This is a genomic window from Bacillus sp. AR13-1 (assembly GCF_008042285.1).
In the GTDB taxonomy this organism is placed as follows: Bacteria; Bacillota; Bacilli; order Bacillales; family Bacillaceae_G; genus Bacillus_A; species Bacillus_A mycoides.
Map to the genome: position 1 here is coordinate 1 of NZ_QNUA01000043.1, position 57,671 is coordinate 57,671.

Here is a 57,671-nt window from a genome sequence, read left to right on the forward strand (position 1 = left end):
GAGTGTCTTATTTCATAATTAAATGGTTATTGTTTACATGCTTCAACGTCAATGCCAGCAGCTAGTAATTTTTTTTCTCCGTCTTGTTCAATGATTTTTTGTAATCTAGATAAGAAAGAGTCAAAATCTGTATGTTTACCAACTTGGAAAGTCATTTTATGCTCAATTGGTAGCCAAGTATCAATATCAGCTTCGTTATGCTGAATTTTTACTTCAAGTTTATCAAGTGCATTAGCAACTTTTGCTTCATACGTTTCTTTCGCTTCGAACTCCATCCATAAATCGTATAATTCCACGCCGAGAGGACCTTCTAGTGTACGTTTAATATTTAAAATGGCCTCTAGCTCATTTTTCTGTTTTTGTAATTGTAATTCACGGCTATTCATCGTATCAAAGGCAGGAATATCACCAGCTTCTGCTTCGACAAGGTCATGAATAATAACCATTTTAAGTAATTTTTCTATATTTACTTTTTGATCCAAATAAGGCTCAACTAAGATAGCCATTAGGGACATACGCCACGTATGTTCAGCAACACTTTCTTGACGTCCGTTAGAAAGCCAACTATGTCGCATTTCATATTTTAGTTTTTCTGCTAATGCAATGACTTGTAAAATGTTATGTTCCATCGTGATCCTCCTCATATTTCTATACTATAATTCTAATATGGAAATGAAATGTGTCAATTTAATGAGTATATTGCGATAAATAGATGATACGCGTATAATGATTGTTATATGTGAAAACGCATTATTAAAATAAAAAAATGTTTTACGAAAACGAAAAAGGAAGGGCAGGAATATGGGAGACGAAAATCAAGGATTAGCTAGACCGCAAAGGAAAAAAAGGAAGTTTGATATTTCTAGCCCCTTTGGCATTGTAGTAGGTTTCGTTATTTTAATTGCAGCGATCATGCTTGGCGGTGGTGGAATAAAAGCTTTTAAAAATTTCTTAGATGTTTCATCTATTTTGATCGTTATAGGGGGAACAACAGCGACAATTATTGTGGCATATAGATTTGGAGAAATAAAAAAATATACGAAAAGTATTTTTACTGTTTTACATAGAAGAGAGGAAAATCTAGAACAGTTAACGGATTTGTTCGTTGATTTTTCAAAGAAGTCTAAAAAACATGGTTTACTCTCGTTAGAAGTTGATGGAGAGCAAGTAGACAATCCTTTTATTCAAAAGGGGATTCGTTTAATGTTAAGTGGATATGATGAAGCAGAATTAAAAGAAGTATTAATGAGAGATGTTGAAACAGAAGTATATGAGTTAAGAAAAGGAGCAACATTATTAGATAAGATTGGTGATTTCGCTCCAGCGTGGGGTATGATAGGAACTTTAATTGGTCTTATTATTATGCTTCAAAACTTGCAAGATACATCGCAAATTGGTACAGGAATGGCAGTTGCTATGTTGACGACATTGTATGGATCTGTTATTGCAAACATGATTGCAATACCGTTATCTGAAAAAGTGTATCGTGGCATTGAAGATTTGTATACAGAGAAGAAGTTTGTAATAGAAGCAATCACAGAGCTTTACCGAGGACAAATTCCTTCTAAGTTAAAGTTAAAACTTGATACATACGTATATGAAACGAAGATAAAAAAAGAAAAACGAGCAGCCTAATATTTCAAGGAGTGGTATGGTGATGATAAAACGACCGCAAAAAGGATCGCCTCGTTGGATGACGACTTTTACTGATTTAACGATGTTGTTATTGACTTTTTTTGTACTATTAGTTGCTACATCAAAACAAGATACAGTAAAATTATCGAAGATGCTTGAAAAGTTTAGTGATGCAGAACAAGTGGATGCGAAAGTAATGGAAGGTACAATACCAGATATTTCACATGAAAAAAATGATGAAAAAGCAGTTTCAAAAAAACGAATGGATGAATTGTATAAAAAGTTAAAAGCATATGTAGATAATAATGGTGTTAGTCAAGTGAATGTATATCGAGAAGATACAGGTGTTAGCGTCGTTATAGTAGATAACTTAATATTCGATACAGGTGATGCGAATGTTAAGCCGGAAGCAAAAGAAGTAATTAGTCAATTAGTAGGGTTCTTTCAATCGGTACCAAACCCAATTGTTGTAGAAGGACATACAGATAGTAGACCGATTCATAATGAAAAATTTCCTTCCAACTGGGAATTATCTTCAGCACGAGCAGCTAATATGATTCACCACTTAATTGAAGTGTATAATGTAGATGATAAACGATTAGCAGCGGTAGGATATGCGGACACAAAACCAGTAGCATCAAATGATTCACCGCAAAATTGGGAGAAAAACCGGCGCGTTGTAATATATATTAAAGAATAATATATTTCCATTTTATTAATAAAATAATAAAAATACAGAAATTCTTTTAAAAAAATATTAAATTTTCTCGTTTTATTTTGTATAATGAGTGAGAATGATAAGGTAAAATATTAAGATATATTTATACATAGAGGGAGAGAACCAAAAAGAATGGCACATAAAATTTTAGTTGTAGACGATGCGATGTTTATGCGAACAATGATTAAAAACTTATTAAAAAGTAATTCAGAATTTGAAGTTATCGGTGAAGCAGAGAATGGGGTAGAAGCGATTCAAAAGTATAAAGAACTTCAACCTGATATTGTAACACTAGATATTACTATGCCAGAAATGGACGGACTTGAAGCATTAAAAGAAATTATGAAAATTGATTCGAGTGCAAAGGTTGTTATTTGTTCTGCAATGGGACAACAAGGTATGGTATTAGATGCAATTAAAGGCGGGGCAAAAGACTTTATTGTAAAGCCATTCCAAGCCGATCGTGTTATCGAAGCTTTAACAAAAGTAGCAAATAGCTAATATAGAAGGGGTGCCACAAAGAATCAAATCAATGATAGCGGATAGACGTGTGGCCCCCTTTTTTCTCGTTATAAAACACTAAATTGTTATACATAAATGAAATGTTTGTTAGACAGGTAGGGGATTAAAATGCAAACAGATCTATTAAATATATTTTTTGAAGAAGCAGAAGAACATTTACAGTCGCTAAATGAAAATGTGCTAAATTTAGAACAGAATCCTGCCGATATGGGTGTTGTAGGGGAAATATTCCGCTCAGCTCATACATTTAAAGGTATGTCTGCGAGTATGGAATTTGCGGAAATGGCAGATTTAACTCATAAGATGGAAAATGTTTTAGACGAAATCCGTCATGGAAATATGATGGTGAATGCTAATATTATTGATGTTATTTTTGAGTGCATTGATAATTTAGAAAAGATGGTTACAGATGTGCAGCAGGGCGGAATGGGTAATATTGATGTTGTATCTACAAAGCATAAATTAGAAGCATTATTAAATGGGAATGTAGAAGTTTCTATGGAACAAGTAGAGCAAAGTAGTATAAACAATGATGATACAGTTTCACATGAAGTATATATAACCGTCGAACAACAAGCCATTTTAAAAGCAGTACGTGCCATTATGTGTATTGAAGCATTACAAAATGTAGGGGATATACAAAAAACGGTTCCAAGCATTGAAGAAATCGAAGCGGATGCTTTTGGATTTGAGTTTACAGTATATATGGATACTGATCGTAGTGTTGAAGAATTGAAACAGGTGGTGCTTCACGTTTCTGAAATTGAGAAAGTAGAAGTGAAGCAAGGAAATATAGCTGAAGAAGGAATCGTACAATCTATTGCAGCAACGCAGCTGGATCCATCTCTAGAGGCACGAACTCCAACAGCTAGTACTACACCGGCTAAAAGTAATACAAAAACGAAAAATGCTAAAGTAGAGAATCGTTCTATTCGTGTTCAGTTAGAAAAAATCGAAAGATTAATGAATATGTTTGAAGAAAGTGTAATTGAGCGTGGACGAATTGATGAATTAGCAGAAACGATTCAAAATAAAGAGTTAATCGAGCATTTAAATCGATTAGGGGATATTTCAAAAGATATCCAAAATGTATTATTAAATATGCGTATGGTACCGATTGAAACGGTCTTCAATCGTTTTCCGCGTATGGTACGTATGTTAGCGAAAGATTTAGGTAAAAAAATCGATTTACAAATTAAAGGTGAAGATACTGAAGTTGATAAAATTGTTATTGACGAAATTGGTGATCCACTCGTTCATTTAATTCGTAATGCAATTGATCATGGTATTGAAACTGTCGAAAACCGACGTGATGCCGGGAAAAATGAGACAGGTACTATTAAATTAGAGGCGTTTCATAGTGGAAATCATGTCGTAATTCAAATTACTGATGATGGAAATGGTATTCATAAAGGAAAAGTATTAGAAAAAGCGATAAAAAATGGTGTTGTAACGGAATCAGAGGCAAATAAATTAACGGATCGTGAAGTGTTTGATCTTATCTTCCAACCGGGATTTAGTACAGCGGAAGTTGTATCTGACCTTTCTGGACGTGGGGTTGGATTAGATGTTGTTAAACATACGATTCATAGTTTAGGTGGGCATTTAATTATTGATTCTGAAGAAGGAAAAGGAAGTACATTCAGAATTGAACTTCCTTTAACATTGTCTATTATTCAATCAATGCTTGTTCAAACAAATGATAAGCGTTATGCCTTGCCTCTTGGCAATATTGCTGAAGCCATTCGAATTAAGAAAGAAGACATACAATCGTTACAAGGGAAAGACGTTTTAAACTATCGCAATCAAATTATTGAAGTGAAACATTTAAGTACTGTATTTGGTGAAAAAACAGTAGATGAGGCGTTCGCATCATATGATAGTCAAATGGTTCCTGTGTTAATTGTTCGTAATACACATCGTAGCTATGGACTTATCGTAAACACAATTATCGGTCAAAGAGAAATAGTCTTAAAGTCATTAGGTGATTTCTTTGCAGAGAGCTCTAACTATTTCTCTGGTGCGACAATTCTCGGTGATGGACGAGTGGTCCTCATTTTAAACCCAGAAGGTTTATAATAGGAATGAAGGAAGCTCCCCACTTGTATACAATTGGGGAGCTTTTTGGGTAGAACTAATAATATAAGTATATGAAAACCGTCGTTTACACATATTGTGGAAATAAATACATGTTCACAATTCGGATGATAAGTTTGGTAAAATATAACGAGTGTAATAGAGAGTTTAAATCATTTGATAGAAAAACAAAAATGAGGAGGCAGGAAAAATGCCTGAGCAACACACAAAAGGGGATACTGGCACAATTGTGCTAGAAAAAGAAAATGAACATTTAACGCCTCAAGAATGCGATATTCTTGGTGAAATCGCTAATATATCATTTGGTTCAGCTTCGACTGTATTATCAACAATTTTAAATAGGCAAGTAAGTATTACTGCTCCTCAAGTAGAATTGGTAGATTTATATGATACAAGTGATGTTGAAATTCCACATGTTGTATTAAATATCCATTTCACAAAAGGATTAGATATGGAAAATCTTCTTGTCTTAAAGCAAGATGTTGCTTTATCTATTGCTGATTTAATGATGATGGGAACAGGTGAAGTTGAAGAGGGAAAAGAGCTTGGTGAATTAGAGCTAAGTGCAGTACAAGAAGCTATGAATCAAATGATGGGATTCGCAGCAACATCTATGTCAGAATTCTTCCAAGATACGGTAGACATGTCTCCGCCAACAATTAAAGTTGTGCAACTTACAGAAGAGATGGAGAAGATTTCTGGTATTAATGGGAATAATATGGTTGTTAAAGTATCGTTTGAATTAAAAATAGATAATCTTGTGAATTCTCAGCTTGTACAGGTTGTTTCAGTTGAACATGCGAAGCGAATGATAAATAAATTGTTACAATTATCTGGTGGTGTGGAAGAAGAGATAGATGAGCCGGCGGAAGTGCAGGAAACTGAGATTTTAGAAGAGCATGTAGAAAAAGAGCAATTAACACAAGAAGAGAAAGATGTGCTTGGTGAAATTGCGAATATTTCAATCGGTTCGGCTTCAACAGTACTATCGACGCTTTTAAATCAGCCTGTCACTATTAGTACACCAAATGTAGAGGCGATTAATGTTCGTCATTATGAAGGAGTACCGGTTCCGTTTGTTATTTTAAATGTCGATTTTGTTGAAGGACTAAAAAATGAGAATGTATTCGTATTTACGAAAGATGTTGCTTTAACAATGGTAGATTTAATGATGATGGGAACGGGTGAAATTGATCCGGAGAAAGAACTAAGTGAATTAGAGTTAAGTGGCATTAAAGAAATTATGAACCAAATGATGGGGCATGCTGCAACAGCGATGTCAGAAATGTTTAAAGAAAAAATGGATATGACACCACCAGACGTTAAATTTGTTTCTTTAAAAGAAGAAATGGAATATTTGGGAGAGTCGATGGCAGTTGACGAACTCGTTCAAATTACTTTTAATCTTGAAATTGGTGATCTCCTTCAATCAAAGATGTATCAAATACTACCGATATCAGAAGCGAAAGAAATGGTTAGAAGACTTCTATATCCGATGGTGGAAGAGCAAGAAGAAATAGTTGAGGAAGTTGTTGAAGAGGAAGAAATTCCTGCACCAGTCGTACAGCCAATTGAATATAAAGAAGTCAAGCAAGTTGAGCCAGTATATATGGATACATCTATTCTACAAAATGTAGAAATGAATGTTAAATTTGTATTTGGAAGTACAGTGAGAACAATTCAAGATATTTTAAGTCTACAAGAAAATGAAGCGGTCGTACTTGATGAAGATATTGATGAACCGATTCAAATTTATGTGAACGATGTATTAGTGGCGTATGGAGAACTTGTAAATGTAGATGGGTTTTTCGGAGTAAAAATGACGAAATCGCTATAAGGCGTCAAAATAGGAGTTTGAACAAATAGATGAAAAACGTAAAGTTTTTTCTAGTTAGTTGGCTATTTTTACATATATGTATATTTTTACCAACGCGAGGGCAGGCAGAAGAAAAAAGTGTACAAGATCAAAATATAAGCGAAATGAATGACCAAGAGGGAAAAAATAAAGAAGTTCAGGAACAGCTGGAACAAGTGGAAATGCCCTCGGTTGAAGATGAAAAAAAAGCAGTAGAAAATGAGCAAGGGAAAGAAAAAAAAGAAGAAAGAACGATAGAAACAGACCGAGGGGTTATTACAGTTAATAAGCAGGAGCTAAAGGTTGGCGAAGAAGTGCGGATTGCTGTAGAATCAAATGAAAAAAACATTCAAAGTGTAAAAGGCATATTACAATTACAAAAAAATGGTGAACAGTACAGACAAGAGAGAATAATATCTTTTGAGTATGAAGAAGAAACGAAGCGATGGATCGCTAATTATAAGGCCGGAATATATGATTTACAAGGTGATTGGAACCTTAGGCTCGTTGAAAGCTATAAAGAAGATGAGAAGGAAGAAGTAATAGAGAACGAATTAAATGTCCCGCTCATTCGTATAAACAATGAAGCACCAACTATAGATAAAGAATTGCCAAAGTTAGAGAAAGTTAGTATTGATGAGGCAAAAGGGAACTTAATTGAACGGAAAAAGGGAGAATCCGTTCATATACGAGTACAAACGGTAGATATAGAATCGGTTGTTAAAGAAGTGCGCGTTATATTAAAAGGAAAAGAAGACGGTGACGATATTACTTTTTTATTAGACTATAATAAACGCGACATGGATTGGCAGAAAATATTTGAAATAACAGAAGCTTTACCTGTTGGGCCGCATCAACTTATTGTGGAAGTAACAGATGGGGCAGGTAACAAACTTGTGACAGAGAGTGAATATATCGTTTCTATCATCGAACAAAAAGTGAAAGATGATGAAAAGATAGAAGAGCAAGAGAATCAAAATGAAGTAGAGGATAAGAAAGAAATTGAGAAGAAGGAAGATCCGAAAATAGAGATGCCGCTTCCAGAAGAAAAACTTCCAGTTGTTCAAATTCGAAAGCAAGAAGAGAAAGTGAACTCTTATATAAAAGAGCCGTTGAAAGAAAAAGAGGAAATCAACTACGTTATAAAAGAGTCGTTAACAGACAACAAGGAAGTAAATAATGTGAAGGTTCATAAAGAGAAAAAAAGCGAAAATGACAATCAAGTCGTTTCTAAAAAGAAAGAGAAAATAGAAGAACAACAAGAAAAGAAAGAGGAAAAAAGTGAGCAGGGAGTACAGGCTTCTAATGTGTTTGCTGTTATGTCAGGATTATTTGTACTGTTTTTAGTTTTAAAGAGTAATAAAGAATGGGGCTAATAATTTGATAGTAGTGGAGGCGCTTAAATGGAAATTAAACGTACGACAATTCAAAATAAGACGCTACAACCATTAAAACAGCCTGCAGCTATTTCAGAACATGAAATTCAGAAAGAACGAAAGCGGAGTAACCTTGTGTTTACTGGGCAGCCCAAAATCATTTCGAAAAACAATGAAATAGGGATTTTGCTTGCAAGTTTAGGTGATGGAAAGATTGTAAAAGAAATGCTTTCTAAGGAAATGGATACGGTGTTGCAGTTGTTTTCAAAGCTACATATGTTGTCTGAGGAAGGAAAGCAATCGGAAAAAATATATGAACAAATTGTTAAAAGTTTGCAGGGGCTTATTAAACAAGCTCATATAAAGGGAGTTCCGTTATTAGACGGAACGTATGATTTCGCTGAAGTGCAGCTTTCGTTTGGAAGAAAAGTGCATATTCCGTTACTTGATGTAAGTGCGCTCATTTCTAGAGTGGAACAAGATACATCAGAAGGAAATACGAATTTAATGATAACAGTTATTACAGCTTACATGACAAAATTGTCTAACGAAACAATTTTAATTAGCGGTACGGATCGTATTTCTAAAGAACGTGATGTGAGCGTGTGGAGAGCACTTGCAGAAATGAATATGACGCAATTATCTCATGCGTTGAAACATACGATTCAAGAGCATAAATGGTTTGTTACGGCTCTATTTCTCTTCATGTGGGTTATAGGTATCATATTGATTCGTATTATATAATAAAAAAAGGTCGTCATTTTAATTATGACGACCTTCTTTTATACTTTTTCGTAAAAGAAGGTATCAAAGCGCTGAAGATTGTAGCGTTCGGGTGTTAAAATTTGTTCTGTGCTACCAACGAATAGTACGCCGCCTTTTCGTAAAGAACGACTAAACTTTTCATAAAGCTTTATTCTTGCTTCTTCTGTAAAGTAAATCATTACATTTCGACAAATGATTAAATCGTAGTTCGTATCAAATGTCTGCATTAATAAATCATGTTGTTTAAATGTAACTTGCTGTTTAATATTTTGATGCAATATATATGTATCATCTTCTTTTGTGAAATGACGTTGTTTTAAATCATTAGGTAATTCTTTCAAAGAGCGTTCTGTATATTGACCACGTTTTGCAGTTGCTAAAACATGAAAATCAAGATCCGTTGCTTGAATGTCATAACGAAACGGAGCTAGATGCTTCGATAATATTAAAGAAAGTGTATATGGTTCTTCACCGGCAGCGCAAGCAGCACTCCAAATTTTTAATTTACCGTTATTTTGTTCAAGTAGCTTTGGTAGAGCTTTCGTCTCTAACGTTTGCCAGCGCTCTTTATTTCTGAAAAACTCTGATACGTTAATTGTAATATAGTCAATAAAACTTAAAAATAACGTTTGATCGGTGCGTAAATTATTTAAAAAATTTGTGTAATTTTCAAAACCTTTTCTCGAAATGAAAGCGTCGATTCTTCGGCGCATTCTATCTTGCTTATAGGAAGCGATATCCATATTAAAGTGCTGTTTAAAACTTACGACAAATTGATTATAATCTTGTTCAGTTATCATATTTACAATAGGCACAATAACGATATTGTGCCTCCCCCTTTACATCATACGAATTTTTTGTTCAAAGCTTTTTTTCAGCTGCTTTTCATGTAAGCCTGGTAAATCATAAATAACAGCATCAATTCCTGCTTCTTTTGCAACGTCAACGGGAATGACAGACGTATGTTTATCTCCGTTATAAAAACAGAGAACTAAATCGGTATCTTCGATAATTTGCTTTACAAAAAACATATAATCTGATCGATAAATGGAGTCGGAAGGATGATCAAAAGCAATATACTCTGCTCCGTGTTTTTTTAAATAATCAACGACTTCTTGAAATTCGTCTGTTAATACATGTAACGGTTGCAGTGTGTAAAGGCATAAATTTTGAGCGAGCCTTTCATTTTCAATGAAAAAACGAAGAACTTCATTTTCAATAGATTTATAACATAATATGTAAATTTTATGTTTGTGAGCATAGTCAATTAAAAATTTTTTTATTTCTTCCTGATCTAATGCTGTTAATTGATTTGAACCACAAAGAAAAATATTCATAGATTTGTGCCACCTCATGCTAAATTGTAACATATCTTCTATAAAAAATAACTGCAAAATATCATTGTACAGAGTATAATTATAAATAACTGGATTTTACGATTAAGTTTGGAAGGAAATAAAAAAATAAATAGGTGATATATATGCTGCGTTCTATCTCGCATAATCCAATTTTATCGCATATACCGCCTGCTACTCAAATGCCGAAAGAAGCAAATGTCAGGACAGGACTTGCTTTTTCGGATAATTTGCATGCAGATCCGAAAAAAGATAAATTGTTAGAACAAATGGAAGCACTTGTTGATAACATTGGAGAAATTAAAGAGAAAATCGAATTAGAGTTAACGCTCGATAATGTAATGGAATACAAAAATACTGTAAAATCATTTTTGAATTTTTACGTTGATAACGTATTGCAGTATAAAGATGTTATGTCTCGTCATCCGCGTTACGGATATTCGCAGAAAATGACGATCGTAAAACAAGCTGAAATGGGATTAACTGAGTTAGAAGATGTTATGAATTTAATTAATACGAAAACAGGGCATTTAGAAATGTTAAATCAAATTGGAGAAATTCATGGTTTGATTGTAAATTTAGTCTTGTAAAGGAAAGGAAGCTATATGTACATACAATTATATGAAAAGCTCGTTATTATTCAAAAGGCATATGAAAATATTCAAACGCTTGGGGAACAAATATATGAGAATTTAAAAAATAAAAATGTAAATGCAGTTCAAAAGTTGCAAGTAGAGCAATTGCAGTACATAGAAGGTGTTAAAGGATTATCGCGATCTTTTGAGGAAATGGTTGTTCAGCTTTGTAAAGAAAAACAAGTTGAACCGCTGCGTATGCGTTCGCTATTTTCGTATTTTTCACAGGAAGAAAATGAAAAAATGGAAGAATTACAAAAAAGTTTAAATGAATTAGAAGAAAATGTAAAAATGATTCTTTTGAAAAATCAATATTACTTAAACGTACTATTAAAAACTACAGAAAGTATTGTGGATTCCGTTTCTGAATACAATTTGGAGAAAAACAATAATTCGCAAATCTTTATGAATGAACTATTGTAAAGGAGAAGTGAAGCATTATGAGATTATCTGATTATAATACGCCGTTATCTGGTATGCTAGCGGCCCAAATGGGATTACAAACGACAAAACAAAACTTATCTAACATTCATACGCCGGGTTATGTTCGTCAAATGGTAAATTACGGATCTGTTGGAGCAAGTAACGGTCATACGCCTGAACAGAGAATCGGTTATGGTGTACAAACATTAGGAGTTGACCGTATTACAGATGAAGTGAAAACGAAGCAATTTAATGATCAGTTGTCACAGTTCTCTTACTACGCATATATGAATTCTACTTTATCACGAGTAGAGTCTATGGTAGGAACGACAGGGAAAAATTCATTATCTAGTTTAATGGATGGATTCTTCAATGCTTTTCGTGAAGTTGCAAAAAATCCAGAACAACCAAACTACTACGATACATTAGTTTCTGAAACTGGGAAGTTCACAAGTCAGATAAATCGTCTTGCGAAAAACTTAGATACAGCAGAAGCACAGACGACAGAAGATATTGAAGCACATGTGAATGAATTTAATCGTCTTGGTGCTAGTTTAGCAGAGGCGAATAAAAAAATTGGACAAGCAGGGACACAAGTACCTAATCAACTATTAGACGAACGTGATCGCATCGTTACAGAGATGTCTAAGTATGCCAATATTGAAGTATCTTATGAATCTATGAATCCTAATATCGCGAGTGTTAGAATGAATGGTGTTTTAACAGTAAATGGACAAGATACATATCCACTTCAATTAAATAAAGAAAAAGAACCAATGTCTGTTGCGATTTATGGATCGGATATTCCTTTAAATGGTGGAGCAATTCAATCAGCGATAGATACGAAAGCGAAGATTGCTAGTTATAAGAAAAACCTTGAAGAATTAATGAGTTCTGTAAAAGGTCAAGTGAATACAGTGATGGGAAAAGATTTCTTCGTTGGAGATCATGCGAAAGATATTCAGCTAAACCCTGAATTCGCAAAAGATGTTTCGAAAATGAAAATCTCTGCTGAAACAGCAAATAAACTAGCAGGAATTACAGAGGGAGATTATAAAGAAGGTCTTTCTTATAAACAAGCATTAGACCAATTTATAGTTGGTGTAGCTTCTGATAAAAGTGCAGTGAATGCTTATCAAAACATTCATAAAGATTTATTAGAAGGTATTCAGGAAGAAAAGATGAGTATAGAAGGCGTTAATATGGAAGAGGAAATGGTTAATTTAATGGCTTTCCAAAAATATTTTGTTGCAAACTCTAAAGCTATTACGACGATGAATGAAGTGTTTGATAGTTTGTTTTCGATTATTAGATAGCATGTAGAAGGATCGAAAAAGCTTTTTTTATGATGGAAGAGAGGATCCGGCGCAAGGTAGAAGCGGACAGAGCCTTTTAGTGGACCAAGCCATGTTAGACCAGAGATATGAGATGGGTGAAGGGGAAGTTAAGGGAGAGAATAGCCATGTTTAGCAAGCGTCCCCCCTATATAAATTAAATGAAAACGAAAAGTCTTTTTTATGAGGGAAGAGGAGAGCCGTATATAGTTGCGGTTTCTTCTTCACGCCAATTCAAATATAGATAAAGGAGAAGATAGAGATGAGAGTATCTACGTTTCAAAATGCAAATTGGGCAAAGAATCAGATGATGGATTTGAATGTGCAACAGCAATACCACCGAAATCAAGTAACTTCTGGGAAGAAAAACCTTCTTATGAGTGAAGATCCGCTGGCGGCAAGTAAATCATTTGCGATTCAACATTCGCTAGCAAATATTGAACAAATGCAAAAAGATTTAGCGGATTCGAAAAATGTACTAACACAAACTGAAAATACTTTACAAGGTGTTTTTAAATCTTTAACAAGAGCGGATCAATTAACAGTACAAGCGCTAAATGGGACGAATAGTGAAAAAGAATTGAAGGCAATCGGTGCAGAGATTGATCAAATTTTAAAACAAGTTGTATATTTAGCGAATACGAAAGAGCAAGGCCGTTATATTTTCGGTGGGGATAGTGCTGAACAAGCCCCATTTACAGAGGACGGTACGTATCAAGGTGGAAAAAATGATGTGAGCTGGCAACTAAATGACGGTTATCAATTAAAAGCATTTCGTAACGGAGAAGAATTATTATCACCAGTTATAAAAACGTTAAAACAGATGAGTGAAGCGCTGAATAACGGTGATCAAAAAGCTTTGCAACCATTATTAGGAGAAAATAAGAAAAACTTAGATGGCATCATTAACCGTACAACTGAAGTTGGTTCAACAATGAATACAATGGAGACATTTAAAACAATTTTAAGTGAGCAAAATTTAGCGCTTCAAGAAAATCGTAAAGAAATTGAAGATGTTGATTTAGCGGTAGCAATTTCAGACCTAGCGTATATTAATGCAACTTATGAAGCAACGCTTAAAGCAGTTAGCACGATGAGTAAAACGAGTATTTTAGATTATATGTAAACAATAAGGAGTGAGAAATATGGCAGGGACGTTAACAGGTATTGGTGGTAGACAACAGATTTGGAACCTCGGAAATAATATGATCGATACTTCTAACTTTGTAGAATTAGAAATGCAAGCGTTAGATATGAGAAAAACACCATATACTAATGAAAAGAACCAACTTTCACAAGATAAACTATTATATACAAGCTTAAAATCAGAATTTAGTTCTTTCACACAAACTTTTAAAAACTTAGCGGCTTTTAAAGGGAATGAGAAAAAAGTTACAACAACACAAGACGGTTATATTAATGTAAAAGCTGATGGTGGCGCGATTGCAGGAACTTTTAATATGACGATTACACAGCTTGCACAGCGTCATCAAATAGCTTCTAATCCTATTACTGATATAAATGCAAAACTTCCTAAAGATGAAACATTAAAACTAGGCGGTAAAGATCTAAAAGTAACAACTGATATGACATATAAAGATTTAATAAATAAAATTAATGATGGAGATTATGGCGTATCGGCTTATACACTTGGAGATAAAATTTTTATGTCCTCGAAAAAAGAAGGAACAGATGGAGAAATTAATTTTAAGGAGAACACATCTACACTGTTTCAAGATATTGGTTTAGCTAAGGCGGATGGCACAGCAGTCAATACAATTAATGAAGCGCAAAATGCCATATATAGTATAAACGGTATCCCAGGTAAAAGTTCTACCAATACAATTGAAGCTCTTCCTGGTGTGAAAATTGAATTACTAAAAGTGACGGAGTCAAAAGCAGAAGGAACACCAGATGCAGGTACAACAACAGATCCAAAAGCAAAAGGTATAGATCTGAAGTTTACAGTAAGTGATTCAAATGTAACAGACGCATCAAATATTATTAAAAAGATGGTGGCTGATTATAATAAAGCTGTTTCTACAATAGATATTTTTGCTGGAAAAGGTGGAGCTTTCCAAGGTCAAGCTATTATGCAAAGTGTACGTCAAGCGATGAATAATGTCGTAACATTTTCTCAAGACGGTAATTATTTGTTTTCATTTGGAATTCAATTAAAGCAAGACGGGACGATGGAAGTTAATGATGAACAATTAACAAAAGCGTTAAAAGACAAGCCGGATGCAGCGAAGCAATTTTTCTTTGGTTCTAACGGTTTAGGGAAGATGATGGAAGAGCCACTTGATAAACTATTTGGTGATAAAGGTGTAGTTGGAGAGCGAGTAAAAAACATCGATTCTCGTGTAAGTGATTTAGATAAAAAGATTAAAGATATTGAAACACAAAATCTGCAAAAACAAGATGAAATCGTGAAGAAGTATCAAAAACTAGAAAGTACACTAGCGGAGCTTGATAGCCAATTGAAAACTATTAAAGCAATGACAAAACAAAAAAGTGATGATTAATGAAAGTTAAGGAAGTGATTGTATGCAAGCATGGCAACGTTATATGCAAAATGATATTATGACGAGTAATCCGATTAAAAATACAATTTTTATTTATGAAAGATGTATCGTTGAGTTTCGTAATTTAGAAGAGCTTTTAAATACTTTTAAACTACAAGAAGGAGATGCGCTTCTTGAAAAATTAGAACGTATTTTTGAAGAGTTAAAGCTTCAATTAAATCCTGAGATTACGAAAGATTTATATGATAGTCTATTCGGTTTATATGATTGGATTAGCATTCAAATTCAGACGATGAAAGTAACGCGTGAAGCAAAAGACATGGATGCGATTGTACAAGTGTTACAAGATTTAATAGACGGTTACCGCGGAGCACTCGAAAATGAACAATGATATTTATCGAGCGTTTGTCGGCTGTTTTAATGAAATCGGTGAATTGCAAGTGTCAGATGAAGAATTTGCTGAGAAAAGTGCTATGTTAAATCGCTGGATGATGACCTTGGATGAAAAGACGCGCGCAGATGTTGCAGCGGAAGTGAGTCCATTAATAATTAAGGCAGCACAGCATATTCGAGATAAGCAAAAGATTTTGGAAGAAATGATTATGACAAATGATGGACGAATGAAAGCGAATTCGTTTTACGGTAAATTTTAATGGGGAAATATGGAAATGGATACCCCTTTTAAAAGGGGATCCATTCCATTGTTTGAATAAGGCGTTCCGCTGATTGAGGTTTCACTTTATGACTGTAATAAAAAGAATGGTAATAATCCAAACAATGAAAAATAAGATGTCTTTATTTTATGGAGAGAAGTGTATGGAGGCTCTTTTTTTATTGTTTATATATCAAAATGTTACATGGATTACTACGCGTATACAGTTTTTTATATTCTTTTTTATATTTTTGTATTTTTCTAAAGACAACAATGGAAAAATGGAATAAAATATGTAAGGGTACAAAATAGATAATATTTTAATAAATAAATACATATAGGAAAATGAATAATAAAGTGAAACTTCCATCAGTGGATGATCATGCGCTAAACAAGCATGATGGAAAAGGAAGGGTGTGGAATATGCCAGATTTAGTTAGTGATGTAAGTCATTATATGAACTATTTAGTAACGAAGCGAAATACCGTTTCTAGTAATATTGCAAATGCGAATACACCTGGCTATAAAGCACAAGATGTAACATTTGCTGAGCAAATGAATATGAGCAGTGCATTATATAAAAAAAATGCTGCGGATTTAAAGAGTAATCCAGATTTATATCAAACGAATGTAATGCACTTACCGACAGCAAATACGAAAAATACATACGCAAAGATTCAAACGAAATCAATGCAAACGAATAAAGATGGAAACAGTGTTGATGTAACGACAGAAATGCTAGATTTAATGAAAACAAACCAATTATACGGTGTTTCAATTAATGCAATTAATACGCAATACGCTATTAACCAAGCAGCACGTGGACGTTAATAGTAAAAGGGGAGACAACGATGTTTCAGGCAATTAATGCAAGTGGCTCAGGGCTAACTACAGCGAGAAAATGGATGGAAGTTACTTCTAACAATATCGTAAATGCAAATACGACGGGAGCACCGGGCGCAGAGCCGTATCACCGCCGAAGTGTGGTGTTGGAATCAAATAATAGTTTTGCAAGCATGCTAGATGGAGCTCCTACTAACGGAGTGAAAATAAAAAGTATTGAAACGGATCGAAATGAAAACCTTGTGTATGATCCGACGCATCCGCATGCAAATGAAGAAGGATATGTACGTTATCCGAACATTGATGTGACAGCTGAGATGACGAATGTAATGGTTGCTCAAAAAATGTATGAAGCAAATACAAGCGTATTAAATGCGAACAAAAAAATGCTCGATAAAGATTTAGAAATCGGCCGAGGATAAGGGGGAAGAGGGGAAATATGAAAATTCAACCAATGTTAAATACACAGCCATTTGGAGCGATTCAGCCGATTGGCACACAGAAAACTTCAGAAACATCTGTAGTTGAAGGCAAAAAGTTTATTGATTTATTGGAAGATATGAATCAAACGCAAAATAATGCCCAAACAGCAGTATATGATTTACTGACAAAAGGGGTAGGAGAAACGCATGACGTTTTAATTCAGCAGAAGAAAGCTGAATCACAAATGAAAACAGCTGCTCTCTTACGCGATAATCTTATTGAAAATTATAAGTCACTAATTAATATGCAAATTTAGGAAAATGGACGGGTGTATTTAAATGGAAAAGATAAAAAATGTTTTCCAATCGCTGAAAACGTGGCATAAGTTAGTGATTGGTGCTGCGCTTTTAGCGATTGCAACAGGAGCACTTTTATACTTCACCTTGCCAGATAAATATGTTGTTGTATATCAAAATTTAAATGATACAGATAAGCAAGAGATTACAGCAGAATTATCGAAGCTAGGTGTTGATTACCAATTAGCAGCCGATGGTTCGATTCGAGTGCAAAAGAACGATGCTCCATGGGTTCGAAAAGAAATGAATGGAATGGGCTTGCCGTTTAATTCAAAAAGCGGTGAGGAAATTCTATTAGAAAGCTCACTCGGTTCAAGTGAACAAGATAAGAAAATGAAGCAGATTGTCGGCACGAAAAAGCAATTGGAGCAAGATATTGTACGAAACTTCGCGACAGTTGAAACGGCAAATGTGCAAATTACATTACCTGAAAAAGAAACAATTTTTGATGAAGAAAAAGCAAAAGGAACAGCGGCGATAACTGTTGGTGTGAAGCGTGGACAATTATTAACAGCTGATCAAGTTGCTGGTATACAGCAAATGATTAGTGCGGCAGTTCCTGGCGTGAAAGCAGAAGAAGTAAGTGTTATTGATAGTAAAAAAGGTATCATCTCAAAAGGAACAGATGAAGCGCATTCTAACAGTTCCTCTTCTTATGAAAAAGAAGTAGAGATGCAGCATCAAATTGAAGGTAAATTAAAGCAAGATATTGACGCAACGTTAATGACGATGTTTAAATCAAATGAATATAAAGTGAATACGAAAGTGTCTGTAAACTACGATGAAGTTACACGTCAGTCAGAAAAATATGGCGATAAAGGTGTACTTCGCAGTAAACAAGAGCAAGAGGAAAGTTCTACTGCGCAAGAAGGAGCAGATACGAAGCAAGGTGCGGGTATTACAGCGAACGGTGAAGTGCCGAACTACGGTACGAACAATAATCAAAACGGTAAAGTTGTCTACGATAATAAAAATGGTAACAAAATTGAAAACTATGAAATAGATAAAACAGTTGAAACAATTAAGAAACATCCGGAATTAACAAAAACAAATGTTGTTGTATGGGTAGATAACGATACGTTAGTAAAACGAAAAATTGATATGACAACATTTAAAGAAGCGATTGGCACAGCAGCTGGGCTTCAAGCTGATCCGAATGGAAACTTTACAAACGGTCAAGTTAACGTTGTAACTGTTCAGTTCGACCAGCCGAAAGTTGAAAAAGAGAAAGAGCCAGAAAAAAGTGGTATGAACTGGTGGTTATTCGGTGGAATTACAGCTGGCTTGCTAGCAATAATTGGCCTAGTATGGTTCTTCTTAGCAAGACGTAAGAAAAAGAGAGAAGAAGAGGAATATGAAGAATACTTAGCAGAAGAAGAAATTGCTGCTAGTAGTGAAAGTATCCTGGAAATTCCTGAAGAAAAAATAGTACCAGAGCCAAAGCCAAAGCCAGAACCGGTAGAACCATCAGAACCTACATTAGATGATCAAGTGCAGGAAGCTACGAAAGAGCATGTAGAAGGTACTGCAAAAGTAATTAAAAAATGGTTAAACGGACAGTAAGGGAGGAAAAACAATGTTAGATGAAATCTCCTCCAAAGAGAAAGCTGCCATCCTCATTCGTACATTAAACGAAGAGGTGGCAGCAAAAGTCATTGAATATATGACGGCTGAGGAAAAAGAAGTGTTACTTCGCGAAATCGCGAAGTTTCGTGTATATAAACCAGAAACGTTAGAAAATGTACTAGGGGAGTTTTTGTACGAACTAAATGTAAAAGAGTTGAATTTAGTAACTCCAGATAAAGAATACATTCGTCGTATATTTAAAAATATGCCAGAAGACGAGTTGGAAAAATTATTGGAAGACCTTTGGTATAACAAAGATAATCCATTTGAATTCTTAAATTCACTTACAGATTTAGAGCCACTTCTTACAGTGCTTAATGATGAATCGCCACAAACGATAGCGATTATTGCTTCTTATATTAAGCCGCAACTTGCTTCTCAATTAATTGAGAGATTACCAGATCATAAACGTGTAGAGACGGTAATGGGTATTGCAAAGCTTGAACAAGTAGATGGTGAATTAATTAATCAAATTGGTGAGTTATTAAAAGCAAAATTAAATAATATGGCATTTAGTGCTATTAATAAAACAGATGGATTGAAAACAATAGTGAACATTTTAAATAATGTTTCACGAGGTGTTGAAAAAACAGTCTTTCAAAAGCTGGATGAAGTCGATTATGCGTTATCTGAGAAAATTAAAGAAAATATGTTTGTCTTTGAAGACTTACTTGGTCTTGAGGATCTTGCGCTTCGCCGTGTATTAGAGGAAATTACAGATAACGGTGTTATCGCGAAAGCACTTAAAATTGCAAAAGAAGAAATTAAAGAGAAACTATTTACATGTATGTCTTCAAACCGTAGAGAGATGATTCTTGAAGAGTTAGATGGCTTAGGACCGCTTAAGATGACGGATGCTGAAAAAGCACAACAAACGATTACAGGTACGGTGAAAAAGTTAGAAAAAGAAGGAAGAATTATCGTTCAAAGAGGTGAAGATGATGTCCTTATTTAAAAACAGAATTCCGAAGAATTCTGTTTCTTTTTCTGAAGAAACGTATGAATTACAATTTCCGAAACCAGTATCAGTTCACATTGAAGAAGAGATACAAGTGGATCATGCAGAACTTCTTGCACAGCAAGATGCATTACATATTGAAATGAATCAGCTAAGGCAGCAGCAGCAAATGCTAGAACGAGAGCGTCAGCAGTTGTTGCAAGATAAAGAACAGTTTCAAATGCATATTCATGAACAAATGGAACAGATGGAAGCAGCGCGTATACAGTTTCAAAAAGAACAACAAGAAACAGCATACGAATGGACAGAGTTATTATGGAATCAATCTTTTCAGTTAGCAGAAAAAGTAGTGAATCAAGCGGTAGATTCGCGCTTATTAGACGTTTTGCCGATTTTAACAGGCATCGTGCAAACATTGCCTACTTCATTTGAAAAATTAATTATAACGGTTCATCCAGAAACATTTGAACGTATACAAGAAGAGAAAGAAAATACGAAAGAGTATTGGCTACTACAATTAGTAGAATGGAAGTATGATTTTTCTTTACAGTTTGGCGAATTTGTTCTGGAAGAAGAGAAAGAGTTTTTTGAGTTTAAATTTGCGCCTATATTTGCGAAGCTTCGTCATAAGTGGGAAGAAGAGAAGTTGTTTGAGGAGCAAAATGTATGAACAACGAGCTAATGAATGAACATAATAAATGGAATACATTTATTGAAACACCGTTTTATACGAAAGTTGGCAAAGTTCATAGTGTACAAGAGCAGTTTTTTGTAGCGAAAGGTCCGAAAGCAAAGATTGGAGATGTTTGTCTCGTTGGAGAACATAGTGTCTTATGTGAAGTAATTGCGATTGAAAAAGAAAATAATATGCTACTTCCATTTGGACAGACAGAAAAAGTATGTTACGGAGATGCAGTTACATTAATTGAAGAAGATGTTGTTGTACCTCGTGGTAATCATTTACTTGGGAAAGTGTTAAGTGCGAATGGTGAAGTGTTAAATGAGAACACTGAAAACATTCCACTACAAAAAATAAAATTAGATGCACCGCCGATTCATGCATTTGAGCGTGAAGAAATTACAGATGTATTTGAAACGGGAATTAAATCGATTGATTCCATGTTAACGATTGGGATTGGTCAAAAGATTGGTATTTTCGCAGGATCGGGTGTTGGTAAATCTACCTTGCTTGGAATGATTGCGAAAAACGCAAAAGCTGATATTAACGTTATTAGTTTAGTAGGAGAACGTGGCCGAGAAGTAAAAGACTTTATTCGAAAAGAATTAGGCGAAGAAGGTATGAAAAAAAGTGTCGTTGTTGTAGCAACGTCAGATGAAAGTCACCTTATGCAACTTCGTGCGGCTAAGCTTGCAACATCTATTGCTGAATATTTCCGTGACCAAGGTAATAACGTATTACTTATGATGGATTCTGTTACTCGTTTTGCTGATGCACGCCGAAGTGTTGATATTGCGGTAAAGGAATTACCGATCGGTGGTAAAACACTGTTAATGGAAAGTTATATGAAAAAGTTATTAGAACGATCAGGAAAAACGCAAAAAGGGTCAATAACAGGTATTTATACAGTGTTAGTTGATGGTGATGATTTAAATGGTCCTGTACCAGATTTAGCTCGTGGTATTTTAGATGGACATATTGTATTAAAACGTGAGCTCGCAACTCTTAGTCATTACCCTGCCATTTCGGTATTAGATTCGGTAAGTAGGATTATGGAAGAAATCGTATCGCCGAATCATTGGCAACTTGCAAATGAAATGAGAAAAATTCTATCTATTTATAAAGAGAATGAATTGTATTTTAAACTTGGAACAATTCAAGAGAATGAAGAAAATGCTTATATTTTTGAATGTAAAAATAAAGTAGAAGCTATAAATACGTTTTTAAAACAAGGTCGAACGGATAGTTTTCAGTTTGAAGATGTTGTCCAAGCGATGCACCATATTGTATAAGATCTCGCCCTTTGAGGTCTTATTTTTTTGATTTTAATATTTCACAGATTTTTTTGTGAAAAAACTATATAATAGAAAAAGGTAACGTTATAATAGGAAGGGGCTATGAAAACGGGTGGATAAGCAGCAGTACGACACGATTAAATTGCAGATTAATCAAGAGAAAGAACATATCTTGAAAGAAGTGTACGAACTAACAGCTGAAAAAAGAAAAATAGAACAAAAAAAAGAATATGATCTATATGTTGTGAAATCACGCAATAAGGTTGTACAAACGGGACAACGTATTATGGCTGGTATGCTTTCATCACATACATTTTCACCTGAAAGAATAGAAGAATGGAATCGAAAAATTAAAAAAACAGAAGGTTTTATTCAAAAAAATGAAAGCTTTTTAGAGCAAATAAAAGAAAAAGAACGTGTCATTGATGAAATGTATGAAGAAGATTGTAAGAAGCTTGCGAAAGTAAAAGAAAAGCTGGAAGAAAAAATGCTTCTTGATTTAAAAATGTGTATGAACGGATGAGGTGGATGTAGTGATACAGTTTGTATTACCGGTGCAGCAAAGTTTACCTCCGCAAAAAGAAAAAGGGCTAGAAGTACAATCGAAAAATGAAAATTCTTCATTCGATAATACAATGAGAATTGAAAATAAAAAACAGCCGAAAACGGAGAAAACGAAACGAGAAGAAGCACCAGAAGAAGAGAAGAAAGAATATATTCTCGCAAAAAAAACGGTAACGAAAGAAGAGCCGATTGTAAAGAAAGAAGAAAAGAAAGAGACAGAACAGTTATTGTTAGCTGTATCTGAGCAGATGGTTGCAATTGAGCAATTGCATATGCAGCCAGAATTGTTATATCAATACATACAAAAAATACAGGCGTTATATAAAGAATACGGAAATATTAAACTGAACGAATTGCCCGCAGCTGAATTACAGCAATTACAAGAGCTTTTTTCTAACATGAATATTAAAAATGCCATATGTTTAGAAGATACAATGCAAATGGCGCTAGACAAGGTGACGATGCCAGAGCAAACGTTGCAAGCATTAAAAGTTGTAGAAACAGAAACTTGTAATATTGCAAAGAAACAAGAAGAGTCTAAAGACTTAGATGTAGATCTTCCGAAATCTCAGAGCGATGATGTAAAGATAGAGTTGCCTGAAGTTGATGCATTAAACGATTCGAGTTCTGCGGGTGCGGATTTATTAAATAAAGCGACGAGTACCGATCAAATAGGAAAATCAAATAGTGGCGCTGAGAAGGTTACATTACCTGACTTAGGCAAGAAAATGGAAGCACAAGTAGAGGCTCTGCAAAAGTTTGTAGTGAAACAAGAACGTGTTTTATTCCAGCTAAATCCAGAAAAACTTGGTTCATTAACTGTATTTATGAAAAAGCATGGAGATCAAATTGAAGTCCATGTAGAAATGGAAAAACACGATGCGAAAAAGCGTGTTGAAATAATTTTTGACGAATTGAAGCTAAAATTAAAAGAAAAAGAAATTAATATTCAAATAAGTTATTCAGAAAAAGATGAACAACGTAAAGAACAGCGAGAACAAGAACAAAGGCAAAAACAAAAATTAGCAAGTACGAAGCAAGAGAAACAAGAATCGAAAGAATTTGCAGGATTATTGGAGGAATAAAGCGTGCCAACAGTTGGATTAAACACAACGAGTACAAATCATATTCCATTGCAGGCAGGAGCGCAAAAAAGTAATGCACCTGTTAATGGTGTACAATCGCCAGTTCAACAAACAAACGGAGTATCAGAAAGTGTTCAAAAAACTCCTGGTGTAATGGGGAAAGACGATTTTCTAAAATTATTTTTATCGAGTTTTCAGCACCAAGATCCGTTCAATGCGATGGATATGAATCAAATGATGAATCAGACAGCGCAGTTATCTCTTATGGAACAAGTGCAGAATATGACAAAAGCAGTTGACTCTTTAAGAACGACGATGTATTCGACGGCGCTTGATGGTGGAATGAAATTTTTAGGGAAATATGTAAGAGGTATTGACGGTGAAGGGAACAAAGTAACTGGTCAAGTAGAGACAGTTCGCCTTGCAGAAAATAACGATGTACAGCTCGTTATTAATAATAAAGTAGTATCTCTTCGTTTCGTTGAAAGAGTGTCTGATAAACCGATTGGAGAAACGAATCCAGAAGATGCAAAGAAAGACGATCAAAAAGTAACTGAAGAAGTAAAAACTACCAATTCATAAGGAGTGTACATACGTTATGATTAAAGCGTTATATACAAGTATTACAGGAATGAACGCAACACAAAATGCATTAAGTGTAACTTCAAATAATATTGCCAATGCACAAACGGTTGGTTATAAAAAACAAAAAGCAATGTTTGATGATTTACTATATAACAATTCAATTGGTGCAAAAGGTGACGGTAAATACGCAGGAACGAATCCGAAAAGTATCGGTAACGGTGTGAAAATGAGTGGTACGGTTACTGATTATAGTGATGGTACAATTACGTTAACAGGTGGCAAAACACAAGCTGCAATGGAAGGTAATGGTTTCTTCGTTGTAGGTGATTCAAAGGGCGGAAACATGGAATTTACGCGTAAAGGTACGTTTGGAATATCTTCAGATTATTATATTACGAACACAGAAGGTCAATACGTATTCGCATACCCTGCTAATGAGGCGACTGGTGAAGTTGATTTATCTGGTATTCCAGGCCCATTGCAAATTCCAATGGGGACGGCAATTGGTGGTATTCGAACATCGCAAGGGACAATTAAAGGGAATATTCCAACTGGTGAAAAACAAATTACGCAAGACTTACCTGTATACGATAATGCCGGTAATACATGGACAATGCGTGTAGAATTTACACAAACAAGCGAACACAATTATACATATAAAGTACAGATGCGTAATGACTCGAAAAAGGATATAAAGTTTGAGGATGTTCCAGGTGCAGGTGGTAATATGACATTTGATGCTGTTGGAAATCCAACTCCGAAAGAGCAAGGGGCCAATATTCCATTTGATGGTGGCTCTATAAAGTTAGACTTAAGTCATTTAACGAATCATCCAACAGATAAAACATTGTCAGTAACAGATGTAGATGGTAGAGCAGCGGCGACTGTTAAAGATTGCTTTATTGCTGACGGTGGATATGTGATGGTAAAATATTCTGATGGAAGTATGAAATCTGCTGGTCAATTAGCTGTTGCGATGTTCCCGAATGAAGGCGGTTTGATGAAAACTGGAAATGGTAACTATACAGCGACGAATACAACTGGTATTTTAGCGTTAGGTGCATCTGGCCAAAACGGTGCAGGAAAAATACGTGGTGGTGCACAAGAAGGTGCAAACGTAGATTTATCTGTAGAATTCGTTGATTTAATGTTATACCAACGCGGATTCCAAGGAAATGCGAAAGTAATCAAAATTTCAGATGAAGTATTAAATGAAGTTGTGAACTTAATTCGATAATAAATCGTAAAGAAAACTTGTAACGTAGTAGAAAGGGTTTTATATTCGTATGACAAGACAAGAGCGAATTTTACAATTGCCTTTTTTCGAAAATAAACGTGAGCTTGCTGAGCAAGTGTTAAAAATAGAACGAGAAGAGCATATATATTTACCAGATCAATTTGAAATCAAACAAGTGCCTCCATATTCGTTTGGTGAAAAACAAGCAATCATTGGCCGTATACACGAGTTTTACTTCGTAAGTATTGGTAGTAGTGGTGTTTGGAAGTATCAACTGTTTAAAGATGAGATGAAGTGCCGTGAGTTTTTCGTTATGTTGCCGGATATTACGGATCAGCAGCTTGCTTTTTGGTTCAATAACATTGAGTTGTTGAAAGGGGCTTAAAAGCTTTCTTTTAGGTTTTGAGAGAGGGCCCAGCGATGTTTAGTAGCGGTCAGTGCATATGGAGTGGTTCTAGGTTAGTTGAAGAGGCTGGGAGCCATGAATGAGATTGTTAGGCTCACCGGATTGTAGTAGCGACAGTGCTTATGAGTGGCTCGCATGTTGTAGAGATATGGAGTAGTTCTAAGGTAGTTGGAGAGGCTGTAATCCAAGTTTTTAGGTGGTGCCTCTTCACTTTTTGGAGAGAGGATTTCTCTGATTCTAGGAGCAATGATTTGAAATAGAGTTAGATTAATTTAAGATAGTTGTGCTATATTGTACAATTAGACTAAGTTTATATAAAAGGAGAGGTGAGGAGGATGGCGCAGAATAAGTATCGCGTTACATTCATTTCGCCAAGTGAGATTGAGCAACGTACTGTAATGGCGGCGAGTAGTTTACCTAATTTAATACGTCAAGTAGAGAGTATTATTGCAGATCCGAACGGTTATTTTGTAAATGATAAAAAAAATAATTGCTATTTTAAAGTTATTAAAGAAAATGTTACGTATATTCAATATGAGTTACTATTTTCTGATAAGGAAATTCACATTGAAAAGTTAAAACATATAGCACCGGCGGTATTGAAACAAGTATTTAAAAAAATAAACGATCCGGAGTTATATGCACTTGCGCTACTTGATGTTGATATAGCAACGAAAGAATATGTGCTAGGAGAAATGGGTCCAGAGCTAAGAATGAGAGTGGAAACAGAGCTTTCAAAAAAATGGGAAGCGATGCCGACAGAAATTGTAGGAGCACAAGAAGTGTTACTAGAGGCACTTGCTTCGTTTATACAAGATTAAGTTTTACCGGTAGTATTTCTACTTTAAAACTGTGAGGATCACTCAACTATCTATATTTTTCATATAGGTAGTTGACTTTTTGATTTTAATAAAGCTTAATAATTAAATATACGGAATTAATGGAAGGGGAGCGACACCTTTATGTCACAAGCACAAAGTATTTTATTAGAAAGCGGAACAAACGAATTAGAAATCGTAACGTACACTGTTGGTGAAAATTTATTTAGTATTAATGTAATGAAAGTGCGTGAAATTATTAATCCATTCCCTGTTACAACTGTGCCAGAAGCTCATCATGCAGTTGAAGGTGTTGTTCAAGTACGTGGTGAAATTTTACCTGTTATTAACTTAGCAACGGCTCTTAATTTAAAATCTATAAAACCACTTGATCAAACGAAATTTATCATTTCAGAATTAAACCAAATGAAGGTTATTTTCCGTGTTGATGAAGTACATCGTATTCAACGTATTTCGTGGGAACAAATTGATGAACCAGCTTCATTATCTATGGGACTAGAAGAAACGACATCTGGTATTGTAAAACTAGATGGGAAAATCATTTTACTATTAGATTATGAAAAAATTGTATGTGAAATTAGCGGTACTGGTTATGACAATAAATCACTTGCAGGATTAGAGCAAAAAACAGATCGAGCTGAAAAGGTGATTTATATTGCGGAAGATTCAGCGATGCTTCGCCAAATATTAGAAGAAACATTATCATCAGCTGGATATACGAAAATGAACTTCTTCAGCAATGGTGCAGAAGCGTTAGCACAAATTGAAAAACTAGCAAAAGAGCAAGGTGAAAGAATGTATGAGCATATTCACCTACTTATTACCGATATTGAAATGCCGAAAATGGATGGACACCATTTAACGAAAGTAATTAAAGATGGTGAAGTAATGAATCGTTTACCAGTCATTATTTTCTCTTCATTAATTACGAATGAGTTGTTCCATAAAGGTGAGGCAGTTGGAGCGAATGCTCAAGTGAGTAAGCCTGATATTCAAGAGTTAATCGGGCTAGTTGATAAGTTAGTACTATAAAGCTTCTTTTAGTTGGAAGAGAGGAGCCAGCCATGTGTATAAAGACAGAAAGGTTGAGTGTTTCTGAGATATTTTTGTTTTTCTGTAGCCACCGTGGTAATAATGGTCATTCTTTCGGTTAATTAGTTAGCGTTGTGTAAAACCCTTACCTTTACTATAAAGGTGAGGGTTTTCTTACATGATGTTCAATTATTTCATCTATAAGATTTCGTGGTGACGCAAACTTTTTCGGTGAAAATATATTAGGAATACCATATAATATAATTAAGTAGAATTTTTCTGATATAATATTTTGCTTAGCTATTTTTTAATTTTTAATATTTGTTAAAAATCATTTTTTATTTCGATACTTTTTATACCTTTTTGTATGTTAATTATTTGACAGACAATTTCGAAATGTTATAATATGGATATGTGGAAATTTCTATTTTCTTAAAAGACATGGGAGTCAGATGAGAATTGTGAAAGGATGAGGGGGAGTGACACATATTATGTATCACCACACAGCAATCAATGTATTAAGTCTTTTACAAAACATGTCAAATAATAAAACGAACGATATGAAATTAGAGGCGGAATTTAAAAAAATAGAGAAACAATTCCAAATCGGGTATGAAGAGCTAATCGATTTATATAATAGAATGGTATTATTTCAAATAGATATAGAAAAAAATGGCGGTATGCGAGAATATGAAAAATCAGCGATTACTTGGTTGAAGTCTGAACTAGAATTATTGTATGAAGTGTATCAATTTTGTCAACGTCACGGCTTAAACATCGCAAATATTTCAAAATATGTTAGTAAAAATGAACTGAATCTTTTTCCGAAAACGGAAAGCCAATTGCAAAACACGTATTATAAATTAAAAAAACAAGAAATCCCGTTTGAAAATATTGAAAAACAAAAGCCGGGGCGAAAACGTAAATATGCACCTGTAAAAGAGACAATTGCTGAGAAAAAACAAGAAAGTAAGCAGGAAGTAATTGAAGACGTTCGAAATGAAGATGATGAAAAAAGCCTCGTAACAGTTATATCTGGCATCGTGGATAACTTTGAAACAATTAGTCAATGTAGTGACAAGAAAGAACACGAATTGCATCAGTTCATGGAGGGAATCTATAAGCTTTCCAGTATGGCAGCAGAGCGTTCAAAAGATGAAAAGAATGCACGTGGTCTTGAAGGTGAATTACATTCATTACGAGCTGAAAATGAAAGATTAAAACGAGGGAAGGAAGAACTCGTTCATGATATTAAAGAGATGACGCATCATTTAATTCATTTTATTACGAGCTCTGATATCGATCAAATTCGTACATTGCCTTACTTCGTAAAAGAATGCAAACAAGATCTACATAAGCTAGGGTTATATAACGCTCAAGACGGAAAAATGAAAATTATGGTTGACCGTAGTGGACAAGTTATGACCGTAACACAATAAAAAAATTGGGTACAAAATAAAAGGGAGATACATAGTGTATATGTATTTCCCTTTTGTTTTGTATGGAATCGTTTCGGACAGAGGAAAAGTTACAATTAATTTTAGTAAATCAAAAATTTGTACAAAAGGAAGGAGCTAGGTCTTACTTTGTAGTATTACGATCAGAAAAATACTAGGAATATGCGTATTGTCACTGTGAAAGGACTTAATACATAATGATTTTAAAGATAAACCGACTCTTCATCAAGATTTAACTGATTTAATTGAGGTGAATAAGTTGTATAATCGTACAGTTGTTATTACATTTCATCAACCAACTTTTAATACGGAGAATTGAAGAGTAAAGTAGGATTCCAAAGCATGGCCAAAAAGGTGGCTGTTATAAGTTATTTGCCTACCAAGATAATCAATATTTGTTTAAAATATAAGATTACTATTTTATTATACCGAGTAATTATTCACATTATATAATAATTACTTACTACATTATTAACATGGTTATCTTACAAAGATGTAAGGTTTTTTTAATTGACACTCGTACATATGAGTAACTATACTGGTTACACGACGTTGGTGAATATATTTAATAGTTTCTATCTATAAGTGTATGTCTCAGGATTCTTTTCGGAATAATAGTTCGATTTGTATTTAATATCTTTAATATAGGGATAATGCGGATTCAATCTATTCTTTATTCTAGGTCGTATTATTTAAAGATTAACTATAAATGATATATTTACCAACTTGTAATAATTTTTTAGAGGTGCTAAATTTTGAAGAAAAAATTAATTGCTACAGGAATTCTTGCTGGAAGTCTACTATCCTACTCATCTAGTGCATTTGCAAATACTCATAAATTCTCAGATGTTCCTGCATGGGCTGACGAATCCGTTAATTATTTAGTTGATAAAAAAGTATTGAGTGGTTATCCAGATGGAACTTTTGGTTCAAGTGATACATTAGATAGGGCTTCTGCGGCAACAATTATGACAAAGGCCCTTGGTATACATATTGACTTAAATGCAAAACCATCTTTTACAGATTCACAAAACCACTGGGGAACGCCGTATATTGCCGCAGCTGAAAAAGCAGGAATAATTAAAGGTGAAGGAAACGGAATATTTAATCCTTCTGGAAAAGTTACTCGTGCTGCAATGGCAACAATGTTAGTAAATGCATATAAGCTACAAGATAGAACAAATAGTAATGGGCAAAGTAAATTTGATGATTTAAAAGGACATTGGGGTGAAAAATTTGCCAATATTTTAATTGATTTAAAGATTTCTGTTGGTACTGATAATGGTTGGCAACCAAATAAATTCATAACACGTGCAGAAGCCGCACAACTTACTGCCAAAACAGATACCCTTCAATACAGTCCGAAAAACCCTTTAGAAAGTAAAACAATCATTATTGATCCTGGACATGGTGGTGCAGATCCCGGAAAGTCCACAAAAGGATTGCCTGAAAGTAAAATCGTATTAGACACTTCCTTACGCCTACAACAATTGCTCGAAAAACATACACCATTTACAGTTTTACTAACTCGTGAATCTGATACTAGACCTGGACATGACCAAAAAAGCTCTTTACAGGAACGTGTTAAATTTGCTAAGCAAAATGAGGGGGATATCTTTATAAGCATTCATGCAAATGCTTTTAATGGTAATGCAAAAGGGACAGAAACATACTACTATAAATCTTCTGAATCCGAAAAAACAAATCCTCATGTGGAAGAAAGTCGTGTGTTAGCGGAAAAAATTCAAACACGTTTAGTAGAGGCTCTTCAAACACGTGATAGAGGCGTTAAACACGGAGATCTTCATGTTATAAGAGAAAACGACATGCCAGCTGTGTTAACGGAACTGGCTTTTATAGATAATGGTATCGATTACAGTAAACTATCTACGGAAAACGGCAGACAGATTGCAGCAGAAGCCATTTATGAAGGGGTTTTAGATTATTATGAATGGAAAGGAAATAATGTATCTGAATATAGATTGTAATAGGTAAAAGAAAGTTTAGTAATTCTAGGAATATGAAATTTATAAATTGCTAAAGTATAGTTTTGTTATTTGAAATGTGTTTTAGTTTTATAGTGTATACTAGCACCGACTTATTAATGATTATAAATAAGTCGGTGTTTAAGTTAGCGTACTTAATGAATACTATAGAAGTTATGAAGAAAAAAAGATAAATAGATAGGGGCATACACCTACATTCATTATTTTTACGTGAAATTTTAATTTAAAAATAGTTAAGTTATATGATTCAGATGGGCAGTATACAATTAGTTCAAAGAAAACATTCTTTGAACTAATTAGCTATTAAATAAACTTGTTACATAAATAGTTCGTATAACAATAATTGATAGTGTTAAGGACATAGCTGTTCATATTTTTTTGTAATTCCTGTTATGGAATTGTTAAATATTTGCAGGTGTAATGTAAGGCTGCTTTATTTTGAAAGAAATCTTTTGAAATGGTCATAATATGAATAATAATTAGAAACAAATTTTTTAAAAATGATGAAAGACTTAAGAAGGTGAATATATTGCTTAAACATTCACATTTGCAATTTATCTTATTAACAATAGCTCTAATATTCTATATAAGCTTTTGTTTTATATTTTTATTTGTTTTTCCGAATCATTATTTTGTATCAGATTTTAATATCCGACTATCATCCTTAGTTGTTGAAACTACTGTATTTATCTCATTACTTTATTCTATATTATCCGGAAACATTAAGTTAGGAGTATTCTGGGTTTGCATTACTATTGCAATAGGGTGTTTCTTGATCGGGAATTTTATATCCGCTTTTCAAGTACTTAATGTAGAATTACCGATACAAAATTTTAATATCTCTGATGTGTTTTTGTTGTTTTTCTTATTCTTCTTTCTCTTTGCATTCTTTTATAAAATCATTATGGAATGTAACAAATGGGAAAAAGCGTATTTAATTTGTGATTTATGTATTGTTGTTACTGCTATTTTTACATTAGAGTGGTACCTGTTTAATAAACCTTCTGCAAATATCTTATTCTTATCAATTGGAGATGTTTTTCTCTCATTTATTTTTCCGATTATAGATTTATTACTTCTTTTATTAGGAGTTAGTCTAATCTTTCGACCAGCTATTTTTAATGCGAAAAGTAAATTATTTATTTTTATCCTCGTATTAACTGGATTGGCTATTACGGACTACTTGTATTTTTACTTACAAGATGATTTGTCAGATCGTTCACTTATATTATTAAGGTGTTTGTATAGAGTTTTCCTATTATTTATCGCTATTGCTGCTTCGATCTCAAAGAATGCATCTTCTAGAAGGAATTATTTCATTATCGATCCCACATTTGGGAAGAAACTTCTTGTTATATTTCCTTATCTTGCAGTTGCGGTATTAATTGGCTTTACTTTAAAAGAGCAAACTGCCTCGGCTACACTTATTACTGGGAATTGTATTGCATTTGTATTTGTGCTGATTCGTCATACTATCGTACGAATGCAAAACAGAGATTTAACCGAAATGTTAAAAGTGTTTAATAATCAATTAGAACAAAAAGTATCTCAAAGAACAGAAGATTTAATAAACAAATCCAATGACTTGGTCAAAAATCAAGAGAGATTTAAGTCATTATATGAGTATCACCCAGATCCTATTTTAACGATTAATTCAAATGGTACTGTGTTAAATATAAACCAGGCTGGAAGTATGTTATTAGGAAAAAACAGTGATGAATTAATAGGTAAAGAGTGCTTCTCGATTTTTTTAGACGAAGATAGATCTGAATTGGAAGCAGCTCTACAGGAAGGGAAACGATGCAGTTCGGCTTCGTTACAATTACGTGTGAAAAATAATAATGAGAAGGACATTCATTTTTGGTACGTCACCATTGTTCCTATTATGATAGAAGGACAAACTTTTGGGAATTATGTAATGGTAAAAGACATTACGAGAATGAAGAAACAACAAGATGAGATAAACTATCTAGCATTCCATGATACAGTGACGGAGATTGGAAATCGAATATTCTTCCAAAAAGAATTAGAAAAATCCATTGAGCGTGCACGAAAAACGCAGGGTGAATTTGGACTCTTGTATATAGATTTAAATCGTTTTAAGACCATTAACGATACACTGGGACATTCAATTGGTGACAGTGTTTTAAAAGAAGTTGCTAAACGTTTTAGGACATGTCTGTCACCGGCTATTCCTCTAGCGAGAATAGGGGGAGATGAGTTTGCAATCATAGTCCATAGCCATACAGAGCAACAGCTATTGGATTTGTGTGAAACTCTATTTCGTATAACTGAAGAAGCATTTGTAGTAAATCAGCATAGCTTTTACTTATCTCTTAGTATAGGAATAGCAGTGTATCCGTTTGGAGGAATAAATACTACTACACTTTTACAACATGCTGATATTGCTATGTATAGTGCAAAGGAAAAAGGTAATAATGCTGTTTGCATGTATGACGAGACATTATCAAAAAAAATAACAAGACGATTACGATTAGAACAGGATTTACCGAAGGCATTAGAAAATAATGAGTTGTTTTTATTATATCAACCACAAGTTGACAGTAAGACTGGTATGGTTATTGGTGCAGAGGCTTTAATTCGTTGGCAACATCCAGAACTGGGACTTATTTCTCCTTTTGAATTTATACCTATCGCGGAAGAAACGTCGCAAATTATTCCAATTGGGAAATGGACGTTACAGGAAGCGTGTCGACAACTGAAAAAGTGGCATTCTGCAGGCTATGTAAATCTAAAAATGGGGATAAATTTATCTGCTATAGAGTTTGAACAGAAAGATTTTGTTCAAGCAATCATATCTACCATAGAAGAAGTAGGGGTACCTGCTAGTTCGATTGATTTAGAATTAACAGAGAGAATAGCAATGGTAGATGAAAAAGAAACCTTATCGAAGTTAAAAGCATTAAAATCATATGGTGTACATTTATCAATTGACGATTTTGGTACAGGGTATTCTTCATTAGCATATCTCCCTTTGTATCCAATTGATACCTTGAAAATTCCAAGAGAATTTGTTAATAGGATCGGAAATTCTACTGATGGAAATGAAATTATTCATACCATTATTTCACTAGCGCATACTTTAAACATGAAAGTGATCGCAGAAGGGGTAGAAACGAAGGAACAATTAACAGTGTTACAACGTAATGCATGTTATCTAATTCAGGGCTATTACTACAGTAAACCTGTAAGTGAAGATGAATTCATCAAGTTTTTAAGCACAATGTCGCGTCACCTTTTCTAAGAAAACCACAATCTAGATTTGTTTTTTGTTGAAATTATAACAAATAGAGGACAGCAAAGTAACTGTCAAAATGTTTTAGCATTTAATTTGGCTTAATAGGAAATTCTAATGAGCAAAGACCTTATCTGATTTTAGTTTTAGAAAGGAGAGAAGCGGATGGATTCAATATGGCTAGAGTATGCTTGGGCATTGTTAATTTTAATCGGATTAGAAGGATTGTTATCGGCTGACAATGCCCTTGTACTAGCAGTTATAGCCAAGCATTTACCCGAAGAAGAGAAAAAAAGAGCTATAAATTACGGAATTATTATGGCCTTTGTTTTTCGATTCGCAGCCCTTTTTGCTATATCATTTATTGCAAATGTTTGGCAAATACAGGCGATAGGAGCAGCTTATCTTCTTTACTTAGGATTAAAGCATGTCATTCAGGCGCAATTCGGAAAAAATAATCAAAATATTAACAAGGAAGATGAAAAGGAAGCAGCAGGAAAAAGCTACTGGTTCACAGTAGGAAAGATTGCATTAGCTGACCTTGCCTTTGCGATTGATTCAATATTAGCCGCAGTCGCTCTTGCCCTCGGTCTTCCGGATTCTCCGCTTGACGATTTCGGAGGTATGGATGGAGGACAGTTCATTGTTGTACTTCTTGGAGGGATAGCTGGACTTATTTTAATTAAATTTGCGGCAACTTGGTTTGTACAATTACTGGAGAAACGTCCAGCACTAGAAACAACAGCATATGCAATTGTTGCCTGGGTCGGCGTCAAACTTGCTGTAATTACACTTGCCCATGAGGATATAGGTATTTTAGATCATGATTTTCCACACAGTACAACTTGGACTTTAATCTTCTACGGAGTATTAGTTGCCATCGCACTAATTGGTTGGTTTGCACCGGGAAGTAAGTCATCTCAGAATAATCCTAAAATGTAATACAAAGGTCAGAGCATTATGTGCTTTGTCCTTTGTAATGATAATTATATTGTGTATTTTTCGATTTAACGCTATAATTACAGTGTTAAAGATGGAATCGTGATATGACCTGTTATGAATCTATCATTTTATTTATGAATAAATGGATTGGTATTTTAGCAAGATGTGCTAATAAACTACTCCACCATGATGATAACGTGCCAAAAATGTGGTGCGTATATTTTCGTGGTGGAGTTTTTTTTATTCTCAAAAAGGGGGAGTAACCATGAACGACAGCATGGTTCATATTACAATTAACGGCAAAGAGTATAATGCTGAGCCTGGTTCAACTATACTGGGCATTATTAATGAGAACGGAATTGAACATCCACAAATTTGTTATGTGCCGGAAGTGGATCCTATTCAAACGTGTGATACTTGTATTGTAGAAGTTAACGGAAAGCTTGTGCGATCCTGTTCTACTGTAGTGACGAGCGGTATGAATATTGAGCTGTCCTCTACTAGTGCAAAGGCAGCACAACATGAGGCGATGGACCGTTTACTAGAAAATCATTTACTTTACTGTACGGTTTGTGACAACAATAACGGGAATTGTAAACTGCATAATACGGCAGAACTAATGGAAATTGAGCATCAAAAATATCCTTATGAGCCAAAAGTTGATGCAAGCGAAGTTGATATGTCTCATCCATTTTATCGCTATGATCCGAATCAATGTATCGCGTGCGGTCAATGTGTAGAGGTGTGTCAAAACTTACAAGTTAATGAAACGTTATCTATTGATTGGGAGGCAGAGCGCCCACGTGTTATTTGGGATGAAGGAGTAGATATTAACGATTCTTCATGTGTAAGCTGCGGTCAATGTGTAACGATTTGTCCTTGTAATGCATTAATGGAGAAATCGATGCTCGGTGAAGCTGGATTTATGACTGGGCTGAAGCCGGATATTCTTGAACCTATGGTCGATCTTATTAAAGAGGTTGAACCTGGATATAGCGGTATTTTCGCTGTGTCAGAAGTAGAAGCTGCGATGCGCGACACTCGTACGAAGAAGACGAAAACAGTATGTACGTTTTGTGGTGTAGGTTGTTCATTTGAAGTATGGACGAAAGGGCGCAAAATTTTAAAGGTGCAACCAACTTCTGAGGCACCAGTTAATGCAATTTCTACTTGTGTAAAAGGAAAATTCGGTTGGGATTTCGTTAATTCTGAAAAACGACTTACGAAACCTTTAATTCGTAAAAATGGAGTGTTCGTTGAATCGACTTGGGAAGAAGCGCTTCATGTAGTGGCGAATAAATTGGGCTCTATTAAAGAAGAGTACGGTAAAGGCTCTATCGGCTTTATTTCTTCTTCTAAAATTACGAATGAAGATAATTATGTTATTCAAAAATTAGCGCGTCAAGTGTTCGAAACGAATAACGTTGATAACTGCTCACGTTATTGTCAATCACCAGCGACAGATGGATTGTTCCGTACAATTGGTATGGGCGGAGATGCAGGGACGATTAAAGATATCGCACAATCGGGTCTTGTTATTATCGTCGGTTGTAATCCAACAGAAGGTCACCCAGTATTAGCAACTCGTGTGAAACGTGCGCATAAACTTCACGGTCAAAAACTAATTGTTGCAGATCTTCGTAAAACTGAAATGGCAGAGCGTTCGGATATCTTTATTAGTCCAAAGCAAGGAACGGACCAAGTATGGTTAATGGCTGTTACGAAATATATGATTGATCAAGGTTGGCACGATCAGCAGTTCATCGATGAAAATGTAAACTTCTTTGATGATTTCAAAGATAGTCTCGCGGAATATACGCTTGAATATGCAGAAGAGATTGCAGGTATTTCAAAAGAAACGCTCGTTAAAATGGCAGAAATGATTCGTGATGCAGATGGTACGTGTATTCTTTGGGGAATGGGGGTAACGCAAAATACTGGTGGTTCAGATACTTCCGCTGCAATTTCAAACTTACTTCTTGCAACAGGAAACTATCGCCGTCCAGGTGCTGGTGCATATCCGCTTCGAGGTCATAATAACGTACAAGGTGCTTGTGATATGGGAACACTTCCAGGTTGGCTTCCAGGATATCAGCACGTTACTGACGATGTAGAACGTGCGAAATTTGAAATAGCTTACGGAGTAAAAATTGATAACAAACCAGGTCTTAATAACATTGAAATGCTTCACGCAATTGATGAAGGAAAAATGAAAGCTATGTATCTTGTTGGAGAAGATATGGCTCTTGTAGACTCTAACGCAAATCACGTACATGAAGTGTTATCAAGCCTTGAATTCTTTGTCGTTCAAGATGTGTTCCTTTCTAAAACAGCTCAATACGCTGATGTAGTATTACCAGCAGCGCCATCTCTTGAGAAAGAAGGTACTTTTACAAATACAGAGCGTCGTGTACAAAGATTATATCAAGTGCTTCCAACGCTAGGAGATGCGAAACCAGACTGGTGGATCGTGCAGGCAATTGCTAATAAGTTAGGCGCAAACTGGAGCTATAATCACCCAAGTGAAATCTTTGCGGAAATGGCAAGCTTATCACCACTATTTGCACACGCAAACTATGAAGTGCTTGAAGGGTGGAACAGTTTCCACTGGGGAAGTTTTGATGGTACGAATACGCCGCTGCTATTTAAAGATGGATTTAACTTCCCGGACAAAAAGGCTCGTTTTGCGATAGCTGATTGGGTACGTCCTGCTGAATTCCCAGCAGAATACGATCTTCACATTAATAACGGCCGTATGCTTGAACATTTCCATGAAGGGAACATGACAAATAAATCAACTGGTATTCAATCGAAAGTACCAGGTGTTTTCGTCGAAGTTTCTCCAGAGCTTGCAAGGGAACGTGGAGTGAAAACTGGTTCGTTAGTACGCCTTGTTTCTCCATTCGGAGCACTTAAATTACGTGTACTTGTAACGGATCGTGTAAAAGCGAATGAACTGTATTTACCGATGAATTCGACTGATAAAGAATCGGCAATTAATTTCTTAACAGGTCCTGCCGTTGACTTGCGTACAAACACGCCGGCATATAAGCAAACGAAAGTACGTCTGGAAGTGTTAGAAGTTGATGGCGAAAATCCGATGCCAAAAACGAACCCACGTAATAAAAAGCGTCATCCTCAAAACGGAATTGAGGTAAATCGTAAGTGGGCTCGTCCAGGATACGTACATTTAACGGATAACTAAGGGGGAGAAAAGAATATGGCAGCACCTATTCAAGCGATCCAGAAGCAGGAGCTAACTGAGGAAGAACTTAAACAACAAAAACTCGAAGCTTTAAAAGAACTGCTAGCTAATAATGAAGATGCTTTAAATCAAATGTTTAATATAGTAGGTGAATTAAATGACATTGGGATGCTGGAAGCAGCAAATTCTATGCTGAAAGCGAAAGAACCAATCGCAAAAATCGTTCTAGGCCAAGTCACTCGTGAACCAGTTACAAATTTAATTAATAATATGATGGGCGCTGCAGGAGCTTTAACAGAACTTGATCCGGAACTTACGAAAAAGCTTATAGGTAGCGTGTTGACAGGTATGGATGAAGGAAACCAGCATCTGCAAAGCAATAAAAAAGTAGGAATATTAGACCTTATGAAAGTACTGAAAGACCCAGATATTAATCGTGCTATCGGATTTGGTCTTCATTTCTTAAAAGGTATGGGTAAAGGGTTAAAAGAAGAATAGATAAGCAACAATAATAGTATTTCATATGTGATTTGTTTACTTGAGATAAAAAGATGATCCATTTCGTCTCATTATTAAATAGTTGGACGAAATGGTCATTTTGATAAAATGGTTATAATGGAATAATATTTGAAAAGTAAGTGTTGATTAGTTGGGGAGGAATGAGAGTATGTCAAAAATGGTACATGAATTTAATGATATGATCCGAAAGCTTCGAAAAGAGTTGTTCGGGAAAGGGCCGGAAAGAATTCATACTGTATTTACCGAGAACATGGCGATTGCAACACTTTATGGGAATTTAACACCTACTGAAAAATTTATTTCGGGAACTACGGATGGGGCGGAAATGGTTCATATGGCTCGAACGAAAATGATTCAAGAAGTGTATGTGGCTAATCCTCATGAACATTTAGAAGAACTTGTTGGTGCGAAGTTAGTTCATCTGTTTTCTGATATGAAAGTAGATGAGGATATTGCAGTTTCCGTGTTTGTTTTTGATAAAAATATAACGTGAGAGAAGGATGCTCATCGTGAAATCGATTCAGGTGGAACGGAAAATTTTTAAATATGAGCAAGGGGAATTTAAACATATAGAGGACAGCATTGTAACAGAGTTTCCTGTTACGGTTAAAATTAACGGCCAGGAATTTGTTACAATGGTTAGTACTCCAGAGTATATTGAAGATATGGTAATTGGCTTTTTAGCCTCTGAAGGCATTATCCGAAAGTATGAAGATATTGATGAAATATGGATGCAAGAAAAAGAAGGCTATGTACATGTAAAAACGACGAAAATCAATCCTTATTATCGTGACATACAAAACAAACGTTATATTACTTCGTGCTGTGGAATGAGTAGGCAAGGGTTTGTTTTTGCGAACGATGCGCTGACTGCGAAAGAAATGAATGATATTCGCGTAAAGATCTCTGCCGAGGATTGTTTTCGGTTAATGAATGATATGCAGCAATCTGCGTCTACGTTTCAACATACAGGCGGCGTTCATAATGCAGCTTTATGTAATGTGAGTGGAATTGTTTTAAGCCGCATGGATATAGGAAGACATAACGCTTTAGACAAAATTTACGGCTATTGTTTAAAAAATAACATTTCGATTGGTGATAAAATTATTGTTTTTAGTGGACGTATCTCTTCTGAAATTCTATTAAAAGTTGCGAAAATTGGCTGTGAAGTAATATTGTCAAAATCAGCTCCAACTGAGTTAGCATTAGAACTAGCGGAGCAGTTAGGGATTACTACAATAGGCTTCATTCGTAATAAATCTTTAAATGTATATACGCATCCAGAGCGGATTATAAATATAAAATAAGTAGAAACGAGGCAATAATCATGAAATCTGTTACATTAGACAAATTAGATCGTCCTTTAAAGGACTTGCGTATTTCTGTTACTGATCGTTGTAATTTTCGCTGTCGATATTGTATGCCGGAGGAAATATTTGGTCGTGATTATTCTTTTTTGTCTAATGATAAAATTTTATCTTTTGATGAAATTGAAAGGATTACACGTATTTTCGTTTCTTTAGGTGTCAGAAAGTTACGTATTACTGGGGGAGAGCCTTTACTTCGAAAAGACCTACCTAAACTCATACAGCGGTTAAACGAAATTGACGGAGTAGAGGATATTGGTTTAACGACAAATGGATCATTACTTAAAAAGTTTGCATCTGATTTATATAAGGCGGGTTTATCTCGTGTAACAGTTAGTTTAGACTCGTTAAATGAAGAACGTTTCTCTTATTTAAATGGGAATAGAAGTAAAGTAAAAACGGTTCTTGCAGGAATACAGGCTGCGGCGGAAGCCGGAATGAAAATTAAAATGAACATGGTTGTTCAAAAAGGGAAAAATGAACAAGACATCGTTCAGATGGCAGAGTACTTTAAAGAGAATAAGCATATCCTTCGGTTCATTGAATATATGGATGTCGGAAATTTTAACGGCTGGGAATTAGGCGAAGTAGTTTCTAAGCAAGAAATAGTAGAGATGATTCATAAAGTTATGCCGCTTGAACGTATTGAAGCGAACTATCTTGGTGAAGTTGCGACACGTTATCGCTATATCGGTAGTGATGAAGAAATAGGAATTATTTCATCTGTAACAGATTCGTTCTGTTCATCATGTACAAGAGCACGTATTTCCGCAGAAGGGAAATTGTATACTTGTTTGTTTGCTTCTAAAGGAAACGATCTTAAAGAATTACTTCGTACTGGATATACGGATGAGGAGATTACTAATGTTATTCGTGACATTTGGAATAATCGTTCAGACCGTTATTCAGATGAACGGTTAAGCGATACGAATAAAAAAATAATGCCGAAAATTGAAATGTCTCATATCGGTGGCTGAGAAACTACTATGAATATGGATTCTCTTTGTTAACGTAAATAGTGGGAAATGTGCAAGTTTTGTACACTTTCTATGAGTATAGTAAAAATGATGATTGATATTTCTGTAAGAGATATGCAGAGAGATTAAGCAGCATTCAAAAATCCTTACGATGGTAAGGGTTTTTGGTGCTGCTTTTTTTAGATGAGAAAAATGGAGGGATTGGTTATGGCATTTCATAAACCGGAACAAATTGCTGCGCTTGTGATTGAATCCGGTGTTCAAAAGGTAAGGCAACCGCTATCAGCTATGCTTATCCTTGGTTTTTTAGGAGGAGCATTCATTTCGATAGGATTTTTACTTAATATTCGTGTTCTCGGTAATGTACCGGAGCAATGGGGAAGTTTAGTCAATTTTATAGGAGGAGCGGTTTTTCCTATCGGACTGATGCTAGTTGTGTTAACAGGAGGAGAATTAATTACGGGAAATATGATGTCAATGTCTATGGCACTTTATGCACGGAAAATTTCATTGAAACATGTGTTACACAATTGGGCCTGGATTACTTTAACTAACTTTGTAGGTGCACTTTTCGTAGCGTATTGTTTCGGTCATCTTGGCGGGTTAACTGAGGGAGCGTATTTAAATAAAACGATAGCGATAGCTCAAGATAAGTTACATGAATCTTTTGGGAGAACGTTAATTTTAGCAATTGGCTGTAACTGGCTCGTTTGCCTTGCGATTTGGTTAGCATACGGAACGAACGATTTAATTGGGAAGATTGTTGGAATTTGGATTCCGATTATGGCATTTGTCGTAATTGGATTTCAACAAGTAGTAGCAAATATGTTTGTCATTTCAGCCGTGATTTTTGCGGGTCACCTTACGTGGATGGATCTTGCGAAAAACTTTGTGCCTGTCTTTATCGGAAATGTAATTGGCGGAGCGGGATTTGTTGGATTCGCTTATTTTTCTTGTTATCAGAAACAAAGTGCTATCGAAGAAGATGTATTGAAAAAATAACAGTATATGAAGCTGATTTTTACATGAAAGGAAGGTTACCTCATGATAGAGCGGTATTCACGACAACAGTTGTTCACTCCTATTGGAAAAGAAGGGCAAGAGAAGATTAGAAATAAGCATGTATTAATAATAGGGGCAGGTGCGTTAGGAAGTGCAAGTGCAGAGGCGTTTGTACGTGCAGGTATCGGGAAATTAACGATTATTGATCGCGATTACGTAGAATGGAGCAATTTACAGCGGCAACAACTTTACGCTGAACAAGATGCGATAGAAAAATTGCCAAAAGCAATTGCAGCGCAGAATCGTCTCAAACAAATTAATTCAGACGTGCAAATTCAAGCTCTTGTAATGGATGCAAGAGTAGATAATATGGAAGCTTTACTAGGTGGTGTCGATGTCATTATTGATGCAACAGATAATTTCGATATTCGGTTCGTGATTAATGATATATCACAAAAATACAATATCCCTTGGATTTACGGTTCTTGTGTCGGAAGTTATGGCATGAGCTATACAATTATTCCGAAGAAAACACCGTGCTTACATTGCGTGTTGAAAAGTGTTCCTGTTACAGGGGCGACATGTGACACAGTTGGAATTATTAGTCCAGCTGTTCAAATCGTCGCAGCGTATCAAGTAGCAGAAGCATTCAAAATTTTAGTAGAAGATTATACAGCAATTAGAAAAACTTTTTTAATGTTTGATATATGGAGTAATCAACATCATTCTCTCAAACTAGGAAAAATCAAAACAGAAGACTGTCCTTCGTGCGGAACAAATAGAACTTATCCTTATTTATCATACGAAAATCAAACGAAGACAGCTGTGTTATGCGGAAGAAATACAGTTCAAATTAGACCGGCGCATAATAGTCATTACGACTTTGACGAGTTAGAAAAATTATTGAAAAACCACGGGAAAGTTGATCGGAATCCATATTTGCTCTCTTGCCAATTAGAAGAGTATCGCATCGTCATTTTTCAAGATGGGCGTGTATTTATTCATGGCACGAATGAAATTCAAAAAGCGAAACAACTATACTATCGGTTATTAGGATAATAGAGAGGGATTGGTAATGATGGAAAGAAGAGTGCCAATTACAGTTGAAGAGGCTGTTCGTAAAGTGATGGCATTTGCTAATTGTGGTGTAAAAGAACTAGTACCACTGGAATCAGCATACGGACGTACGTTAGCAGACGATATCGTAGCGGATCACGATGTCCCTTCATTCAATCGCTCGCCATATGATGGATTTGCTATTAGGGCAGAAGATACTTTACGAGCTAGTCGTGAGAATCCAATCGTATTTGAAGTCATCGGTGAAATTGGAGCAGGTTCCGTATTCCATAAAGAAGTCGGCGCCTTTCAATCTGTTCGAATTATGACAGGGGCACAAATTCCGAAAGGATGTAACGCGGTCGTCATGCTAGAACTAACTCGTCATCGTCAATATGAGAATATCGGAAAAAGCTATATGGAAGTGAGACGCTCATTTAAAGAAGGGGACAATATATCCTTTCAAGGTGAAGATGTTCAGAAAGGAACCGTTCTCGCAAAAAGAGGTAGTTACATTAATCCGGGTATTTCAGCTCTTCTTGCTACATTCGGTTATAGCGAAGTGCCAGTAGCGAAAAAGCCCATAATTGGACTATTAGCGACTGGGAGTGAACTTCTCGATGTAAATGAAGAACTACAACCTGGGAAAATCCGAAATAGTAATACGTATATGATATCGTCTCAAATTCGAAGAGCAGGTGGAAGAGTAAAATACTTCGGGAAGTTTAGTGACGATTTGAATACGTGCTACGAAGCAGTGAAAAGAGCGTTAAGCGAAGTGGATATGTTAATTACAACTGGTGGTGTTTCAGTAGGAGATTACGATTATTTGCCAGCTATATACGAAAAGTTAGGTGCGTCGGTTCTTTTTAATAAAGTAGCCATGCGGCCGGGAAGTGTCACGACTGTAGCGCAATTAAACGGAAAATTATTATTCGGATTATCAGGTAATCCATCTGCTTGTTACGTAGGCTTTGAATTGTTCGTAAGATCTAGCATTCGTGCGTATATGTTTAGCGAAACACCACATGTAAAACGAGAAAAAGCAATGCTCGAAGAAGACTTTCTAAAACCTAATCCATTTACAAGATTTGTACGAGGTAAGCTGAAGTATAACGAAGGACAACTAATCGCTTATCCATCAGGATTTGATAAATCTAGTTCCGTCTCTTCATTAGCAGAATCAAACATTTTTATCGTATTACTAGGTGGTACGAGAGGATATAAGAAAGGGATGTTTGTAGACATTCTCTTATTAGAAGATAACGAAGGTAGTGAATGGCCGTGGACATTCCGTAAAGTAGGGAGAGGTTTTGATGGGACAAGCACGATTTGAAATTGTCGATACTCCGATTGTAGTGGAAGAAGTAACGAATAAAATAGCAAGACGAGAAGCAGGGGCAATTACAACTTTTATTGGAACAGTTAGAGAATTAACGAAAGGGAAACGAACGTTACATCTTGAGTATGAAGCATATAAACCGATGGCAGTAAAAAAGCTTACTGAAATTGGAGAAGAAATTAAGAAACATTGGCCAGATGCAAAAATAGCAATTACGCACCGAGTAGGAAGACTAGAAATAATGGATATTGCCGTTGTCATTGCAGTATCGTCGCCGCATCGTAAAGTAGCGTACGATGCGAATGAATACGCAATTGAACGTATAAAGAGAATCGTCCCAATTTGGAAAAAAGAATTTTGGGAAGATGGAACGGAGTGGATTGGTGATCAACTTGAAAATACTCCGTATCCAGAAGGAAAACCAAAGAAAGAAGAATGAGAAAATGATTACAATTTTACTGTTCGCAAATTTACGAGAAGAAGTCGGCTCAGAGAGGTTAGCAATAATCAATAAACGAGAGATGACTGTTCATCAATTGAAAAAATGGTTGAAAGAAAACTATCACTTACAGACGCTGGAAAAAGTTATGGTAGCAATCAATGAAGAATTTGTAACGGACGAAGATGTTGTAAAACCTGGAGATACTATCGCGTTTATCCCGCCTGTAAGTGGAGGTTAATTCTTTCTATTTGAATATTGCATAAGGAGGATCATTATGATTGAATTTTCGCATTGGAATGAAGAGGGAAGAGCTAAAATGGTTGATATTTCTCAAAAGGACATTTCAACACGCACAGCTGTTGCGCAAAGTACAATTTCTTTATCAAATGAATTATTTGAAGCAATTCAAAGTGGTGGGTTGAAAAAAGGAGACCCGCTTCAAGTAGCACAAGTTGCTGGCATAATTGGTGCTAAAAAAACAGCGGATATAATCCCGATGTGTCACCCGATATTAATCCAAGGAACAGACTTTACGTTTCATTATGAAAAGAAAACTGATGGCTATGAATTAATCATACGAGCTACAGTAAAATGTAGTGGGAAAACAGGTGTAGAAATGGAAGCATTAACTGCCGTATCGATTGCCGCCCTTACTTTTTACGATATGTGCAAAGCTGTTGATAAAACGATGGTTATGAAAGAAACATATTTAGTACAAAAAACGGGCGGAAAAAGCGGAGACTTTTTTCACAAGATAAAATAATTACAATGGAAGGAATGTGTATGATGATTACTCACGAACAGATTATGAACGCTTTAAGCCATGTAGAAGATCCAGAGTTAAACAAAAGTATTGTGGAATTAAACATGGTTAGAAATATAAAAATAAATGGTACAGAAGTTGGGCTAGAAGTAATTTTAACAATTCAAGGTTGTCCGCTGAAAGCAAAAATACAACAAGATATTGAAGACTCACTTCGAAACATTGGAGCATCGAAAGTTTCCTTAACATTTGGCTCAATGACACCAGAAGAACGTGCGGTATTAACAGCGTCTTTAAAGAAAGAAGCTAGAACAGAAACTGGAATGCCTAGTATGCTTCGACCTGATTCAGGAGTACGTTTTATTACTGTAACGAGCGGAAAAGGAGGAGTTGGTAAATCAACTGTGACGATTAACCTTGCTACTGCTTTAGCGCGTATGGGTAAAAAGGTTGGGATTTTAGATGCAGATATATACGGGTTCAGTATCCCGGCAATGATGGAAACGAATGAAAAGCCAACGATGATCGATCAAACCGCACTTCCAGTCGTTAGTCACGGTGTTAAAATTATGTCGATGGGATTCTTCACAGAAGGGAATAACCCAGTAATGTGGCGAGGACCAATGTTAAACAAATGGATTCAAAACTTCCTTGCGAACACACACTGGGGAAAACTAGACTATCTTCTTCTAGATTTACCACCAGGAACAGGAGACGTTGCGATAGATGTCGCTGCCATGATTCCACAAGCGAAGGAAATTATCGTTACAACGCCTCATAACGTAGCATCATTTGTCGCATCTAGAGTAGGAGTGATGGCAAAAAATACGAAACACGATATTTTAGGTATCGTTGAAAACATGGCATATTACGAAGAAAAAGATGGGTCAAGAAACTACCTCTTCGGAAAAGGTGGCGGCGAAATGTTAGCAGAACAACTGCAAACAGAAGTAATCGCCCAAATACCGTTTGCGAAGCGTGAAGAGAATAATGGCTCGTGTGTATATGATGAAGATTCACTCGTTGGGGAAATGTTTAATTCTTTAGCAGAAGATCTTATTTATAAAGGATAGATGGATAGAAAAGTGGGATACATAGCACGTATGTATCCCACTTTTATTTTTTATGGAGTTATTTTAATAATTTTAAAGGTTAAGATTGTAGTAACTTAGAAACCATTTGTGGAATTTGATTAGCCTGCGAAACCATACTAAGCGCAACTTCGGTTAATAATTTAAACTTTAAAAAATCACTCATCTCCTGCGCCATATCCGCGTCTTCAATTCGAGAAGCAGCATCTGTTAACGCTGTACTTTGACTACTTAAATTTTCCATATTAAATTGCAGACGATTTATCATTGCACCCAGATCAGCACGGTGAAGTGATACATTTTGTAAAGCCTCTTCAATTTTACGAATCGCCACTCTTGCTTCTTGTTCTGTTGAAATCTTGATGTCATGTTTTGTGGGGGAAGGGGGAATATGTTTCGTTATATCTACCGTATGACCGATATCATCTAACGTAATAGAACGGTTTTCTCCATTAAATACGGATAAATCGTTAAACTCAGTTGTCTCACCAATATAGCCAATTTGTTCTGCTAGAGATTGAAACTCTTTATTCAGTGCATCACGGTTTTTATTTGAATTTGTACCGTTGGTAGACTGAACAGCTAAATCACGCATACGCTGTAAAATATTCGTAACAGCTTGAAGAGCAGCTTCCACTGTACGAAGCATTGATATTGCATCCTCATTATTACGAATAGCAACGCGCATGCCACTCGCTCTCGCATGCATACGAGTCACAATCGCAACATTTGCTGGATTATCAGAAGCAGCATTTAACTTCTTACCAGTCGCCAAATGCTCCATCGCAACATTCATACGTTTCTCATTCTCATACAACGCCTGCCTAGCATTCATACTCAAAACATTCGTACCAATACGCATAATGGACACTCCTTATAGATTGATATAGTCAGTGTTCTAAAGCAAATAAATGGCTATGAAAAGAAAAAAGGACTTATGCTCAACTTTATCTTTTTGTTTTCATACACGGGACGAGGCCAAAATAAGCCCTGACCGCTTCTAAATGTGGCTGGAGCTTCTCTCCAGGCTAAAAAAAAGTCTTTAAATCTGTCTATATAGAAAAAATAAACCTCTCCGCAAGCAGAGAGGTTTATTCATGAAACTAACTCAAATGGCTTATTGTAATAATTTAGAAACCATTTGTGGAGTTTGGTTTGCTTGAGAAAGCATGCTGATACCAGCTTCGTTCAAGATTTTGAACTTAGTCATTTCAGACATTTCTTTCGCCATGTCAGCGTCTTCGATTTGAGAAGCAGCTGAAGCCATAGAAGAAGATTGGCTCTTAAGGTTGTTTACGTTAAAGTCTAGACGGTTTAATGTAGCACCAAGAGTTGCACGGTTAGATGCAATGTTTTCTAGTGCAGAGTCAATTGCAGCGACAGCAGCATTAGGATTAGCAACATTTACTTTTGTTTTATCAAATGCACTACCTAAAGCTTTTGCAGCTGTAGCTTCATCACCAGCAGCCGCAGTATTGAAGGCTGCTAATTTATCAGTTACCACTTTAGCATCTGCTGCAGACATAGATCCTTTAACTTTATCGAATTCCTTCATAACAGCATCAACTTCAGTTTTTAAAGTAGCTTTGTCAGTAGTAGCTGTTGTTGAAAGTGCAGTAAATTTGCCTGCAACATCATCAATTGTTTTTTGTGCTGCGCCACCAATTGTTAGTTTATCAATATTTAATGATGCTGTAGACACGTTTGCTAATTTAATATCAATTTTCTTACCTTCATCAGCGTTATCTAATGTTTGAATTGCAATAGTTTCATTAGAACCATCTAATAATTTTTTATCATTGAATTCAGTGTTTGTAGAGATGTAATTGATTTGCTCTTTTAATGCGCCGAATTCTTTATCTAGAGCTGCTTGGTTCTCAGATGTATTTGTACCATTTGCAGATTGGTTCGCAAGGTCACGCATACGAAGTAAGATGTTAGATACTGAGTTCATTGCTGAATCAGCTGTACGGATTAATGAAATACCGTCTTGTGTGTTGTTAGCTGCTACTCCTAATCCGCTTTCACGAGCACGCATACGAGTTGCGATTGCAAGACCTGCTGCATCGTCAGAAGCGTTGTTGATACGTTTACCGCTAGATAAACGGTCCATAGCGTTGCTCATTTTTGCTTGGTTTTGGCGCATGTACTCTTGAGTACGCATGCTATTAATGTTTGTATTAATTCTCATGTTAAGAACCCCCATTTTTTTATATTGACTTTTCTGCAAATTGAAAAACGGTAATATGCGAAAAAATCGATTTCGAGATTTATTGTAAGCCTTGCTACAACGGGTGTCAACTAAAAATTCGAATTAATGAATATAAAAAAATAACAGTTTAACAATCTATTCATTTTTTTATTAAAATATTATTAAAAGGATTATTGCAAACTTTTTAAAAAAACTCTAATATTAGATTATCTTTGTTTACCGAAAAGGTGATATTATGGTAGTTGGAAATATAGTAAAAGAAGTTCTTGCATATAAAAAAGGACAAATTCAGCAAAAGTTAAGTAGTCCACAGGCGTTCGTTAGTAGTCGTTTCCAAGATCAATTGCAGAGTGAAACTGCGAAGGAGACGAAGGTTACTCCGCAAACGGCAAAAGTAGAAGATATGAGTCAGCCGGTACAATCTACGAAAATAGAAACGGTTGTTAATAAACCGGAAGAATCTATTAATAAAGTAGAGGAAGCGAGTAAGCCTGAGGAAAAAGCTGAAACGAAGCAAGTAGATGAAGTGCAAGTTGCACAAAAAGAGTTTGAACGACGTTTTCCAGAAACGAAAAATGAGGCTGCTGATACGTGGGGGTTAACGAATAAATATAATATTCAAAAAATACGTTCTTCAAATGAAGGTAAGTATGAGGATATTATTGATCGCGTAAGTAATACATATGGAATTCCGAAAACGTTAATTCAAAAAATGATTGAAGTAGAGTCTAATTTTAATCCGAAAACGGTGTCACATGCAGGGGCGATGGGGCTGATGCAGCTTATGCCAGCGAATGTGAAAGAGATGGGTATAAAAAGTCCATTTTCACCAGCTGAAAGTATTGAGGGCGGTGTGAAAGAGTTAAGCGGTTATTTAAAGAAAAATAACGGTGACTTAGTATTGGCGCTTGCTTCTTATAATGCTGGTCCTGGTAATGTGAGAAAGTACGGAGGCGTACCACCATTTAAAGAAACGCAAGGGTATATTAAAAAAATATTAAATATCGACGTTTCGAAATAGAAAATTTCATTATATAAATAGAGAACATGAAATTTTTGTGAACATGATATGGGAGTTGGCTAGATTTGAAATTACAAGATGATATTCCGTTAACAATTTATTTTGAAATCGGAAATACGAAAAAGAAAATTGAAGATCTGCTTCATATTACGAAAGGTACATTGTATCGTCTTGAAAATTCAACGAAAAATACGGTGCGTCTTATGCTTGAGAATGAAGAGATTGGAACCGGAAAGATTTTGACGAAGAATGGGAAAATGTACGTTGAAATCGTTGAATTGAAAAGGTAGGGAAGGGGATTGTCATGAGTGGCGAAAAATTAAGCCAAGAGCAAATTGATGCCCTGCTGAAGGCGGTGAATGAAGGCGAGGAAATGCCAGCTTTCGCACAAGAAGCAGGGAAGCAAGATAAATTTCAAGAGTATGATTTTAATAGACCAGAGAAGTTTGGTGTTGAACATTTACGTAGTTTGCAGGCAATTGCGTCTACATTTGGAAAGCAGACGTCACAGACGTTGTCAGCTCGTATGCGTATTCCAATTGAACTAGAGCCTTCAACGGTTGAGCAAGTTCCATTTACGAGTGAGTATGTAGAGAAAATGCCGAAAGATTATTATTTATATTGCGTGATAGATCTAGGTTTACCAGAGCTTGGAGAAATTGTTATTGAGATTGATTTAGCGTTCGTCATTTATATTCATGAATGCTGGCTTGGCGGAGATAGTAAGCGTAACTTTACGATGCGCAGACCGCTAACGGCGTTTGAGTTTTTAACGCTTGATAATATATTCTTGCTTCTTTGTAAAAATTTAGAGCAATCATTTGAAAGCGTTGTTGCGATTGAACCGAAGTTTGTAACGACGGAGACAGATCCGAATGCGCTTAAGATTACGACGGCAAGCGATATTATTTCATTACTGAACGTAAATATGAAAACAGAGTTTTGGAATACGACGGTTCGTATTGGTATTCCGTTCTTATCTGTTGAAGAGATTATGGATAAGTTAACGTCTGAAAATATTGTCGAACATTCTTCGGATAAGCGTAAAAAGTATACGTCTGAAGTAGAAGTGAAAGTAAATCAAGTGTACAAACCTGTTCACGTTGCGATTGGTGAGCAAAAGATGACGATTGGTGAGATTGAGAAAATTGAAGAAGGCGATATTATTCCGCTTCATACGAAAGTTTCAGATCAACTACGTGGTTATGTAGATGGGAAACATAAATTTAATTGTTTTATTGGGAAAGATGGAACGCGTAAGGCGCTCCTATTTAAAAGTTTTATAGAGTAGGAGGATCCATATGAAGCATGAAGTATCTCCTGTGTCATTAATGGGATTAGAAGAATTTGCAGGGAAGCGAAATGAAGCGGGTAAAGCGCATATTGATACCGTTTCGGATATTTCGATTGAACTTGGTGTAAAGCTTGGGAAGTCATCGATTCAGCTTGGCGATGTGAAACAATTAAAAGTTGGCGATGTTCTTGAAGTAGAGAAAAATTTAGGACATAAAGTAGATGTATATTTAAGTGATATGAAAGTCGGTATTGGTGAGGCAATAGTAATGGACGAGAAGTTTGGCATTATTATTTCTGAAATTGAAGCTGACAAGAAACACGCGGCGCTTATGAAGGCGCAAAATCAAATGCAGGATAAAGAGTAGAGGAGGAGTCATATGTCGTATATGACGACCTTATTTCAAGTCGTTTTACTGTTTGGTGCGCTCGGCTATGGTGCATATTATATGACGAAAAAGACGCGCAAACAGCAGTTTTTTAAGCAAGGTGAAAACGGCCATATTCAAGTGAAAGATGGTGTTTATTTAAATCATCAAACGAGCGCCTTTTTATTTGAAGTGGACGGGAAGCAAGTGTTTACTGTTATAAGTAATAACGGTGTACAATCAGTACAATTAACAGGAACAGGAAATCAGTTTCAACAAGCGCTAGAAGACGCGGTGAAGAGTGAAACGAAAAAAGTAGAGGATCCATCATGAGAATAAAGAAACAGTTATCGTTATTTGCCGTTATTTTCGCATTTTCTATTATTTTTTCATTTGTTTTTGTAAATCCAGCGTATGCAGCCCCGAACGGCTTTATTAATTTCGAAAATGGAAAAGAGTTTACGAGTAATTCAAGTGTACAACTATTCGCGCTCGTTACCCTTCTATCATTATCTTCTTCTATCGTTCTTTTATTTACGCATTTTACTTATTTTATGATTGTTCTTGGGATTACTCGTCAAGGGCTTGGGGTTATGAATTTACCACCGAACCAAGTGCTTGTTGGACTCGCATTATTTTTATCGCTGTTTACAATGCAGCCAGTGCTTGGTCAATTAAAGAGTGATGTGTGGGACCCGATGACGAAAGAAAAAATAACAGTAAGTCAAGCTGCGGAAACGACAGCTCCGATTATGAAAGATTATATGTCGAAGCATACGTATAAGCATGATTTGAAAATGATGCTGAAAGTGCGTGGAGAAGAGTTGCCGAAAGATTTAAAGGATCTTTCATTGTTTACGCTTGTGCCATCCTTTACGTTAACGCAAATTCAAAAAGGTTTATTAACGGGGATGTTCATTTATTTAGCGTTTGTCTTTATTGATTTAATTATTAGTACACTTTTAATGTACCTTGGGATGATGATGGTACCGCCGATGATTTTAAGTTTACCATTTAAAATACTTGTTTTCGTATATTTAGGTGGATATACAAAAATCGTCGATATTATGTTTAAGACGGTCGCCTGAAGCGTTTGATGCTATGTGATAGGAGTCATATAAATGAATACGTCACCAATTATAGATATTTTCCAAACCTTTTTTTATAAAGGGGTTATGATTTTAATGCCGATTGCCGTTGTAAGTATGATTGTCGTTATTATTATCGCCGTTATTATGGCGATGATGCAAATTCAAGAGCAAACGCTGACGTTTTTACCGAAAATGGCGAGTATTGTGCTCGTTATTATCATTTTAGGTCCGTGGATGTTTCAAGAGTTAACGATGCTTATTTTAGATTTATTTGATAAAATCCCATCGCTATTGCGTTCGTACTAAGATAGGTGAACTGAAATGAATATGGAATTATGGGCGGCGACGTTTTTTGCGTTTTGTCGCATTACTTCATTTTTATATTTTCTACCGTTTTTCTCAGGCCGATCAATTCCGGCGATGGCAAAGGTTACATTTGGACTCGCTCTTTCGATTACAGTGGCAGATCAAGTGGATGTCTCTCACATAAAGACAGTTTGGGATGTAGCAGCTTATGCAGGAACGCAAATTGTAATTGGATTATCACTTTCAAAAATTGTAGAGATGCTGTGGAACATTCCGAAAATGGCAGGGCATATTTTAGACTTTGATATCGGTTTATCGCAGGCGAGTTTATTTGATGTGAATGCAGGATCACAGTCTACTTTACTATCAACAATTTTTGATATATTTTTTCTTATTATTTTTATTTCACTGGGCGGCATTAACTATTTCGTTGCCACGATTTTAAAGTCGTTTCAATATACAGAGGCGATTTCAAAATTGTTGACGACTAGTTTTTTAGATAGTCTACTCGCAACGTTATTATTTGCAATTACATCAGCGGTTGAAATTGCTTTGCCACTTATGGGCAGTCTATTCATTATTAATTTCGTCCTTATTTTAATCGCAAAAAATGCACCGCAATTAAACGTTTTTATGAATGCGTACGTAATTAAAATAACGTGTGGTATTTTGTTTATTGCGATGAGTGTACCGATGCTCGGTTATGTGTTTAAAAATATGACAGACGTATTACTGGAAGAGTATACGAAACTATTTAACTTTTTCTTAACGAAGTAGGGGGACGCGCATGGCAAAGGATAATAAAACAGAAAAGGCCACCCCGCAGAAGCGTAAAAAATCGCGTGAAGAAGGGAATATCGCCCGGAGTAAAGATTTAAATAATTTATTTTCCATTCTTGTATTAGCAGTTGTCGTTTACTTCTTCGGAGATTGGCTCGGTTTTGAGATTGCGAATTCCGTAGCGGTGCTGTTTGATCAAATTGGAAAAAATACAGATTCGACCGAGTATTTTTATTTAATGGGCATATTACTTCTGAAAGTATCAGCTCCTATATTAATACTCGTATACGCTTTTCATTTATTCAATTATATGATTCAAGTCGGTTTCTTATTTTCTTCTAAAGTACTTAAGCCGAAAGCATCACGTATTAATCCGAAAAACTATTTTACGAGATTGTTTAGTCGTAAAAGTTTAGTAGATATTTTGAAATCACTGTTTTATATGGGATTAATCGGTTACGTTTCGTACGTTCTCTTTAAAAAGAATTTAGAGAAGATTGTTAGTATGATTGGATTTAACTGGACAGCGTCACTTACTGAAATTATTAGCCAAATTAAATTTATCTTTTTAGCCATTTTAATTATTTTAATCATTCTTTCTATTATTGATTTCATTTATCAAAAATGGGAGTACGAACAAGATATTAAGATGAAAAAAGAAGAAGTGAAACAAGAGCATAAAGATAATGAAGGGGACCCGCAAGTAAAGGGGAAACGAAAAAACTTTATGCATGCCATCTTGCAAGGGACAATCGCGAAGAAGATGGATGGTGCAACGTTTATTGTGAACAACCCGACGCATATTTCAGTGGTGCTTCGTTACAATAAACAAGTTGATGCGGCGCCTGTTGTCGTTGCAAAAGGGGAAGATGAGCTCGCATTATATATACGAACGCTTGCCCGTGAACAAGAAATACCAATGGTGGAAAACCGTCCGCTCGCTCGTTCTTTATATTATCAAGTCGAGGAAGATGAGACGATTCCAGAAGATTTATATGTAGCTGTAATTGAAGTTATGCGCTATTTAATTCAAACAAAAGAACTTGAAGTATAATAGCGCGTTTGGAGGGGATCTCTTTGTTTAAGATGGATTCTGCAAGAACCTATTTTTCTATCTTTTTAGCAGCGTCATTCGTTGTGGCGCTCTTAATTCCACTTCCACCATTTATACTTGATATCGTTATCGTTTTTCTACTAAGTATGTCAGTGCTTATTTATATGCGAGCTACAAGTATTAACGAGTGGGATGAATTAAAGTCATTTCCAACGATGTTGTTATTAATCGGGATTTTCCGCGTATCGATTAACGTTTCGACGACGCGAGCGATTTTAACAGACGGAAATGCGGGTCATGTTATTGAAGAGTTCGGCCAGTTCGTAATTGGCGGAAACTTATTAATTGGTATCGTTATTTTTATAGTATTAATCATATTCCAGTTTATCGTTGCAAACGGTGCGTCTCGTACAGCTGAAGTAGCAGCTCGTTTTACACTTGATTCTTTACCAGGGAAACAAATGTCTATCGATGCTGATTTGAATCAGCGTCTTATTACAGAAAAAGATGCACAGGCGAAACGAAAAAAATTAAATATGGAAACAGAGTTTTACGGAGCGATGGATGGTGCCGGAAAGTTCATTAAAGGGGACGTTATTTTCGGGATTGTCATTTTATTCGTAAACATTATTTTCGGCTTAATTGTTGGTATGATGCAGCAAGGAATGAGCTTTGCAGATGCGGCTATTCACTATACACAGTTAACTGTCGGTGACGGAATTGTAAACCAAATCGGTTCGTTAATGCTTGCGATTTCAACAGGTATTATCGTAACGCGTGTATTTGACGGTTCAGCAGATACAGTAACTGAAGGAATCTTTAAAGAGTTATTAGCGCATGAAGTTGTTGTATATGCACTCGGTGGTTTATTTATCGCAATGGGTGTTTTTACACCGCTACCATTTTTACCATTTGCTCTCGTTGGAGGCACGATTATTTTCTTAGGAGTTCGTAATAAAAAGCGAATAAAGAAAGAAAAAGAAGACGAGCTTCAAAAAGAATTAGAAATGATTCAAGGCGATGAAGAGCAACTGCAACAAGTGGAAGATTCATTCGGCGTCTTTACAGATAAATATCCAATTATCGTAGAGCTCGGTTTAGATTTAGCGGCACTTGTAAAGCAGAAGATTAACGGGGAAACAGCTCGTGATAAAGTTGTTCTTATGAGGAAGTCGATTATTACTGACCTTGGTATTAACGTTCCTGGAATTAACTTTAAAGATAATACGAGTTTTAGACCGCGCGGACGTTACATTATTCGTATTAAAGGTGCGAAAGCTGCTGAAGGAGTTTTAAAATCAGGTTATTTATTAGCACTGAAAACACCGAACGTAATGGCGGATTTAGATGCAGAACCAGCGAAAGATCCAATTTTCGGTGAAGATGGATATTGGATTTTGGAGCATACGGTACAAGATGCACAAATGAAGGGCTATCAAGTGTTAGAGCCGCTTAGCATATTAATTACGCATTTAGATGTTGTCGTTAGACGTAACCTTCACGAGTTAATTCAGCGTCAGCATGTGAAAGACTTGATTAACTCGCTTGAAACTGATAATGGCGTTTTATTAGAAGAGATTAAGAAGAAAGAAATTGATTTATCACTCGTTCAAAATGTTATTAAACAACTGCTGAAAGAAGGAATTTCAATCCGTGATTTACCGACAATTATTGAAGGTATTATTGACGGGAAAGAAATTTATCAAAACCATGTTGATGGTGTCACTGCATTTGTTCGTGAATGTATTTCAAAAGTTATTTGTGAGAGTGCGAAAAATCCTGACGGGAAAATTTATGCAGCGCTTTTCGCTGATTCGCTTGAGTTGGATGCAGATGTTGTTAATAATTCATACCAAGGTTATTTATTAAACTGGGATTTAGATTTAGAAACGCGTGTAGTAGAACAAGTACAGCGCGTTTTCAAACAAGCTCGTTTAATGGGAAGAGAGCCAGTATTATTAACACGCAGAAAAGATTTCAGGTTTGCGATTGTGAGACTTCTTGAACGTTATCAAATAGAAGCGAAAGTATTATGTATTAGTGAATTAGCACCAGAAATTGTTGTAGATCAAATTGCTTATATTGAATAGTAGGGGGTGAAGTAATGGAAAGTACAGAAAAAAAAGAAGCGTTAATGCGAATAAAAGCAGCTTCGAAAAATGAATTGTATCGAAAGTTATTTGACCAATATGGTACAGATTATTACTACGTTGTCGATGAAAGTGTAAAACGAAACATCCCGTTTTTTTGGAAGAAGAATTATGAGATGTTAGTCGCTTTTCCTGAAGATAAACAGGAAGA

Annotated in this window: 59 protein-coding genes and 3 pseudogenes (1 of these 62 running past the window's edge); 57 read left to right on the forward strand and 5 right to left on the reverse strand. The window is 35.5% G+C overall.

Features of this window, described 5'->3' with window-relative positions:
• Positions 1–26: 26 nt before the first annotated feature.
• Positions 27–629, reverse strand: a complete 603-nt coding sequence (locus tag DN408_RS26310) for an HD domain-containing protein (protein ID WP_002030912.1) — start codon at positions 627–629, stop codon at positions 27–29.
• Positions 630–801: 172 nt separating this feature from the next.
• Here DN408_RS26310 and DN408_RS26315 point away from each other — a divergent pair, with 172 nt between their 5' ends.
• The 7 genes from DN408_RS26315 (at position 802) to DN408_RS26345 (ending at position 8,947) form a co-directional block, all read left to right on the forward strand.
• Complete coding sequence (locus DN408_RS26315; RefSeq protein WP_002012069.1) at positions 802–1,635, forward strand: flagellar motor protein MotP; 834 nt, start codon at positions 802–804, stop codon at positions 1,633–1,635.
• Positions 1,636–1,657: 22 nt separating this feature from the next.
• A complete protein-coding gene (locus DN408_RS26320) occupies positions 1,658–2,335 on the forward strand; it encodes an OmpA family protein (RefSeq protein WP_002126559.1) in 678 nt (225 codons plus the stop codon).
• A gap of 150 nt (positions 2,336–2,485) precedes the next feature.
• Positions 2,486–2,854, forward strand: a complete 369-nt coding sequence (locus DN408_RS26325) for a response regulator (protein WP_000940577.1) — start codon at positions 2,486–2,488, stop codon at positions 2,852–2,854.
• 129 nt (positions 2,855–2,983) lie between these two features.
• Positions 2,984–4,954, forward strand: coding sequence for a chemotaxis protein CheA (locus DN408_RS26330; RefSeq protein WP_002126563.1), 1,971 nt, complete (start codon positions 2,984–2,986; stop codon positions 4,952–4,954).
• A gap of 208 nt (positions 4,955–5,162) precedes the next feature.
• The gene (locus DN408_RS26335) at positions 5,163–6,809 is read left to right on the forward strand and encodes a flagellar motor switch protein (protein WP_078179089.1); all 1,647 of its coding nucleotides are present in this window, start codon (positions 5,163–5,165) and stop codon (positions 6,807–6,809) included.
• A gap of 29 nt (positions 6,810–6,838) precedes the next feature.
• Positions 6,839–8,203 (forward strand): transglycosylase, encoded by a 1,365-nt coding sequence (locus tag DN408_RS26340; protein ID WP_078179090.1) that lies wholly within the window; start codon positions 6,839–6,841, stop codon positions 8,201–8,203.
• Positions 8,204–8,230: 27 nt separating this feature from the next.
• Complete coding sequence (locus tag DN408_RS26345) at positions 8,231–8,947, forward strand: hypothetical protein (protein WP_078179091.1); 717 nt, start codon at positions 8,231–8,233, stop codon at positions 8,945–8,947.
• 38 nt (positions 8,948–8,985) lie between these two features.
• Here DN408_RS26345 and DN408_RS26350 read toward each other — a convergent pair whose 3' ends face one another.
• Both DN408_RS26350 and DN408_RS26355 read right to left on the reverse strand, forming a co-directional pair.
• Positions 8,986–9,768, reverse strand: a complete 783-nt coding sequence (locus DN408_RS26350; protein WP_002086504.1) for a CheR family methyltransferase — start codon at positions 9,766–9,768, stop codon at positions 8,986–8,988.
• Between the two features lie 39 nt (positions 9,769–9,807).
• Positions 9,808–10,305, reverse strand: a complete 498-nt coding sequence (locus DN408_RS26355; RefSeq protein ID WP_002086503.1) for a flagellar motor switch protein FliG — start codon at positions 10,303–10,305, stop codon at positions 9,808–9,810.
• 143 nt (positions 10,306–10,448) lie between these two features.
• Between DN408_RS26355 and DN408_RS26360 the strand changes: the two genes are divergently transcribed.
• From DN408_RS26360 to DN408_RS26555, 39 genes and pseudogenes are all read left to right on the forward strand, one after another.
• Complete coding sequence (locus tag DN408_RS26360) at positions 10,449–10,913, forward strand: YaaR family protein (protein ID WP_002086502.1); 465 nt, start codon at positions 10,449–10,451, stop codon at positions 10,911–10,913.
• A 15-nt stretch (positions 10,914–10,928) separates the two neighbouring features.
• Complete coding sequence (locus DN408_RS26365; RefSeq protein ID WP_002064619.1) at positions 10,929–11,381, forward strand: flagellar export chaperone FlgN; 453 nt, start codon at positions 10,929–10,931, stop codon at positions 11,379–11,381.
• 17 nt (positions 11,382–11,398) lie between these two features.
• Complete coding sequence (gene flgK / locus DN408_RS26370; protein ID WP_002168744.1) at positions 11,399–12,697, forward strand: flagellar hook-associated protein FlgK; 1,299 nt, start codon at positions 11,399–11,401, stop codon at positions 12,695–12,697.
• Between the two features lie 280 nt (positions 12,698–12,977).
• Complete coding sequence (locus DN408_RS26375) at positions 12,978–13,841, forward strand: flagellar hook-associated protein 3 (RefSeq protein WP_147740444.1); 864 nt, start codon at positions 12,978–12,980, stop codon at positions 13,839–13,841.
• Positions 13,842–13,860: 19 nt separating this feature from the next.
• Positions 13,861–15,240 (forward strand): flagellar hook-associated protein 2, encoded by a 1,380-nt coding sequence (locus DN408_RS26380; protein ID WP_063226106.1) that lies wholly within the window; start codon positions 13,861–13,863, stop codon positions 15,238–15,240.
• Between the two features lie 22 nt (positions 15,241–15,262).
• Positions 15,263–15,631, forward strand: a complete 369-nt coding sequence (locus tag DN408_RS26385; protein ID WP_002012050.1) for a flagellar export chaperone FliS — start codon at positions 15,263–15,265, stop codon at positions 15,629–15,631.
• Positions 15,621–15,893 (forward strand): hypothetical protein, encoded by a 273-nt coding sequence (locus DN408_RS26390; RefSeq protein ID WP_002126578.1) that lies wholly within the window; start codon positions 15,621–15,623, stop codon positions 15,891–15,893. The genes DN408_RS26385 and DN408_RS26390 overlap by 11 nt, the downstream gene beginning before the upstream one ends.
• A 344-nt stretch (positions 15,894–16,237) precedes the next feature.
• The gene (gene flgB / locus DN408_RS26400; protein ID WP_050551290.1) at positions 16,238–16,723 is read left to right on the forward strand and encodes a flagellar basal body rod protein FlgB; all 486 of its coding nucleotides are present in this window, start codon (positions 16,238–16,240) and stop codon (positions 16,721–16,723) included.
• A gap of 20 nt (positions 16,724–16,743) precedes the next feature.
• Complete coding sequence (gene flgC / locus DN408_RS26405; RefSeq protein ID WP_002030933.1) at positions 16,744–17,157, forward strand: flagellar basal body rod protein FlgC; 414 nt, start codon at positions 16,744–16,746, stop codon at positions 17,155–17,157.
• 17 nt (positions 17,158–17,174) lie between these two features.
• Positions 17,175–17,474 (forward strand): flagellar hook-basal body complex protein FliE, encoded by a 300-nt coding sequence (gene fliE / locus DN408_RS26410; protein ID WP_078178260.1) that lies wholly within the window; start codon positions 17,175–17,177, stop codon positions 17,472–17,474.
• A gap of 22 nt (positions 17,475–17,496) precedes the next feature.
• The gene (locus DN408_RS26415) at positions 17,497–19,077 is read left to right on the forward strand and encodes a flagellar M-ring protein FliF C-terminal domain-containing protein (RefSeq protein ID WP_078178259.1); all 1,581 of its coding nucleotides are present in this window, start codon (positions 17,497–17,499) and stop codon (positions 19,075–19,077) included.
• A gap of 13 nt (positions 19,078–19,090) precedes the next feature.
• On the forward strand, positions 19,091–20,095 hold the full coding sequence (gene fliG, locus DN408_RS26420) for a flagellar motor switch protein FliG (protein WP_002030936.1): 1,005 nt from the start codon (positions 19,091–19,093) through the stop codon (positions 20,093–20,095).
• Entirely contained in the window at positions 20,082–20,768 is a 687-nt protein-coding gene (locus DN408_RS26425) for a FliH/SctL family protein (RefSeq protein ID WP_033706611.1), read from the forward strand. Before fliG ends, DN408_RS26425 begins: the two co-directional genes overlap by 14 nt.
• Positions 20,765–22,069 (forward strand): flagellar protein export ATPase FliI, encoded by a 1,305-nt coding sequence (fliI, locus tag DN408_RS26430; RefSeq protein WP_002126588.1) that lies wholly within the window; start codon positions 20,765–20,767, stop codon positions 22,067–22,069. Before DN408_RS26425 ends, fliI begins: the two co-directional genes overlap by 4 nt.
• A gap of 115 nt (positions 22,070–22,184) precedes the next feature.
• Positions 22,185–22,595 (forward strand): hypothetical protein, encoded by a 411-nt coding sequence (locus DN408_RS26435; RefSeq protein ID WP_002012036.1) that lies wholly within the window; start codon positions 22,185–22,187, stop codon positions 22,593–22,595.
• Between the two features lie 10 nt (positions 22,596–22,605).
• Positions 22,606–23,721, forward strand: coding sequence for a flagellar hook-length control protein FliK (locus tag DN408_RS26440; protein ID WP_078178258.1), 1,116 nt, complete (start codon positions 22,606–22,608; stop codon positions 23,719–23,721).
• Between the two features lie 3 nt (positions 23,722–23,724).
• Positions 23,725–24,303: a flagellar hook assembly protein FlgD gene (locus tag DN408_RS26445; RefSeq protein WP_078178257.1), complete on the forward strand. Its 579-nt coding sequence runs from the start codon at positions 23,725–23,727 to the stop codon at positions 24,301–24,303.
• 16 nt (positions 24,304–24,319) lie between these two features.
• A complete protein-coding gene (locus DN408_RS26450; protein WP_078178256.1) occupies positions 24,320–25,543 on the forward strand; it encodes a flagellar hook protein FlgE in 1,224 nt (407 codons plus the stop codon).
• Between the two features lie 49 nt (positions 25,544–25,592).
• Positions 25,593–25,928, forward strand: coding sequence for a DUF3964 family protein (locus DN408_RS26455; RefSeq protein ID WP_078178255.1), 336 nt, complete (start codon positions 25,593–25,595; stop codon positions 25,926–25,928).
• A 356-nt stretch (positions 25,929–26,284) separates the two neighbouring features.
• Positions 26,285–26,770 (forward strand): LysR family transcriptional regulator, encoded by a 486-nt coding sequence (locus DN408_RS26460; protein WP_078178254.1) that lies wholly within the window; start codon positions 26,285–26,287, stop codon positions 26,768–26,770.
• Positions 26,771–26,911: 141 nt separating this feature from the next.
• Positions 26,912–27,820 carry a chemotaxis protein gene (locus DN408_RS26465; RefSeq protein WP_016092925.1) on the forward strand — a complete coding sequence of 303 codons (909 nt, stop codon included), beginning with the start codon at positions 26,912–26,914 and terminating at the stop codon, positions 27,818–27,820.
• Between the two features lie 491 nt (positions 27,821–28,311).
• Positions 28,312–29,259: a DNA-binding domain-containing protein gene (locus DN408_RS26470; protein WP_078178253.1), complete on the forward strand. Its 948-nt coding sequence runs from the start codon at positions 28,312–28,314 to the stop codon at positions 29,257–29,259.
• Between the two features lie 83 nt (positions 29,260–29,342).
• A pseudogene (locus DN408_RS32575) lies at positions 29,343–29,584 on the forward strand (Ger(x)C family spore germination protein); the annotation flags it as partial.
• Between the two features lie 448 nt (positions 29,585–30,032).
• Positions 30,033–31,265 carry an N-acetylmuramoyl-L-alanine amidase gene (locus DN408_RS26480; RefSeq protein WP_078178252.1) on the forward strand — a complete coding sequence of 411 codons (1,233 nt, stop codon included), beginning with the start codon at positions 30,033–30,035 and terminating at the stop codon, positions 31,263–31,265.
• Positions 31,266–31,812: 547 nt separating this feature from the next.
• Positions 31,813–34,548: a sensor domain-containing protein gene (locus DN408_RS26485; protein ID WP_147740445.1), complete on the forward strand. Its 2,736-nt coding sequence runs from the start codon at positions 31,813–31,815 to the stop codon at positions 34,546–34,548.
• A gap of 156 nt (positions 34,549–34,704) precedes the next feature.
• Entirely contained in the window at positions 34,705–35,481 is a 777-nt protein-coding gene (locus tag DN408_RS26490; protein WP_002168733.1) for a TerC family protein, read from the forward strand.
• 104 nt (positions 35,482–35,585) lie between these two features.
• Positions 35,586–35,778, forward strand: a pseudogene (locus DN408_RS26495) (hypothetical protein).
• The gene (fdhF, locus tag DN408_RS26500; RefSeq protein ID WP_002126607.1) at positions 35,747–38,686 is read left to right on the forward strand and encodes a formate dehydrogenase subunit alpha; all 2,940 of its coding nucleotides are present in this window, start codon (positions 35,747–35,749) and stop codon (positions 38,684–38,686) included. The pseudogene DN408_RS26495 and the gene fdhF overlap by 32 nt, the downstream one beginning before the upstream one ends.
• 15 nt (positions 38,687–38,701) lie before the next feature.
• On the forward strand, positions 38,702–39,184 hold the full coding sequence (locus tag DN408_RS26505) for a helical membrane plugin domain-containing protein (protein WP_002012016.1): 483 nt from the start codon (positions 38,702–38,704) through the stop codon (positions 39,182–39,184).
• Between the two features lie 169 nt (positions 39,185–39,353).
• Positions 39,354–39,698 (forward strand): Na-translocating system protein MpsC family protein, encoded by a 345-nt coding sequence (locus tag DN408_RS26510; RefSeq protein ID WP_002012015.1) that lies wholly within the window; start codon positions 39,354–39,356, stop codon positions 39,696–39,698.
• Between the two features lie 16 nt (positions 39,699–39,714).
• Positions 39,715–40,512, forward strand: a complete 798-nt coding sequence (gene fdhD, locus DN408_RS26515; RefSeq protein WP_002086466.1) for a formate dehydrogenase accessory sulfurtransferase FdhD — start codon at positions 39,715–39,717, stop codon at positions 40,510–40,512.
• A gap of 20 nt (positions 40,513–40,532) precedes the next feature.
• Entirely contained in the window at positions 40,533–41,549 is a 1,017-nt protein-coding gene (gene moaA / locus DN408_RS26520) for a GTP 3',8-cyclase MoaA (protein WP_002126613.1), read from the forward strand.
• 207 nt (positions 41,550–41,756) lie between these two features.
• Positions 41,757–42,551, forward strand: coding sequence for a formate channel (locus tag DN408_RS26525; protein ID WP_002126614.1), 795 nt, complete (start codon positions 41,757–41,759; stop codon positions 42,549–42,551).
• 42 nt (positions 42,552–42,593) lie between these two features.
• Entirely contained in the window at positions 42,594–43,610 is a 1,017-nt protein-coding gene (locus DN408_RS26530) for a molybdopterin-synthase adenylyltransferase MoeB (RefSeq protein WP_147740446.1), read from the forward strand.
• Positions 43,611–43,629: 19 nt separating this feature from the next.
• On the forward strand, positions 43,630–44,943 hold the full coding sequence (locus DN408_RS26535) for a molybdopterin molybdotransferase MoeA (RefSeq protein WP_078178261.1): 1,314 nt from the start codon (positions 43,630–43,632) through the stop codon (positions 44,941–44,943).
• Entirely contained in the window at positions 44,924–45,388 is a 465-nt protein-coding gene (locus tag DN408_RS26540; RefSeq protein WP_078178246.1) for a molybdenum cofactor biosynthesis protein MoaE, read from the forward strand. Before DN408_RS26535 ends, DN408_RS26540 begins: the two co-directional genes overlap by 20 nt.
• 4 nt (positions 45,389–45,392) lie before the next feature.
• Complete coding sequence (gene moaD, locus DN408_RS26545) at positions 45,393–45,629, forward strand: molybdopterin converting factor subunit 1 (protein ID WP_078178245.1); 237 nt, start codon at positions 45,393–45,395, stop codon at positions 45,627–45,629.
• 36 nt (positions 45,630–45,665) lie between these two features.
• Complete coding sequence (gene moaC, locus DN408_RS26550; protein ID WP_078178244.1) at positions 45,666–46,154, forward strand: cyclic pyranopterin monophosphate synthase MoaC; 489 nt, start codon at positions 45,666–45,668, stop codon at positions 46,152–46,154.
• A 20-nt stretch (positions 46,155–46,174) separates the two neighbouring features.
• Positions 46,175–47,227: a P-loop NTPase gene (locus DN408_RS26555; protein WP_078178243.1), complete on the forward strand. Its 1,053-nt coding sequence runs from the start codon at positions 46,175–46,177 to the stop codon at positions 47,225–47,227.
• A gap of 79 nt (positions 47,228–47,306) precedes the next feature.
• Here DN408_RS26555 and DN408_RS26560 read toward each other — a convergent pair whose 3' ends face one another.
• Positions 47,307–48,107, reverse strand: coding sequence for a flagellin N-terminal helical domain-containing protein (locus DN408_RS26560; RefSeq protein ID WP_078178242.1), 801 nt, complete (start codon positions 48,105–48,107; stop codon positions 47,307–47,309).
• A gap of 255 nt (positions 48,108–48,362) precedes the next feature.
• Positions 48,363–49,436, reverse strand: coding sequence for a flagellin N-terminal helical domain-containing protein (locus DN408_RS26565; protein WP_078178241.1), 1,074 nt, complete (start codon positions 49,434–49,436; stop codon positions 48,363–48,365).
• 424 nt (positions 49,437–49,860) lie between these two features.
• Here DN408_RS26565 and DN408_RS26570 point away from each other — a divergent pair.
• The 11 genes and pseudogenes from DN408_RS26570 to flhF all read left to right on the forward strand — a co-directional run.
• Positions 49,861–50,457 (forward strand): annotated as a pseudogene (locus DN408_RS26570) (lytic transglycosylase domain-containing protein); the annotation flags it as partial.
• Positions 50,458–50,543: 86 nt separating this feature from the next.
• Entirely contained in the window at positions 50,544–50,768 is a 225-nt protein-coding gene (locus tag DN408_RS26575; RefSeq protein ID WP_000775712.1) for a flagellar motor switch protein FliN, read from the forward strand.
• A 14-nt stretch (positions 50,769–50,782) separates the two neighbouring features.
• Entirely contained in the window at positions 50,783–51,769 is a 987-nt protein-coding gene (gene fliM, locus DN408_RS26580) for a flagellar motor switch protein FliM (protein WP_002141147.1), read from the forward strand.
• 10 nt (positions 51,770–51,779) lie between these two features.
• Complete coding sequence (gene fliN, locus DN408_RS26585) at positions 51,780–52,139, forward strand: flagellar motor switch protein FliN (RefSeq protein ID WP_002064660.1); 360 nt, start codon at positions 51,780–51,782, stop codon at positions 52,137–52,139.
• A gap of 12 nt (positions 52,140–52,151) precedes the next feature.
• Positions 52,152–52,472: a hypothetical protein gene (locus DN408_RS26590; RefSeq protein WP_000121176.1), complete on the forward strand. Its 321-nt coding sequence runs from the start codon at positions 52,152–52,154 to the stop codon at positions 52,470–52,472.
• Positions 52,469–53,227 (forward strand): flagellar type III secretion system pore protein FliP, encoded by a 759-nt coding sequence (locus DN408_RS26595; protein WP_002126633.1) that lies wholly within the window; start codon positions 52,469–52,471, stop codon positions 53,225–53,227. The genes DN408_RS26590 and DN408_RS26595 overlap by 4 nt, the downstream gene beginning before the upstream one ends.
• Before the next feature lie 33 nt (positions 53,228–53,260).
• Positions 53,261–53,536: a flagellar biosynthetic protein FliQ gene (locus tag DN408_RS26600; RefSeq protein WP_002011993.1), complete on the forward strand. Its 276-nt coding sequence runs from the start codon at positions 53,261–53,263 to the stop codon at positions 53,534–53,536.
• Positions 53,537–53,551: 15 nt separating this feature from the next.
• Positions 53,552–54,313, forward strand: a complete 762-nt coding sequence (locus DN408_RS26605) for a flagellar biosynthetic protein FliR (RefSeq protein WP_001055697.1) — start codon at positions 53,552–53,554, stop codon at positions 54,311–54,313.
• A 10-nt stretch (positions 54,314–54,323) separates the two neighbouring features.
• Positions 54,324–55,370, forward strand: a complete 1,047-nt coding sequence (gene flhB / locus DN408_RS26610; protein ID WP_147740447.1) for a flagellar type III secretion system protein FlhB — start codon at positions 54,324–54,326, stop codon at positions 55,368–55,370.
• Between the two features lie 23 nt (positions 55,371–55,393).
• A complete protein-coding gene (gene flhA / locus DN408_RS26615; RefSeq protein WP_078178238.1) occupies positions 55,394–57,460 on the forward strand; it encodes a flagellar biosynthesis protein FlhA in 2,067 nt (688 codons plus the stop codon).
• 14 nt (positions 57,461–57,474) lie between these two features.
• A protein-coding gene (gene flhF / locus DN408_RS26620) for a flagellar biosynthesis GTPase FlhF (protein WP_147740448.1) crosses the window boundary here: on the forward strand, positions 57,475–57,671 show its 5' portion. Its footprint extends 1,114 nt past the window's final position; only the first 197 of its 1,311 coding nucleotides appear in the window; it begins with the start codon at positions 57,475–57,477; its stop codon lies beyond the right edge, outside the window.

Excerpts from the sequence above, each read along its gene's own strand:
- DN408_RS26310 (WP_002030912.1), bottom strand. The coding sequence starts at position 629 with ATGGAACATAACATTTTACAAGTCATTGCATTAGCAGAAAAACTAAAA.
- DN408_RS26315 (WP_002012069.1), top strand. The coding sequence starts at position 802 with ATGGGAGACGAAAATCAAGGATTAGCTAGACCGCAAAGGAAAAAAAGG.
- DN408_RS26320 (WP_002126559.1), top strand. The coding sequence starts at position 1,658 with ATGATAAAACGACCGCAAAAAGGATCGCCTCGTTGGATGACGACTTTT.
- DN408_RS26325 (WP_000940577.1), top strand. The coding sequence starts at position 2,486 with ATGGCACATAAAATTTTAGTTGTAGACGATGCGATGTTTATGCGAACA.
- DN408_RS26330 (WP_002126563.1), top strand. The coding sequence starts at position 2,984 with ATGCAAACAGATCTATTAAATATATTTTTTGAAGAAGCAGAAGAACAT.
- DN408_RS26335 (WP_078179089.1), top strand. The coding sequence starts at position 5,163 with ATGCCTGAGCAACACACAAAAGGGGATACTGGCACAATTGTGCTAGAA.
- DN408_RS26340 (WP_078179090.1), top strand. The coding sequence starts at position 6,839 with ATGAAAAACGTAAAGTTTTTTCTAGTTAGTTGGCTATTTTTACATATA.
- DN408_RS26345 (WP_078179091.1), top strand. The coding sequence starts at position 8,231 with ATGGAAATTAAACGTACGACAATTCAAAATAAGACGCTACAACCATTA.
- DN408_RS26350 (WP_002086504.1), bottom strand. The coding sequence starts at position 9,768 with ATGATAACTGAACAAGATTATAATCAATTTGTCGTAAGTTTTAAACAG.
- DN408_RS26355 (WP_002086503.1), bottom strand. The coding sequence starts at position 10,305 with ATGAATATTTTTCTTTGTGGTTCAAATCAATTAACAGCATTAGATCAG.
- DN408_RS26360 (WP_002086502.1), top strand. The coding sequence starts at position 10,449 with ATGCTGCGTTCTATCTCGCATAATCCAATTTTATCGCATATACCGCCT.
- DN408_RS26365 (WP_002064619.1), top strand. The coding sequence starts at position 10,929 with ATGTACATACAATTATATGAAAAGCTCGTTATTATTCAAAAGGCATAT.
- flgK (WP_002168744.1), top strand. The coding sequence starts at position 11,399 with ATGAGATTATCTGATTATAATACGCCGTTATCTGGTATGCTAGCGGCC.
- DN408_RS26375 (WP_147740444.1), top strand. The coding sequence starts at position 12,978 with ATGAGAGTATCTACGTTTCAAAATGCAAATTGGGCAAAGAATCAGATG.
- DN408_RS26380 (WP_063226106.1), top strand. The coding sequence starts at position 13,861 with ATGGCAGGGACGTTAACAGGTATTGGTGGTAGACAACAGATTTGGAAC.
- DN408_RS26385 (WP_002012050.1), top strand. The coding sequence starts at position 15,263 with ATGCAAGCATGGCAACGTTATATGCAAAATGATATTATGACGAGTAAT.
- DN408_RS26390 (WP_002126578.1), top strand. The coding sequence starts at position 15,621 with ATGAACAATGATATTTATCGAGCGTTTGTCGGCTGTTTTAATGAAATC.
- flgB (WP_050551290.1), top strand. The coding sequence starts at position 16,238 with ATGAATAATAAAGTGAAACTTCCATCAGTGGATGATCATGCGCTAAAC.
- flgC (WP_002030933.1), top strand. The coding sequence starts at position 16,744 with ATGTTTCAGGCAATTAATGCAAGTGGCTCAGGGCTAACTACAGCGAGA.
- fliE (WP_078178260.1), top strand. The coding sequence starts at position 17,175 with ATGAAAATTCAACCAATGTTAAATACACAGCCATTTGGAGCGATTCAG.
- DN408_RS26415 (WP_078178259.1), top strand. The coding sequence starts at position 17,497 with ATGGAAAAGATAAAAAATGTTTTCCAATCGCTGAAAACGTGGCATAAG.
- fliG (WP_002030936.1), top strand. The coding sequence starts at position 19,091 with ATGTTAGATGAAATCTCCTCCAAAGAGAAAGCTGCCATCCTCATTCGT.
- DN408_RS26425 (WP_033706611.1), top strand. The coding sequence starts at position 20,082 with ATGTCCTTATTTAAAAACAGAATTCCGAAGAATTCTGTTTCTTTTTCT.
- fliI (WP_002126588.1), top strand. The coding sequence starts at position 20,765 with ATGAACAACGAGCTAATGAATGAACATAATAAATGGAATACATTTATT.
- DN408_RS26450 (WP_078178256.1), top strand. The coding sequence starts at position 24,320 with ATGATTAAAGCGTTATATACAAGTATTACAGGAATGAACGCAACACAA.
- DN408_RS26455 (WP_078178255.1), top strand. The coding sequence starts at position 25,593 with ATGACAAGACAAGAGCGAATTTTACAATTGCCTTTTTTCGAAAATAAA.
- DN408_RS26460 (WP_078178254.1), top strand. The coding sequence starts at position 26,285 with ATGGCGCAGAATAAGTATCGCGTTACATTCATTTCGCCAAGTGAGATT.
- DN408_RS26465 (WP_016092925.1), top strand. The coding sequence starts at position 26,912 with ATGTCACAAGCACAAAGTATTTTATTAGAAAGCGGAACAAACGAATTA.
- DN408_RS26470 (WP_078178253.1), top strand. The coding sequence starts at position 28,312 with ATGTATCACCACACAGCAATCAATGTATTAAGTCTTTTACAAAACATG.
- DN408_RS26490 (WP_002168733.1), top strand. The coding sequence starts at position 34,705 with ATGGATTCAATATGGCTAGAGTATGCTTGGGCATTGTTAATTTTAATC.
- fdhF (WP_002126607.1), top strand. The coding sequence starts at position 35,747 with ATGAACGACAGCATGGTTCATATTACAATTAACGGCAAAGAGTATAAT.
- DN408_RS26505 (WP_002012016.1), top strand. The coding sequence starts at position 38,702 with ATGGCAGCACCTATTCAAGCGATCCAGAAGCAGGAGCTAACTGAGGAA.
- DN408_RS26510 (WP_002012015.1), top strand. The coding sequence starts at position 39,354 with ATGTCAAAAATGGTACATGAATTTAATGATATGATCCGAAAGCTTCGA.
- moaA (WP_002126613.1), top strand. The coding sequence starts at position 40,533 with ATGAAATCTGTTACATTAGACAAATTAGATCGTCCTTTAAAGGACTTG.
- DN408_RS26525 (WP_002126614.1), top strand. The coding sequence starts at position 41,757 with ATGGCATTTCATAAACCGGAACAAATTGCTGCGCTTGTGATTGAATCC.
- DN408_RS26530 (WP_147740446.1), top strand. The coding sequence starts at position 42,594 with ATGATAGAGCGGTATTCACGACAACAGTTGTTCACTCCTATTGGAAAA.
- DN408_RS26535 (WP_078178261.1), top strand. The coding sequence starts at position 43,630 with ATGGAAAGAAGAGTGCCAATTACAGTTGAAGAGGCTGTTCGTAAAGTG.
- DN408_RS26540 (WP_078178246.1), top strand. The coding sequence starts at position 44,924 with ATGGGACAAGCACGATTTGAAATTGTCGATACTCCGATTGTAGTGGAA.
- moaD (WP_078178245.1), top strand. The coding sequence starts at position 45,393 with ATGATTACAATTTTACTGTTCGCAAATTTACGAGAAGAAGTCGGCTCA.
- moaC (WP_078178244.1), top strand. The coding sequence starts at position 45,666 with ATGATTGAATTTTCGCATTGGAATGAAGAGGGAAGAGCTAAAATGGTT.
- DN408_RS26555 (WP_078178243.1), top strand. The coding sequence starts at position 46,175 with ATGATGATTACTCACGAACAGATTATGAACGCTTTAAGCCATGTAGAA.
- DN408_RS26560 (WP_078178242.1), bottom strand. The coding sequence starts at position 48,107 with ATGCGTATTGGTACGAATGTTTTGAGTATGAATGCTAGGCAGGCGTTG.
- DN408_RS26565 (WP_078178241.1), bottom strand. The coding sequence starts at position 49,436 with ATGAGAATTAATACAAACATTAATAGCATGCGTACTCAAGAGTACATG.
- fliM (WP_002141147.1), top strand. The coding sequence starts at position 50,783 with ATGAGTGGCGAAAAATTAAGCCAAGAGCAAATTGATGCCCTGCTGAAG.
- fliN (WP_002064660.1), top strand. The coding sequence starts at position 51,780 with ATGAAGCATGAAGTATCTCCTGTGTCATTAATGGGATTAGAAGAATTT.
- DN408_RS26590 (WP_000121176.1), top strand. The coding sequence starts at position 52,152 with ATGTCGTATATGACGACCTTATTTCAAGTCGTTTTACTGTTTGGTGCG.
- DN408_RS26595 (WP_002126633.1), top strand. The coding sequence starts at position 52,469 with ATGAGAATAAAGAAACAGTTATCGTTATTTGCCGTTATTTTCGCATTT.
- DN408_RS26600 (WP_002011993.1), top strand. The coding sequence starts at position 53,261 with ATGAATACGTCACCAATTATAGATATTTTCCAAACCTTTTTTTATAAA.
- DN408_RS26605 (WP_001055697.1), top strand. The coding sequence starts at position 53,552 with ATGAATATGGAATTATGGGCGGCGACGTTTTTTGCGTTTTGTCGCATT.
- flhB (WP_147740447.1), top strand. The coding sequence starts at position 54,324 with ATGGCAAAGGATAATAAAACAGAAAAGGCCACCCCGCAGAAGCGTAAA.